This window comes from Fuerstiella sp., assembly GCA_022447225.1.
Taxonomy (GTDB): Bacteria; Planctomycetota; Planctomycetia; order Planctomycetales; family Planctomycetaceae; genus S139-18.
This window is the reverse complement of record JAKVAZ010000014.1, coordinates 1-57,671: the sequence shown is the minus strand read 5'-3', so window position 1 is coordinate 57,671 and position 57,671 is coordinate 1. Positions and strand designations below refer to the sequence as shown.

Sequence of the window (57,671 nt, the reverse complement as noted above, 5' to 3'; positions counted from 1 at the left end):
GCCCCATGCCTTCACAGTCGTCACAGCGCCCCCCGGACCGATTGAAACTGAAACGACCGGGCCGATAGCCTCGAACTCTGGCTTCCGGCATCCGACAAAACAGCTCGCGGATATGATCAAACACACCCGTGTACGTAGCCGGATTGGATGCGGGTGTCGTACCGATCGGGTTTTGATCAACGATTGAGATCTTGGACAGATGTTCGATGCCCAGCAGGTCCCGGTAGGGTCCCGGAGCGTCGCTGGTCAGGTTGAGTTTTCTGGCAACAGCTCTGGACAGTGTGTTCATCACCAGTGAACTTTTGCCACTCCCGCTGACTCCGGTGATACAGGTGAGTGTTCCCAGCGGGAGACAAAGGTCAACGTTGTGCAGGTTGTGCTGGGAGGCCCCCTGAAGGATCAGGGCCGGGTGAGGATCAGAACCTGATACCTCCTGGGCGTGTTCCCGTGCATTTCTTTTTGTCCGGCGACCGGTCATATCGGAATCGTCGGATAATTTTTCAGGACTCGGACTGTTTACGCAACTCAGCAGGTGCCTGGCAGCTGTTGAAGAGATGCGACGATTTTCAGGGACCGGAATGCCTTGTTTGCCGCTGAGATAGCCACCGGTCAGTGACCTTCTGAACTGACGACTAAGTTGTTTGGGCGTACCGTCTGCGACAACGCGACCGCCCAGTCGGCCGGCACCAGGACCGAAATCGAATAAACGGTCTGCCGACTTGAGTACCTCACGGTCGTGCTCTACCAACAGCACAGTGTTACCGAGATCCCGCAGACGTCTGAGCGCATCCAGCAGCCGGCCGTTGTCCCGGGGATGCAGTCCAATGGTTGGTTCATCCAGCACATACAACACCCCCGTAAGTGATCGACCGACCTGGCCTGCCAGACGAATACGCTGCGATTCTCCACCGGACAGGGTCGGCATGGACCGGTCCAGCGTCAGATAATCCAGACCGATATCAACGAGGAACGTCAGTCGATGCACGGCTTCAGACAACAGGTCACCGGCAATCTGTTTTTGAGCCCGGTTCAGTCGCAGCTTCCTGAGAAACTCCAGTGACTTAGTCAGCGGCATACGCGTCAACTGCGGCAACGTGATCTTCCTGAGTCTTACAGCGGCTGCCGTTTCATTCAGTCGAGTTCCATTGCAAACGCTGCAGTCCTTTTCTCCTGCCATTTCCATGAGAGACCGGCGATAAGAATGAGAAAGGCGGCCGGCCAGTTCTATCGTGGGATAGATGCCGCGATAACGCACCGAAAAGGACGTGTTCCCCGATTTCACACTGATCCAGCGATTCTCCTGACCATTAAGAATGATTCGCTGCTGTTCCGGTGTGAGCAGATACCAGGGCTGATCAGTCGGGATGCTGAATTCTTCGGCAATCCCGTTCAGCAGCGCCAGGAAGGTCGGATTCTGCTGCGGATCCGGCCACGCACCGATCGCTCCGTGCAGCAGGCTGCTTTCGGGACTGGTGATCAGCAGAGACTGATTGGCTCCGTATTCAGTGCCCATCCCTTCGCAGGACCAGCACCAGCCCAGCGGACTGTTGAACGAAAACTGCTGAGGTGATGGACGATCGTAAGAGTAACCACAGTCGAAGCAGGAAAGATGAAGACTGTAAAGATGCGTGTCCCAGTCGACTTCGTCCACATCAGGCTCAGCCACGGCAACGGAGATCACTCCTTTACCCAGGTCCAGCGCCGCTTCAACGGAATCGGTAATCCGCCCTCGTGATTTTTTCTCGACGGAAATACGATCCACCACCACTTCAACTTCGTGGGATCGACGATGACTGAGCTCTGGTGTGTCGTCCAGTGAGTACGTTGTCCCGTCAATTCGGACCCGCGCAAAACCGATGGAACGCAGGCGTTCGAAGGCCGATTCATAAGGAATCTGACGATCGACTTCATACGGAGCCAGTATCAGCATCCGTGTCCTGGCAGGAAATTTCAGGATCGCGTCAACGATTTCGTCAGTCGTTTGTTGTTCCGCCTGTCTGCCACAGGACGGACAATGCACATTCCCGAGACGCGCAAACAACACTCTCAGGTAGTCATAAACTTCAGTGACCGTCCCCACGGTCGAACGCGGAGTTGAACCAACCGTTTTTTGTTCAATAGCAATGGCCGGACTGAGCCCCTGGATACTGTCAACCCGGGGTCTTGGCATCTGACCCAGAAACTGACGTGCATACGCCGACAGACTCTCCACGTATCTCCGCTGGCCTTCGGCATAGAGCGTGTCCATCGCCAGCGATGTTTTGCCACTTCCACTTGGACCGCAAAACACACTCATTTCACCACGCGGGACCTCCAGGCTGATCTGCTGCAGATTATGCTGGGCGGCTCCTCGAATTTCGATACGCCGGGACAATACAAACGGATCAGTCGGCCGGGCACCGGACGACTTTTTACCGTCTGAGGTTCGTGGCTTCATGCCTGGCAGGACCGATCGCAAAGCGTTTCCCGTATGAGACGTTCGGCACCGTGCAATTGTTTCCGGCGGGCCTTCGCAAACAACCGTTCCGCCGCCGGCTCCACCTTCCGGCCCCATGTCAATCACCCAGTCGGCTGTCTTGACCACATCCAGGTTATGTTCGATCACAATCACAGTGTTGCCGGCTTCGACGAAGCCGTGCAGCACTTCCAGCAGCTTATGGACATCAGCGAAATGCAGTCCGGTTGTGGGTTCATCCAGAACGTAAAGCGTCCTGCCCGTCGAACGTTTGCCAAGCTCGCGAGCCAGTTTGATCCGCTGAGCCTCTCCGCCGCTGAGCGTGGGTGAGGGCTGCCCCAGCTGCATGTAGTCAAGACCAACGTCTGCCAGTGTCTGCAGCAGACGTTTTATTTTCGGGACATTTTCAAAGACCCCGGCCGCATCCCGGATCTCCATCTTCAGCACATCAGCAATACTGTGGCCTTTGTAGCTTACATCAAGTGTTTCGTGACTGAATCGGCGTCCTTCACAAACGTCACAGGGAACCCAGATATCCGCAAGGAAGTCCATTTCCAGTTTGGTAGCTCCATGCCCTTCACACGCCTCACAGCGACCTCCGGCCACGTTAAAACTGAATCGTCCGGGTTTGTAGCCCCGCATTTTCGACTGCGGCAGCTGAGTAAATAGTTTGCGAATCTCGTCAAAGACCTTGACGTAAGTGGCGGGATTCGACCGGGGTGTGCGACCGATGGGTGATTGATCGATATCGATGGCCTTATCGATGTGTTCAAGACCGGTCACGGTGTCATGGCAACCGGGATCGCCACTGCCGTTATTCACGTCCCGATTCAGAACCTGCCACAGTACATCACTAATCAGAGAACTCTTTCCGCTGCCACTGACACCAGTGACGCAAACGAACCGCTGCAGAGGAATTTTAACATCGACGCCCCTGAGATTGTTGTGTCGGGCGTTCTTCACCACGATGGCTGCATCCGTGCCGTTCCGACGCGGGTCGGGCACAGCAATTGACAATTTTCCGCTCAGATACTGTCCGGTGACGCTGTTTTTGCTGTTGAGCAGATCGGCGAACGCCCCGCTGGTAACAACCTCACCTCCCCGGATGCCAGGTCCCGGTCCAAAGTCAACAATATGGTCGGCCGCACGCATGGTGTCTTCATCGTGCTCCACCACAATCACCGTATTACCCTGATCGCGCAGGTGTTGCAGACTTTTCAGCAGCATGCTGTTGTCACGGGGATGCAACCCAATCGACGGTTCGTCAAGGATGTACACGACACCAACCAGTCCGCAGCCGATCTGACCCGCCAGACGAATCCGTTGTGATTCCCCCCCCGAAAGTGTGGGAGCCGATCGGTGAAGCGTCAGATAATGCAGACCGCACTGCAGCAGAAATCCAAGTCGACCGCGAATTTCCTTAAGTGCTTCTTCAGCGATGAATTGCTGAGTCCTGTCCAGATCAAGTGAACCAAAAAACTCAGCCGCCTCAGCAATCGTCAGCGCACAAACCTGCGGAAGACTTAGCTCTTTTACGGCGGCTCCATTTTTTCCAAATCGTCGGCTCTTCGTTTTTATACGAACATTGCGGGCCTGACGATTGAGGCGTTCGCCTTCGCAGGCGGGACACAGAACAATTTCCAGATGTTTTTCGATCTGCCGACGGCGCATCGGATTCCGTGAGGAGCGGTAGTCGCTGAGCAGTCGATTCGTCCAGCCCTCCCATATACCTCCGTGCCTGTACGAGCCGCCTCGATGTCCGAACCTGAACGTGATCTGTCGATCGCCGGTTCCATCCAGCCACAGGCGCTGCGCTTCACGGGGAATGTCACACCATCTGGCTTTAAGCAGCGATTCTGCCTCCATACCAACGATCTTCTCGATCGCCTCAGCAGCTCCTTTGAGAATGTGCCGAGGCCAGCGGCCCATTTTGCGCAGCGAGGGCAACAGCAGCAAAGCTCCGTTGCGAATCGACTTGTTTTCGTCAACAACTATGGTGTCGGCAGCAAATCCATGACGCATTCCCAGACCGTTGCAGTCGGAACACATCCCGACAGGACTGTTGAAGCTGAACAGTTGCGGTGACGGAGGCTCATAACTCATGCCGCTTTCAGGGCAGGAGTATTGAGCGCTGTAGAGTTTGTCGAGGCTGCTGTCTTTATTTCTGTGCGGCGAAGTCTTCAGAGTCCGCTGCGTTGAGGGAGCGACGGATAAGGCTACGTCTGCGGGCGCCACATCCTGCGGCCTGGCCCCTTCACCTCCGGCGGGGGAAGTAGCGGGAACCGTTGAGGTTGAACAGATAAGCCGTCCATCAGCCAGTCTGAGAGCCTGTTCCACAGCCTCAGCCAGACGAGCCCGACGCCCCGGCCCGGCAACCAGACGATCGACGACAACTTCGATGGTATGTTTGTGATGTCGTTTGAGTCGCAGATTATCACTGAGCGAAACAACATCACCGTTAACACGTGCACGCAGGAAACCTCGCTTGAGCAGATCCTCAAACAGGTCCTTGAATTCGCCCTTTTGATTCTGCACGATCGGTGCAAGGATGGAATAGCGAGTTCCTTCAGGCTGACCGTTGATGCTGTCAATGATTTGATCGGTTGACTGCGCCTGGATGGGTTTTCCGGAAACGTAGCAGTAACCCTGACCGACTCTGGCAAACAGCACTCTCAAATAGTCGAAAATCTCCGTAATGGTGCCAACGGTGCTGCGGGGATTGCGACTGGTTGACTTTTGCTGAATTGAAATTGACGGGGCCAGACCACTAATTGAATCAACGTTTGGCTTAGGAAGCTGGCCCAGAAACTGCCTCGCGTATGTGGAGAGACTTTCGACATAACGGCGCTGACCTTCGGCATAAAGCGTGTCGAAGGCCAGGGAACTCTTACCCGATCCGCTGACACCACTCATCACTATCAGCTGATTGCGGGGCAGAGACAGACTAACATTTCGCAGATTATGTTCACGAGCCCCGCGAATGACGATTTCAGTATCTGACATGGCAGGCGGGGAAACTATCTGTGAATGATTTTGAAAAAGGAACGAGCGGTCGATGAAATTTTTCCCGGGGCTCAGAGACGGGGCCCTGTTCCTGCGTTACCAGTGAAATCAGGATCTCACACTCCATGCCAGCCGGGATGGTCAGACCAACCGTCAGCCAAAGACGGACGGATTATAGAGTCGTAGAGTGACCAGAGTAGTGTGTCGGATTTCTCTGCCTGCAGCCGGACCGGATTCCAATGGTTCGTCGGAATATCACAGGAAGCGTTTGAGCGTCACCATCACGTCAATGGCAATCCCAGTGAACGGATCCAAACAACCTCAGTGCCAGGAATTCCTTCCAGCTGGAGGAATTATGGCCCTCCGCTCAGACAGGCCTGGTATCTGGCCGCTTATTTGGTGTATTCCATTGTTTCTCACCTCTTCCTTTCTGTGTTACGCATCATCAACGTATCGCCAAACCAGGATATTTTCCTGAATGCCTGTCCAAATGTCGTCTTCGGCTGATCCCTGTACTGTCACCGGCGAAGCAGGATTAGGGCGTCGATATTTTCCCGGCTGGACGATGCTTGGCTTTGCGGCCGCCGGACAGTTCATGTCCGCTCCTGGTCAGTCGCATTCTGTGGCAGCGCTCAAAGATCCCATGCGTGCCACCCTGAAAATTACGGAAACGGATTTTTCTCTGGCCTATGGATTCGCCACCCTGGTTGGTGCTGCTCTGCTGCCGATTTTCGGCAGGTTGATCGATCGATTTGGCGCACGCGTGATGTTGCCGCTGGTCGCTGCCGGACTGGGAGTTGCCTGCTTTCAGATGTCGCGAATACAGTCACTGAGTGGCCTGTTCCTGGGGTTTAGTTTTGTGCGAACACTGGGACAGGGGGCTCTGGTCCTGGTGTCGGTGTGGCTGGTTGGTGAATGGTTTGAACGCAAACGCGGGATGGCCACTGCGATTGCAGGACTGGGTGGCGGCCTTTCGGTCATGACCATTCCGATAGTCAACGACTTCCTGATACAGTCATATGGATGGGAATCCACGTGGGTTGTTCTGGCAGTTATCGTGACCATATCACTCGTACTGCCGGGAATTCTGTTCATTCGAGACCGACCGGAAGACCTGGGTCTGCATCCTGACGGCATCAGGCCGGACTACAGTGAGGAACCGGCGACGCGCGATGTCGGCAATTCAAACACCGGTAAACCACAAATCACTCCGCTGGAACAATCCTGGACAGCAGTTGAAGCTGTTCGAAATCCGACTTTCTGGAAGCTGCTGAGCGTACCAGTAACATCCGGTATCGTGGGCACCGGCCTGATTTTTCATCAGGTGGCATTGTTTGGAGAACATGGTCTGTCATCACGTGAAGCGCTGGGATTAATCAGCGTGCAGGCCCTGTTCGCCACAGTGATGACGTTCCCGGCCGGATATGTGACCGACCGGGTCGCCAGCCGGTATTTGCTGGCCACATCAATGCTTACACTGGCTGCTGCCACGCTGCTGGCCATCAACCTGCCAGTGATGTGGATGGCACTCGTCTATGCTCTGTTAATGGGATTTCACAGCAGTATTATTCGCAGCGCGGGAAATGTCGTCTGGGTCAACTACTATGGTCGGGCTCACCAGGGAGAGGTTCGTGGTGTTGCGTGGGCGGTCATGATTCTGGGATCAGCGATTGGTCCTCTGCCACTGGCCTATTCGATCGACACCTTAAGCACCTACACACCTGCACTTTACGGACTGCTGGTCCTGCCGCTCGTGGCTGCACTCGTTGTATGGACAGCGACCCCGCCACGTCGCCGCCAGTAATCACACACAGCTACAGGGCAGTCTCGGTCCGGAGTTTCGGGACGTATCCACACGAAAAGATGTGTGGCGACATCAACCTCAATATCTGCACCCGGTTGACAGAACCGGGCAGGCACCGGGCTTCATTTGTGAGGCCGAAGCAGGCAAGTGCAGGTCAGAAGTACTGAGGCGGTCTGATTACAGCGACTATTGAAACATTCGGCAGAAATTGCCGGAGACTGGTCACCGAAAACTCTTCGTAATCCGGACATTCGTCTGAGGGATTCGACAGCGAATCGCCGAACTAATGCAAGGAGATGTTCCGCATCCATTTTTCCTGCATTCGGAGCATTGAAAGGACACGGGAATCGGAGGGGGGCTTCGATTCTGCAGGCTGATTTTTCGCATCGAACCATCGTCGGGGGCGGCTGATGAGTCCGGTGCTGATATCATTGTTTTGGGGGCGCCATGCGGAAGCCGGTCACTCGGTCTGCGCACAGACTCTCGGGTCTGTTGAGCGTCATTGTGTGCGCGCTGTGGGGCGTTCCCGCCTCCGGGCAGATACCAATGACCGAAATGGCGGCCCGTGCCGGAATCAAGATTGCTGCACCAGGGCGATCGAGTGCTCGACTCAGGGACAGCAAACTCAAACAACTTCCCTGGAAACAAATATCTCCGGCCAGTCAAATACGTATCCGAGAGGTTCTGGACAAGTGTGCTCAGTATCGTCAACTGCCCGAACTACACTACGAAGTCCGCCCGGACATCTATCGTTACCTTGTAGAGCATCCGGACGTGTCTGTGAGTACCTGGCGGGTCATGGGAATTTCCAAAGTACAAATGTGGCAGACAGCGGCCCTGCAGTTTGAAGCCACGGCACCGGACGGATCATTCGGAGTGGCTGATGTCCTTTATCGGGATCAATCGCAGTGCCTGCTGCTGTTCGACGGAACGTACAACAGCCCGCTGCTGCCCCGGCCCATCACAGCTGCGGGACTGGTGTGGCTGAGATATGACTACCGACCTGCCGCAGACGGAAAGACACAGGTTCGACAAAAGCTGGATGTTTTCGTGTCATTCCCTTCGATCACGGCACGAGCAATGGCACTTTTGATATCACCGGTTACCAACATGATGATGGACCGTAACGCTTTTGAAATTTCGCTTTATTCCCGCATGATGTCTCAGGCCGCCGAGAACGATCCCGAATGGATCGAACAGATCGCCTCACAACTGGACAGTGTCCTGCCACAGCGGCGGAAGGAACTTGCAGCATTTGTACGTTGGGATGAGACCGACCGCGACCGCACCGCGGCGGTCTCCGGACGCACGCCGCGAAATGCCTCAGCCCTGCGTATCTTTCGCGCCTCTCTGATTGACGTCCGTCGTACCGTGACTATTCCGGATGACCCCGGAAGCAGAACCAGTCAGGATGCCCCACAGAAAAATGAGTCTCCCAGAGTCCGCAACTGACCGGCACCGCTTGCTGCACGGACTGTGAATCACTGGTTGTCTCAATAATCAGTGCATCACCACTTCAACAGACAAACTAACGCGGTTTCCGCTTCATTTCGGTCTACGTCTGCAATCTGAAGATATCTCGTTTGAATCCGGATGGTCAGGACAATGGACACAAAAATGACCAGCCATTTTCAGCAGACACAGCAGGGTAACGGGAACAAACACTGACAATACAGCTGCCGACCGGCGATCTTCGGAGTAGATTCTGCTCGCCGCAACGTGTCTGCTTCGCTACGGTAGTCAGCTGCGTCAACTTCTGCAGACCTGATGACACACACGATGAATGATCATGACGGAAACCTGACTGCTGAACTGCAGATGCAGGGCGCAGAGTCACCCTGCCCCTATCTGCCCGACAGATTGTCCCGGTTTGAGTACCGATGGACCACAGATCTTTCCGGAGAACAACTTGAAGCACTGCTGGAGCGAGGATGGCGTCGTTTCGGACGTTCGTTGTTTCGCCCGATCTGCCAAAAGTGTCAGGAATGTCGCAGTCTCAGAATTATTCTTTCCGAAGTGCAATTGACCAAAAGTCAGCGCCGTTGTCGAAACCGAAACTCTGACGTACGACTCATTGTACAGCCTCCGTCTGTTACAGACGAACACGTTCGTCTGTACAACAACTATCATCGCGACATGCACAAACGACGCGGCTGGCCCTATCAGGAGACCAGTGCTGACGATTACTATCAGTCATTCGTCGAGGGCCATTTTGATTTCTCCCGTGAATTTTTGTACGTGCGTGACGATCAGCTGATCGGCGTCGGTCTGGTGGACATGACAGCCCGCGTACAGTCCAGTGTCTATTTCATCCACGATCCGCTTTGGCGTAGCAAGGGACCTGGAACCTTTTCCGTTTTGAGCGAAATTGACATCGGCCGGGCGGCCGACCGCGATTATCTGTACATGGGCTATTACATTCGTGATTGTGAATCGATGAGTTACAAAAATCGGTTTCGCCCTCATCAGTTTCTGCGACACTTTGTCAGTGAATCCGAATCCCCGAACTGGGATCTGCGCAAAACCGAATTAAGAGATTCCCGCTGAGCAGCTGCTTTATCGAACATACTGCATCGCGTTGCTGATGTCTGTCCGCACTGGTGCTCGGTAAACAGCGAACCGGCGGCGGGAAATCGGGGTCCCTGAATGCCGGCCAGTCGATCTGTCTTCATTGTTACCTGATCAATGCTGCATAACCTTCCGATTTCCAAACTGAACCACAAGGCACTGACGATTGAGGGCTATTCCCGCGCCGCGGTGCAAAGTTACTGGCGAATCCCTGAACTCAAACTGGGGTTCGAACTGGGAGCCAGTCCGTGGGCATTCATGGGAACCGGCACATTCTTCGTAACCCACGCGCATCTGGATCATCTGGCGGCTCTGCCGGTATATGTCGCCCGACGACGTATGATGAAGATGGAGCCACCAACGATCTACCTGCCGGTACAGGTCATTGAACCCGTGCAGCGTATGCTGACTTCATGGCAGAAGCTGGACCGGGGTCGTATGAACTGTGAACTGGTGGGAGTCAGCCCGGGAGATGTCATCCAAATGTCGCGTGAGCACCGGGTCCGGGTAATCTCAACAAAACACACCGTTCCGTCGGTCGGATACATCGTCTACGACGTCCGCAGGAAACTGAAACAGAAATATCAGGGACTCAGCGGTATTGAAATCCGCGACATCCGACTGGAAGGAACCGAAGTAACATCCGAGTCACTCACACCACTGGTCTGCTTTACCGGCGATACGTCACCTGCAGGTCTCGACAGTCACGCGGATGTCTACAAATCAGGTGTACTGATTACAGAAATGACATTCTTTCGCCCGGATCACCGTAAAGAAAAGATCCATAAATACGGTCACATGCATCTGGACGACATCATGGACCGCGCTGACAGGTTCAGGAATGAGCTGATTATTCTAAGCCATTTGAGTACACGTACCGCCGTTGAGGCGGCAGCCCGGGCGTTAAAAAAACGTCTGCCGGCCGAACTATACGAACGCGTGCATCTGTGGACCTAAATTCAGCGAGTTCCATCCAGCTCATGCGTTTTACCCGTCGGTGAACGTACAGACGGACTGTCCGGCAACTCAAATCGGACCAGAGTTCCGTGAACCCGGACAGTGACTGAGTAATCCTGTGAGGGTGAAATACGCAGCTGGTCATAGGCATAACGTGCCGGCAACTGCTGATCAATCAGACGGCGACCGTCACGTTTGCGAAGACAGCGTAATCTCACCTGAACAGCCCGCCCCCCCCTTTTGTTGGGAGCGGAATGATCAAGTAACACCAGGAACGGCAGACTCAGCTGATCAGTAACCACACGACCGTGACAGGATTTCGCCTGAGTATTTTCCCACAGGAATTCTCCGGAATCACGATCGAGCACTCGCATGGCAAGGAATGGCGTTAACTCACGTTCAGGAACCTGCCCGCCGGGTGGAGAATTTTTCGGCTGCAGGATGAGGTACAGGTAGACTGAATCTTCAAAAACACGAATCCGGTCAGGATGCCACTCATGCGACCGGTCGGCCCCGTCGTCACCTGTCGGCCGATTTTCGGCTGACACCGTATTGTTTGACCACAGATACTCACGCATGCTTCCCGACGGAAGATCGATCACTGTCAATCGGCCGTCGTTGTGAAATACATCCAGTTGAGATGAACGGTCGTGCCGGACACGGACGACGTCGACGACATTCACCGTACGAGATGTTTCACCGGTGAGGGCATCGCGCCAGACCAACTGAACAGAGCTGTGGTTTTCAGGACTGCTTTCCCGAATGATAAATTCGTTTCCGTCGGTTCCTGTAATATTTCCCAAATCCTTCACACTCAGCTGACAGTTCAGTCGCTGACCGGATCGCCGGTCCAGTGCGGCGACCGGGTCAATACTGCTGTCAGTGTCACCCATAATGACACATGCATCGCCGGCAAATACCGTACTGGAAGGAGTACAGGGACGAGACCACCTGACTTGTCCTGTTAACGAACTCCGCAGTTCAACCGACTGACCAGTCTGCAGACAAACCCACCCGGATCCACTCGAAATCAAACGCGGGCCCTTTTGCCCGACCGAATCTCGACCGCCTGTGATCCGATGCAAATCCGCGCGAGCCTGCCAGAGCACGCGCTGTTCAAGCAGCGAGACAGCTGTCACAGCGTTGGGTGAGAGGATGTACAACAAAGTTCCCGAACGTTCGACTAACGGAACAGACGTCGATCCGGGCCGTTCCGGAAACTCGCCGGGAATTGACCAGATCAATCGACCGGGGGGCGCGATCTCCCGAACAATCAGACGAGACGGAGCGCGGTGAATCAGCAGATCGAAGCGGCCTAGAAAGGGATCGTTCGGATCGGTGAACTTCAGCCGATACGGACGCCGACGAACCGGATTCGGACGAGCAAACGGAATGACCTGATAGTCATCCCGGTTCCAGCTGTCCGCCCAGTCTCTAAACCCGTTTTTGTGGAACGCAGCAGAAGTGTTCTGTTCAGCACCACTGATTCCCAAAGCTTCTCCGGATTCCGCAATTTCCTGCAGCAGCCGGGAATACTGCCTGCGGGCGGTGTCGCCCGAAGATATTAATGAATGGTTACCGTTCGGCGGCCATTCTGAGGATAGGAGAATCGGTGATTCTCCGTTGGCCCTCAGGATCGCGTTCCGGTGCAGACGCAGAAGACTGGTCTGTTCTGACGGTCCGGCATCCGACAGAAGAGTACTGATTGTTTCAGCAACAGACAGGTGATTTATCTGCAGCAGTGTGTCCGGAGACAGGACTCTGCATCGCCGAACCAGTAATACCCCTGCAGCAGAAGGAGCGTAGTTCAGAGCATGTTCGATCGTCCGCGCAGTCCATGTCTGCAGCGACACCTTCGAATATTGAAAATCAGTGACCGAACTTCGTTCAGTCATTATGGCTGTCGGTAACAGACCGACCGGAATTTTGATCGAATCAGCCGTGAATGCCGACTCAGAGCGTTCTTCCCTTTGAAACAAATCGATTGCTGCATTAGCAGCAGCAACCGGATCATTTTGTCCCTGTCGGGAAATTCCCAGTACGGCAGCCCGGACCTGGTGCTGGCGGGTACGGGCCAGTGACTCAAGAGATGTTTCGGGGGACAGCTTTGCGGCAACGGCCAGTGCAAAGGCAACTTCAAACTGCAGCGAGGACGCCCGTTCGTCTGCTGCGATCGTTTCCACAGACAATTGCCTCAATGCATCCTGTGCCGCCTGAACCCGTCCGGACGCCAGCAGGAGTTCAACCAAATCTGTGATTTGCTCAGGTGTCGCCGAAACGGAATCTCTCGTAAGACAAACAGTCTCGTCAGGTCCAACGAACACCAGATCTCCCTGATGACCGGAATGTGTCTCGGGCGTACCCGTCGTTGCAGACAGGAGCAGGCCATGTCTTGAGGGACGAAGAACGTCGGCAGCTGATTCCTGGATGTCACCCGTCTGCACATCGATGGAAACGATGGCTCCTGTAGTCATTGCCAGCAGCAGCCGGCCGTTCACAATGGTACCGGGACCACAGGGTCGACCATCATCAGAGGTGAGTTCACGCACCCAGACCGACTCGGCTGTTGATGCGGACACACGTTCGATTCGATCACTGCGGCTTATAATAATGACGGCATCGCCGTCCGTGGCCAGCAGCCCGGGTCTGCTCTGTCGCAGTGCAACGTTACGTAGTGAACCCGAAACAACATCCAGGAATCGGATCTCAGCTGAATTCCACGGCATCACCGCAACCGTTCGGCCCAGCACCCGGATAATCGAATCCGGAGACTGTTCTGCGGAAACCTGACTTCCTCCGGCCCGTCTGTTCATACGCACAGCACGAACTTCCGAAGAAGAACCGGCCCCCGTTCGGGTCGCCCAGACAACGGTTCGAGTCAGTTGATCGACTGCAGTCAGCCAGCCGGTTGAAGTACAGCAAAGCAGAAGACCGTCAGCTGCCACGGGAGTGGCGGACACGAGCTGTCGTGCGGGATCAAGTTCAATCGACACGTCAGAAAACGCCAGCAGTGTTGAATCCAGTCGTTCGCCGGTGGCCGCTCGCAGTGTGCACAGTCGAATTTCGTTTCCGATTTGTACGATACAGTGAAGCATTTCCCCGTCAACAAGCGGAACACCGGCAAACCAGACGTCGGCCATTCGGTCACTGACGTCCGATTCCACCGGCGGACCTCCCACAGACCAGATTCGGCGTCCGGCATCTCTCGACACTGCCACCAGTCGTGCGTCCGGTTTTGCTGCCACCGAACGCAGACGATTCATCACGGTTCCCGCCGGAAACGATGATGTATTGACAAAATAGACAGCATGTGACCCCGCACAGACACGACTCAGCACACCGTCATGGATCAGCAACTGGCGTAATCGTTCCGGAAGAACGTGATTTGGGCCACGGTGTGACAGTGAGCGTTCGTTGTTTCGACTAAGGTAATCCAGATGGTTGGGACGAAGACGCAACGACCAGTTAATATGTCCACTTTGAAGATCGATTGCTGTGAGGCCCCGCAACGTTCTCCGATAGATCACAGAATTACGAATCTGCGCATTCCAGCCGGCATCAGTCGTCGCATTTGCCTGCAGTTGTGCCGCATCGATATCACGCAGCCGTGCTGTACCGAGTTGTGTTCGTTGACGCCACCGGACCTGCCACGGACCAGGCGAGGATGCTTCTGTGAGCTGCGAGCTGTGATTCGACAACGGTGCGGCAACTGCCGATGAATCTCGTAACAACCGCGACTTCAATTGCTGCACGAGTGGTTTCACCTGGGCAGAAAGCGAACAGGACTGCAATGCATGCAGCCAGTGGGACGCAGCGGTCAGATGTCCCCGGTCGAAATGCAGCTGTGCAACGATCAGATGTGCAAGGTGAGCGCTGTCCGTCCCGGGAAACCGCTGACTCACCTGAATCAGCTCATTCCATCGGCCGGTCGGTACAACATTCTCCAGCGCCAGACGTGCTGCCTGTGCGTTGGTTGTGCGAAGAATGGTCTGAATGGCTGCCGGCAGCCTTTCGAATTCTTCCGCCAGGATTCGATACAAAGGAACAAAGTGGCGATTGTCAGATCGCGCAGCCAACACCCGGGGATCCGCAGTCGTGAGACGCCGAAAACGAGCCAGTGCCTCTGCATCGCGCCCGCTGCCGATGGCTTCGCGCAGAGCCTGCAGATCAAGATTGACTCGTCCGTCGGTCCAAAGCTGCTGTGCATCTCCGTCTGTAGATTGCTCAACAGAGTCATTCTGCTGAGGGCTCCCGGACCATGCCAACGGACACAGAAACAACCAGACAAGTACAATAAACCTTGGTGCCGGCCTCCCGCTGCCGCTGTTTTCCCGTGCCGTAACGCAAGACGCCAAACACAGAACTCGACAGCCAAGGCATCTGACAGGTCTGAAAGCCCGTCGGAGAATTCGCCGTGAAATCAGTCGCAACCGGAAACTTCTGCTGCCGGATTCAGTCAAACGAAATCGCCGCCGCGGGAAGATCTGACCGTAGTTCAAATTCAAAATATCGCGTCCTGTGGCATACACATCAGGAAAATCACGCTGATTGCATCGCAGGCGGATCACATGACTGCTAAGGACTCAAACGATCTCTCGTCGTCCCGAATCGGGAAACACTGTCTGCAGATCCCGCAACAGCCGGGAACTGACACCAGTTTTAACCTTTGAGACAGCGATTGCCAATTGCCGCAGAATTGTGAATGCGGGCCCCGTGAGAGGATTCAGCACCATGATGACCGTAAACTGAAACAGGGAGTCATCATGGCCACTGTCACGCCGATTTACTGCTAATGAATCGGCTCATTAGTGTTGAACCGGCGAAGTCCGGTCTGTATGCTCGCCGGTTTTGGGTAAGCTCAAACTGCAGGATCGGCTGGATGGAAGATTATCGACTTGTCGCTGAGCGGCGGACGGCAACGGGGAAAAAGGCGACCAGACTGTTACGCAGTCAAGGCCGGGTCCCGGCGAATCTGTACGGATACAGCAAAGACGGTCTGTCGCTGTCCGTATCGGCTGACGATCTGAACAAGGTGGTTGCTCTCGGCTCAAAAGTGGTAGATGTTGACATCGACGGAAGTGTTGACAAAGCCGTGATTCAGGAGCTGCAGTGGGATACATTCAGTACATACATTCAGCACATCGATATGCTTCGTGTCGATCCGGAAGGGATGGCCACAACGGAGGTGCCATTGGCGTTTGTGGGTGAACCCCCGGCGTTGAAGACGGGCGGACGACTTCAAATTCAACTCAAACGTGTCACGGTCACGTGCTCCGACTTCCGCGTCCCGCGACAAATTGAAGTCCGAATTGGATCCATGCAAATGGGTGATTCTCTGACGGTTGCCGACCTGCCGATTCCCGAAGGAATGAAGGTAGAAGATTCGGCAGACACGGTTATTGCCGAACTGCATGACACCAGAGTCGCTGAATAGCGAATCAGGTTTCGGGAGCACTCGTCAGTTTGTCTTCTCCAGATTCGGTAATACCGGGTCCATGAAGCTGATCATTGGTCTGGGTAATCCAGGCAGTCAATACGTCGGTACCCGCCATAATGTCGGTTTCGAGATCGTCGGCGAACTGCGACGTCGTTTCCAGGCCGGACCGGTCAGGAACCGGTACAAATCCGAATCAGTGGAGATACAAATCGGCACTGAAAAAGTGCTGCTGATCGCTCCTTTGACGTTTATGAACTGCAGCGGTGAATCCGTTATCCGGTTCGTGAATTTCTACCAGCCCGATCTTGCTGACCTGGTCGTTGTCTGTGACGATCTCAATTTACCAAATGGGCGAATTCGCTGGCGTGCAAAAGGATCCGCCGGCGGTCAAAATGGCCTCAAAGATATTATTTCGAGGCTGGGAAGTAACGAGTTTCCCAGATTGAGGATTGGAATTGGGCGACCACCTGGCCGTATGGACGCTACGTCCTGGGTTTTGGGCCGATTTTGCCAGGAAGAACGGTGCGATCACGAGCTGGCAACTGCGCGTGCGGCCGATTCCCTTGAGAAATGGGTGTATGAAGGCCTGGATCCGGTGATGAACGAATTCAACCGGGATCCGGACATTCAGTAACTGACCCGCCGGACATTTCGGTTCGCCTGCGAGACAGAGTCCTCTCTGGTGTTCCCCGGAACAGACTCAAACGGCCGGCGGAGTATCTGCGTGTTCCGGGTTGTGTCGATATCGGTCTGACAGAATCAGACGTCAATACCCCGGATTCAGGTGTTCTGATGGGTGACTCTATCAACGGGAATTCGGTACTGGGCATTGAATTTCCAATCTAAAGTCGTCACAGTGTATGGCTTCGATTATCCACACCTCGCTCGTTCGTGTTCACAGTTAAAGTCCAGGGGATTTGTTTCGTGTCAGTTGCTGAAGCCTCAGAAGTCCGGGAACATCTGTACGAAGGAATGTTTCTCGTCGACAGCAATGCCTATGCTAACAATCCCGATGCTGTCTGTGATGAGCTGATGAAACTGCTCGACCGGGCAGGTGCAAACGTAATTGCACATCGCCCGTGGCAGGACGGCAAACTGGCTTACGAGATCGAAGGTCGCCGCAAGGGACTGCACTACATCGTCTGCTTCAAAATGGTGACGTCCGGCATGGACATTCTGACGCGACAGTGCCAACTCAGTGACACTGTTCTGCGTTTTATGGTGATCAGCCACCCGGAAGAACTCTTCAACGCAGTTGTTGATGCGATTTCCGAAACAACGACAGAAGAAACACCGGCAAAAGAACCCGCCACAGCAAGTCCAGTGGCCAAAGACAATCAGTAACCAGGCTGTTGGGCGAAATAGGGAGGCATTGTAATGGCGTCGTTCAATCGAGTCGTGCTCATCGGTAATCTGACACGTGACCCCGAAGTCCGCTACACCACAGGCGGTACAGCTGTCACCGACGTGTCTCTGGCGATCAATCGATATCGAACGGACAAAACAACCAATCAAAGAATCGAAGAAACCACTTTCGTGGAAGTCACGTTGTGGGGACGGACGGCCGAAATTGCCGGCGAGTATCTTGGAAAGGGACGACCGGTTCTGATCGAAGGTCGTCTGCAGCAGGATCAATGGGAAGACAAAGAGACCGGACAAAAGCGAACAAAGCTGAAAGTCGTCGGTGAAAACATGCAGCTGCTGGGCAGTCGTAACGAAGGAGGCGGCACGTCACAGCCAAAATCATCAACACAGACAGCGCCTGCCTATTCGAGTCCGGCTCAGTCGTCTCCTGAACAGTCGTTCTACGACACACCGGCCGGCGACGGCGGTGATGTCCCGTTCTGAGGGCCTCACCCCACAATTCTGAATCGGGTAACTGGGTACGCCAGACTCCGATCTCTGACGTATCAGCTACGCGGCAATCAAATCTCTGAGGCAGTTCGCTGCCCGTGACCAGGACAATCAAGGCAACAAAGCCATGCCACTAAAGTCAAAATCAACGAATCCCGGAGCAGTCAGCGGGTCAACCCGTCAATCAACGGAGGTTCTGCTGGTCCACGATGTGACAAGCCTTGGAAAACGTGGTGACATCGTGAGAGTTAAGCCCGGTTATGCAAGAAATTATCTGCTTCCTCATGGAATGGCAACGGTTGCGACTGAACAAAACAAGCGAATGGTGGCGCGGCACCGTCAGAAACTGGAACACCTCGAAGCCGGCCGGGTTCGGGACCTGCAAAAACTGGCTGACGCCGTGAGCAGCTATAGTGCCACAATAGAAGCCAATGCAACATCCGACAACACTCTGTACGGCTCCGTGGTTGACCGCGACATCAGCGATGCACTTATTGCCGGTGGATTTAACGTGAAACCTCAACAGGTCAAGCTGGACGGTCCGATCAGAGAATTGGGTATGTACACTGTAAAACTCGTCTTTCACGAGAAGGTCAACACCGAAGTCAAAGTCTGGGTGGTGCCCTCCGCCGCTGGTGTCTGACACTGATGGCCGACAAATCTGTTCGACTTCCTCCTCAGAACCTTGATGCCGAAAAAGGTGTCCTGGGGAGTATTCTGCTGGTCAACGAAGCCATCGACGAAGTCGGTGAGTCACTTCGGGCTGAGCATTTCTATCACGATGCTCATCACAAAATTTTTGCCGCGATCCATGATCTGTACGAAAATAATATTCGTGGCATTGACCCCCTGACACTGGCAGAAGAGCTCGAACGGCGTGGGGAACTGGAAGAGTCCGGTGGTGCTGCCTATGTCGTGGAAATCGTCGATTCCGTCCCTCATGCCGCTCACGTTCGTTACTACGCCAATATCGTCCGTGAAAAATGGATGCAGCGGACACTCATTGCGGCCTGCACCGAAATCCTGACCGATTGCTACGAGCCTCAGGGGACCGTCGACGACCTGCTTCAGACTGCTGAACGGCGTGTGTTTGCCATCGTGGAGGAACAGGAGGACACCTCCAGTATTGCTATCGGAGATATTCTGCTGGAAGCGTTCACCCGTATTGACGAACGGATGAACAAAGAAGGCAGTGTGGCGGGTGTTACCACCGGTTTCGGTGATCTTGACCATCAGACAACCGGTCTGCAGCCGACGGAGCTTATCATTCTGGCAGCCCGTCCGAGTATGGGCAAAACAGCCTTGGTCTGCAATATAGCCGAAGCGATTGCCAGAGACGCAAAAAAGGGAGTGATGCTGTTCAGCCTGGAACAATCCAACCTGGAACTTGCCGAACGCTTTTTGTGTATCACAGCCCGGGTCAGCGGACATGACCTGCGCACCGGAAATCTGTCCGACGAACAGCGGGATCAACTGGCGGCTGCCTCCGGCGATCTGCACAACCTGCCACTGTTTATCGATGACAAACCAGCACGAACGATGTCACAGATTGCCGCAATCTCCCGACGTCAGCACCGCAAAGAACCACTGGGGGCTGTGATTGTCGACTATCTGCAGCTTATCGAACCTGAAGAGAAACAACTTCCTCGTGAACAACAGATCGCAGGTATCTCGCGTCGCCTGAAATTCCTGGCCAAAGAACTCAATGTGGCGGTTATTGCATTGTCGCAGCTCAATCGGGGTGTGGAACTGCGAGAGGACAAACGACCTCGTCTGGCCGACCTGCGTGAAAGTGGTTCCATCGAACAGGATGCCGACAAAGTTATGTTTCTGCATCGGCCGGATGCCTATGATCCCAACGACCGACCGGGTGAAGCCGAAATCATTATCGCAAAACACAGGAGTGGTCCCACCGGGATCGTGAAACTCACCTGGCGTGCGGAGTTCATGAGGTTCGAAAACTACTCCCCGGTTCCCGACACAGACTTTGCTACAATCTGATTGACCGGATTCTGCAGCACCGATTTCGACCAGGGCAAGTCACCACCGATAAGTGACGTCACTGTCAAATTCTGCAGGTTACGGTGCCGGACATTTGTGAAGGCGAGGGACGAATAACAACAGTCCACAGAACCTCCGGGCTTGACAACTGAAGAAAGAACAGACGACTGACGTCCCTGCTTTGCCAGGTCAAATCAATTAGATCCGGGAAACAAAGACACTACGGTGGCCCTGCAGATCGCCCGTTACTACTGCGTCTGTGACAGTGACCAGTCCGCAGGAAACAGGATGACCAATATTTGGTCTAAAACGGAGGTTCTTCATCGGATACGAATGTCTCTCCGTACGGTGCATCAGCGTCATCCGCAGGAGCGTCATTCGAACCCGAATTGATCACGTTAAAGCCCATGGCCTCCGCGCTAAGGAAATATTTAACTTCGCTGTTTGCGTCACGCTGCCACTTGCGGCCATTCAGCCGATAGGTCACTTCAACCTCATCGCCGATCTTAAGCTGATCCACAGTATCACAGCTATCCTGTATGAATTCGACCGGAATGTGACTGGTAAAACGACCGTTATCCTGCTCCAGCACAAGCAGTCGCTTGCGGAATCCATTCTGCCCGTAGGTTTTTGTTTCTTCGATCACATGAACGATACCGGTGACCGTTGCATGACTCATAACTTCCCCCTGGCTGGACCCGAATGCCCTGATGCTGACGCGGCTGACGTGCTGTCGACTGCCAATGCACGACATCGTAAACAGGGTCTGTCTTTACAACAACCGGATCGAGGTTTCTGTAAGGCATTTCGCCACCGTCCCGATATCTTTAAAAACCGGTGGTACTGCCTGCTGGCCTGGCGAACAGGGTTTTGTTTACCCCGTTCGCTCCGGAATCAGTCTCCCTGCCGGATTCACCACCGCATACTTCAGTACACTCAACAATCGGACCTGGTCTCCAGGAAGCCCGTCGTTTCCCAAAAGCTGGGTTTTGATGCAGGAACTCATTGTTTTTCGCACCGTACCAGACTTGCAGAGATTCCTTAATAATGAAACATTTCAATTTTCCGGTTCTATCCGCAGTGATTGCAGGTTTGTTCGCCGCAGTCACTTCTGCTGACGACAACGGTCTGCCACCGACTCATGCGAATGTGGCCTACTCCGAACATCCGGTATGTCAACTGGACATCTGGATTGCCGACGGGACAGGCCCGCGTCCGCTGCTGGTATATATCCACGGGGGCGGCTGGACGGGTGGCGACAAGAAACGCATGCCTCACCAGGTACGTCCGTTTCTGGAGAAAGGGATTTCCTGTGCAGCAGTGAACTATCGCCACACACCGGAACATCCCCTGCCGGCTCCGGTCCACGATGCAGCTCGAGCCATTCAGTACCTTCGACAGCGAGCCACAGAATGGAATATCCGCAGCGACCGGATTGTACTGACCGGCGGAAGTGCCGGAGCCTGTACTTCCATGTGGCTGCTGTTTCACGACGACATGGCCCGTCCCGATTCAGCAGATCCGGTGCTGAGGGAATCAACACGTGTCAGCGGTGCCGCGGTTCTGTCCGGACAAACCTCGATTGATCCGAAGATGATTGAATCCTGGTTAGGAGCCAACGTGCTCAAACATCGAATGATCTGGTGCTGCGTCGGTGAAAAAAACATGCAGGATGCCCTGAAAAACTATGCTCAGCACCAGGAAACCTATGCTGAATTCTCACCAATCAATCATCTGACGTCTGACGATCCACCACTTCTGATGACATACCCCGAAGACATGACTCTTCCCTCGAAAAACGCAGGACATGGAATCCATCACGGGGTGTACGGAGTGAAAGTTCGGGAAAAGGCGGAGGCTGTCGGCACCGAGTGCCATCTGCTTATACCCGGAACATCAGACTCGGAAACATATTCGTCAGCAGAAGCCTTCATGTTCGATAAGTTGCTGACGCCCTAGGTATGCTACGATCAGGAGAACTCTGATTGGCTGCCGCCTGAACTTCGCCGGCGTTCTTCAACGGTGGTGGAGCGATTCGGAAATAACGGGCCAGCGGCAGTCGAACGGCTGCCGCGGCCAATCGTCTGACCAGAGCCACAAAACGCCCGCCGGTCCCGTTGAGCACCGTGAATGCGAAAACAACCAGCAGACCGGCACTGCCCAGCAGAACACCACGCAACGTTCGATCAACGGCAAGACGCTGTGCCACCGAGGTCCCCGGAGTCACCTCAAGTTCCGGCATCCGTTCCTGCAGCCGGTCTTCGCTGCCGAAAAGAAGTTCGCCACTGACCGGAATCAACTCACCGTCTCCCGCGCCTTCTGCAATCGACGCGTCCGCCATTCTGCGCACAAACTCCGGATCTGACTCCAGTGCGTCCCGCACCCGCTCCAGATAGTCGACTTCCGTTTCCAGCGTGTTGAGCTGATGAGCGTTCTGAATGAAGTCATGACGAATGTTAATCCACGTATAAAGCCGCGGAGCAACTGCAACAGAACCATAGATCAAAGCTGCACTCAGCAATATCATCCAAAACGCCAGCGAGACCGTCCACGCCCCGGAGGCTGTTGTTCCGGACGGTAGATGATCGGCTGGTTGTAATATGGTTTCGGACATGGATGCTGAGCGGCAGGCCACACAGCTGACGGAACAAGTCCGATGTGACTGTGGCAGACCGTTATGAAATGGTGCCGCCGTATGAGGCGGTTTCCCCAAGGATCTCCTCGATCCGCAGAAGCTGGTTATATTTGCAGATGCGGTCCGTCCGACTGGCCGACCCAGTTTTTATCTGTCCGGTTTGCAGAGCCACGGCCAGGTCAGCAATGGTGGTGTCCTCCGTTTCACCCGAACGATGACTCATCACAGATGTATAACCGTGCTTCCCGGCCAGTTGCACTGCCTGAATGGTCTCAGAAAGTGTACCGATCTGGTTAACCTTGACCAGAATGCTGTTCGCAACGCCTTTGTCGATTCCTTCGCTCAAACGTTTGGAATTGGTCACAAAAAGATCGTCACCAACGAGCTGGCAGCGGTCACCAATCATATCGGTCATTTTCTTCCAGCCGTCCCAGTCGTCTTCACTGCAACCGTCTTCGATCGAACAGATTGGGTACCGATCTGCCCATTCTGCAAGCAATCCAACCATACCCTCAGAATCAATCGACCTGCCCTCCAGCGTATAGATGCCCTTATCTACGTCATAGAATTCCGTCGCTGCACAGTCCAGGGCGATCTTAATCTGGTCACCAGCGGCATATCCCGCTTTTTCGATAGCAACAAGAATCACATCCAAGGCCTCCTGATTCGTGCTGAGATCGGGAGCAAATCCACCTTCATCACCCACTGCAGTACTGAGCCCTTTGTCACCCAGTACTTTTTTGAGAGCGTGGAAGACTTCGGTGCCCGCTCGCAGCGCATCACTGAAGCTGTCAAACCCCAAGGGCATGACCATGAATTCCTGAATATCGATACCATTGTTCGCATGTTCGCCACCATTGATGATGTTCATCATGGGAGCCGGAAGACAATGGGCACCCACACCACCCAAATATCGAAATAACGGCAGTCCGGATGCTCTGGCTGCGGCATGAGCAGCGGCCAGCGAGCAGGCCAGGATTGCGTTTGCTCCCAGACGGGACTTGTTTTCCGTACCGTCCAGTTCAATCATGACTCGATCGACATTGGCCTGATCACACACGTCCAGATCGATGATGGCGTCCGCGATTTCACCGTTGATATTCTGAACGGCCTGCTGAACCCCCTTCCCCAGATACCGGTCAGTCACGCTGGTATCACGAAGTTCGTGTGCTTCGTGGGCCCCGGTACTGGCGCCGCTGGGGACAGCCGCTCGACCAATAATTCCGTCATCCAGCAGCAAATCTACTTCGACAGTCGGATTTCCACGGCTGTCCAGAATCTCACGGGCGTGAACATCGGCAATTGCAGCACTCATATTGAAGTCTCTCGTTTCGTACATCGTCGTTTGCTGGTTCCAGTCGGCTGAATTTGTTTGAGAACTGATCCTCTGAAAATCGACCCGTCAGCGGGACAGAGCGACAGTAGTCAATAAATTCATTTCTAACAAACCTGTTGCTGCGTTACGATCCTGCCTCCCTGAGTCTCAATGTCACGAAAGGTCCGACATGACAACCACTCGCCGCGATTTTATTTCGCAATCAACCGCAGCGGTCATCGGTACAGCCGGGCTGTCACGCACTGATGGAGCTGTGACAACCGCTGAATCCGTACCAATCATCGATACACACCAGCACCTCTGGGATCTCCGTCGGTTTAATCTGCCATGGATGGACCCGAACAACGCAGAACTGGAGCCGATTCGACATACCTTCCTGATGCCGGATTACGTTGAACACACTCAAGGACTGAATATCGTTAAAACGGTCTATATGGAAATCAATGTCCACCCGTCTCAACAGCAGGCCGAAGCTGAGTACGTTATCGACCTTTGCGAACGAAAAGACAATTCCATGGTGGGGGCCGTGATTGGCGGCTATCCGCACGATGAGGGCTTCGCCGATTACATTACCCCGCTGTCCAGGAAAGATGCCGTCAAGGGTGTCCGCACCGTGCTCAACGATCCGGACCGCCCGACAGGGCTTTGTCTGCAGCCAAAATTTGTGGATAACATACGTCGACTGGCAGATCTGGGTATCAACTTCGACCTGTGTCTGCGGCCGGATGAGGTCATTCACGGGGCAACACTGGCAAAGAAGTGTCCCAATACGCGATTTGTGGTGGATCATTGCGGAAATCTCAGTGTCCAGTCGACGGATCAGGCACTAAGAGCAAAATGGCAGGATGGCATCCGTGCATCAGCCGACCAGGACAACATGTTCATTAAGATTTCCGGCATTGTAGCGTCAGTCAATAAACACAACTGGTCACCGGACGATCTGGCTCCCAATATCAACTTTTGTCTCGATGCCTTCGGCGAAGATCGATGCGTGTACGGGGGCGACTGGCCCGTGTGTCTGCTGGGTGCCAGCTATCGGCAGTGGGTGGAAGCACTCAAACAGGTCGTCAGCAGCCGGTCAGCGACATTTCGAAAGAAGATGTTTCACGATAACGCGGTGAAGGTCTATCGACTGGGATAATCTGATGCGCCCTGCTGAACTGCTTAAAGAACTCATCGCTATTCCAAGCGTCAATCCGATGGGACGCGATATGTCCGGACCGGAGTTCCTCGAAGCCGGAATGACCGACTATCTGGAACAGTGGTTCACCGATCTTGGTGCTGACTATCAACGCATCGAAATCATGCCAAAACGCAGTAACATCGTTGCCCGGTACCAAGGAAACCCGGATCGTCCGACAGTGATGCTGGACGCCCATCAGGACACCGTTCCTGTTGACGGCATGACAATTCCGGCATTCGAACCGGAAGAACGGGACGGCCGGATTTACGGGCGGGGATCCTGCGATGTTAAGGGGGGTATGGCATCGATGCTTACAGCGTTTGCCCGGGTGGTACGTGAACGCCCCTCCGGAGCCGGTGACATCATTATGTCCTGCACATGTGACGAAGAACAGGGAATGACGGGTGTACGGGATCTGACTGCTCGATGGACTCAAACCGATCATCATCCCGCCGACTGGCTGGCACGCAGGCCGGATTCGATCATCATCGCCGAACCGACATCGCTGGATATCGTGGTGGCTCATCGAGGCGTCACACGCTGGAAACTGCGGACGACCGGAAAAGCGGCGCATAGCTCGAAGCCGTCGGACGGCATTAATGCCATCTATCGCATGGCTGAAGTTGTTTCCCGGCTTGAGGAATACGCTGTTCAGCTCGAACGGGAATCGACTCCGCACGTCCTGTGTGGTTCGCCGACACTCAGCGTCGGCCGAATCGACGGAGGGATCAGTGTCAATGTCGTACCGGATGAGTGTACGATTGAAATCGATCGTCGGGTGATCCCTGGCGAGGATCAATCAACGGTCATCGCACAGGTGGATGCCTGGCTCCGTAAATCCCTCACGTTCGAATACGAAATGCTTCCGGCGTGGTGCATGGCCGGATCCCTGTCGGATGACAGAAACGGAACTCTGGCCGACAGCCTGCTGACTCATGTGGAAGCCGTATCCGGACCGTGTCAGAAACTTGGAGTCGCGTACGGAACCAATGCAGCCGTCACCGGGCCGACAGGAATCCCCACGGTTGTGTTTGGTCCGGGATCGATCGAACAGGCACATACAAAAGACGAATGGATCGATGCCGCTCAGCTGGACCAGGCCGCTGAGATTCTGTTTCGGTTTTTATCCGCTCATGAAAGCTGAACTGCTGTGGCCTACTCCGATCGGTCGCCAGGCTTTATGCAGTGTGTATGATCTGACGGTCAGTAACACCGTCCAATCCTCTATGCGTTTTGCCGGAAACGCCTTCTGCCATGAAATATGCTGCTTGCGTTCTGTCAATGGTCGTACTGTCATCAATCCCTGCCTGGGCAGATGAGAACCTACTCAACTGGGTTCAGGTCACTGATCATGCGGGCTGGCAGCCTCGGGACTCACAGGGCGAAGTTGTCTACAAAGATCGTCTGTGGATCTTCGGCGGATGGTTCAATACGACAGCAGCACCGCCCCGTGACGTGTGGAGTTCTGCGAACGGAAAGACATGGACACTGATCGAAAACAAGGCACCGTGGAAACACAGCGATCTGTCGATGAGCATTGTGTTCAAAGATCGCATGTGGTTCATGGGCGGCTGGCATGACGGTCGTCTGCCCAGCCATTCTGCCAGCAATCAGGTCTGGTCCTCCACGGACGGCGTCTCATGGGAGCAGATCACCGACGACGCAGGCTGGACTCCGCGGATCGCAGCTGCACTTGTTGAATTCAGGGGAAAGATGTGGCTGCTGGGCGGAACCGAAGATTACTATTTCGGCGACGAAAACAGTACCCAAAATGATGTGTGGATGTCATCGGACGGGAACCAGTGGACGCTGGTGACGGACAACGCCGGCTGGTCGCCACGGGCATATCATCAGGCAGCCGTGCTGAATGACCGCATTTATGTCTTCGGTGGAGGAGACTATCGACCGGAGTATCACGCACTCAACGACGTCTGGAGCTCTGCAGACGGAATTCACTGGCAACAGGAAACCGCGGCTGCCGCATGGCATCCCCGGATCTGGTTTTCGTCCGTCGTTTATCGAGACCGGATGTGGGTGATCGGAGGCTGGTCCGACAAACCGTTCGCCAACTGGAACGACACGTGGTATTCCAGTGACGGACGGAACTGGAAACAGCTCAAATCAGAGGTCGTGTGGAAACAGCGCCACGAACACTCCGCATTCGTATTTCAGGACAAAATCTGGATTGCCGGCGGACACGCCATACCGCTGAACAGTGAAGTCTGGTCACTGGAAGTTCCGGAAAACTGGTTCGAAGATGACTAATCCTTCGAATAACTGATTGTGGCCGAACGCAGCACGGGCGTGTTGGCCATATTCGGGCTGATCAGGCTGGCCTTAAACTGGATCCAGCGATCGTTCTTCGCCGCCGCAATTTGAGTTCCGCTGGTACGATAGAAACTGTCAGCGCCCGCCGGTCCCCGCCAGCCGGCTGATGTGAGCTGTTGTTCAGACTCTGCCGTACGAATCTGGAACTCCAGGCGCGTGTGAAACGGAGTGTCTGCCTTCCAAGAAATCCGTTCGTAGTCTGCACCGGAACCGGCATCAAATGGCGGGGAGAGATAATCATAGCGTTCCGAACGATCATAAATATTGCCGATGTCAACAAGTGAAAAGAAGTGCGGACCTGTCGCCGGCAAAGAGGTTCGTTTGTCCGGGGAATAACCGTCCGGACTTCCCTGGTACACCCACACGTCACTGCGGTGGTTTCCGACTCGCGTATGATTCGCAATAACAAGTTCCGGATAGCCGTCCAGATTGCAGTCAGCAGCAAACGTACCGCATCCCGAGTAGCCAGGGATCCTGGTTTGACGTCCCACGTCGAATCCGTCCGCACTGTTCCAGTAAATCGTGCCGGGGAAATGCCGGTGGGTTCCGCCAAGATAGCTGGGAAAAAACAGATCGATGTACCCGTTTCGATTGAGATCCGCCGCCACGACATCGTTCGCACCAATAGTTGGAAGCGCTGAACGACGGGATTCAGAAAAACCCGCATCACTTCCCCAGTAGATCCACGCGTCTGCGTTCGGATTAGCCAGATGCACGAGTGCTTGTCCGGGACCAAGCGGTTTGTTCTCATCGACCTGATTTACAACGACAAGGTCCAGGTAGCCGTCGCCATTCAGGTCAGCGATCTCAGGCATCGAAGCGTCTTTACCCTGCATGAGTAGTGATGTTGTGCGGGCATTGTCGAAGCCGCCGGGCCCGTTCCAGAACAGAGTGACCTTATGACGGGCGGCCGACACAACATCGAGCCAGCCGTCACCGTTCAGGTCTGCCAGACACTCCGACTTGCCCCGGGGCGTCAGTCGGAAACGATTGATCCTGGAAAAACCGGACTCCTGGCCGTATATCACGTTCGAATCCAGCAGCAGGTCAAGATAGCCGTCCCGGTTAAAGTCAGCCGCACGACCGGTCCCTGCCTGACCGTCAGGAACAATCGTGGTGTTGTCCTCTGAAAGGCCAGTCGGTCCGCCCCAGAAAATGTGAGTGGGAGTGCTGTACTGGGCGAGCAACAGATCGGCAAAACCGTCGAAGTTGAAGTCACAATTGATATATCCGTCGGTATCACGAACGGTCGGCAGACCCACCCGCCGCTGTGGACTGAATCGGCCCTGGTCATCGCCCAGGTAAATCCAGGACGTGGTCGGTCCGAGTTCGGCAAAGGCAGCGGTCGTCCCGCCCGGATACGATACACCTTCAATCTTGTTGATAAAGACGATGTCCTTTTGCCCGTTGTTGTCAAAATCAGCAATCGTGATTCCGGACGCACCGGATGTTGGCAATTCCAGTCTTCGGTCCGGCGAAAAGCCTTGCGGTCCCCCCCAATACACGTATGAGTCCGTATCAAAGAAACCGTCACTGGCATAGTTGGCCAGAATCAGATCTGCTTCGCCGTCCGCATTCATATCTTCGATGACCACATCATTGGCAGACGGTGCTAAAATCTGGGAACGCCTGTGGGCCAGGAATCCCCGGGGACTGTTCCAGTAGATGTACGAGACACCCTCTGCACTGTTTGCAAACACAATGTCACTCAGTCCGTCACCATTCAGGTCTCCGACCGCCGCTGCCCGGGCACCGATCGTTGGCAGCTCGGTCCTCAATTCAGCCGAATATCCGGCAGCAGATCCCCAATAGATGTACGAGTTAGCACGATATGTCCCGACACTGTTTCCGGTTGGCGGATCTGGCTTCTCATTCAAATGATACATGTTGGCAAGAATAATCTCTTCATGACCATCCTGGTTCAGATCCGCAACTGTCACGGCTGAGCTGTAGACCCCCGGAAGTTCAATGCGGCGATCGTCAGAATAATTTCCGGCGGCATCGCCGAGATAGACCACGACGCCACTTTGAGCTTCATTGTTGCCTTCATTCACGAACAGAATGTCCGGATGACCATCATGATTAACGTCTGCAATGGTCACGTCCCCACAGTTAATCGTTGGCAGCTCGGTCCTCTTCCCGGCGGAATAACCGTGATCAGAACCCCAATATATAAATGACTTTTGAAATTGGTCGATGACAACGTGATAGTCAACACCTCGGTTAGCAAAAACGATGTCATGATGTCCGTCACCGTTCAGGTCAGCAATCGCAACGGCCTGGGCGGCTTTGGTCGGAAGCGCACTGCGATTTGAAGCATCGAATCCGTCGTCACTACCCCAGTAGATATATGAGTCAAGATTCGTTTTTTCTCCATCGAATCGATTGGCAACGACCAGATCAATATAACCATCGCCGTTGAGGTCCTCGGCTGCCGCTGCCAGCGCTCCCTCCGTCGGGAGGCGGGTTCGACGATCCGAAGCAAATCCACTTTTGTCGGACCAGTAGATGGACAGATCCACCCGTTCGTCGTGATCCTGGCCACAGGCAATCGGCAGATCAAAATTGCCGTCGTTATTAAAGTCCCAAAGATTGATCAGGCGGACGGTCCCGTCGGCGGCAACGTACGTGTTTGCACCACCATCAACCAGCGTGCCGTCACCAAAGTCCACAAACGAATTCAGCACCCACGCCTTCTCTTCAGCCCTGACAGAACACGTCGCAGCCATCGACATCAGCAGGGACAGGGACACAAAAACACCGGTTCGTTTGATTCGCATGTCTACAAATTTCCAAGCTCGATCAGACCGAAATAAACAGAGATCCCGTGCACATCCTGCAACATCGATCCGGATCATGATTCGTCCGTCACGTGTTTCCGACTCAAGAATATGACGACTGTAATCGAAAGCGAACAACAATGTCGGGTGTTTTCTGCGGATTCGAATACAGAGGAAGACCGAAATTCTCGGACGACGGGCAGTTCCAGGCGATCAGTGCCTGAAAGATGACCGCAGGAAATCTCCCCCCGGAGTTATCCACCGTCTTCCGAAAGCGTTTCTTCCCCCGGCATGACCGTCAGCCAGATATCCGACGTTGTTGCTGTTGAATTCTCAATGGCCGCCGTTGCCGACCGGGGATGGTTGCTGCCTGCAGCCTGACACAACACCTGAATCGGACCGCAAAATGGCGGTGCGTTCTCATCACGAATCAGCTTGAGTGTAACGGCTTTGGAACTGTCACCGTCCTTTTCTGAAAACGCCGGTTCTGCCGTCACTCCCTCAGGCAGCCGTTCGACTGAAACGGTCAGACGTTCCGCATAACCATTCGTTCGGGTGATCGTCACCGGAACCTCAACCGCTTCGCTATTGTTGATCAGGTACTGATTCGCACTGAGCGTTGCAGAGAACGCCGGCTGCGGAATCGCACAGGTCAGCGTATAGAAATACCGAAATCCACCGTCTCCAAATCGATCCTCCACGGAAAATTTCAGCAGACCGTCCGTCGGTACAGTGATGTTGGTTTCTGAATCGTAGGTCGCGGCACCACCATCATCAGCTTCCGCCAAAACACGGCCGTCCGCCGCAGTGATCATTAACACGGGATCCAGCAATGAATGAAACGCTCGTGCCTGAACACTCACAACGAGCTTCTGATCTTTGACTCCCGGCAGTGTGTACACATCTTTTTCATCCGGAACGGCAATCCGGCCGGTGATGGAAGAATTCACAGCCATCGCCCGCGACTCTGCTGACTCCACGTAACTCGAATGTTTGACGCCATACACATTGTGCGGCAGGGCGAATTCACGTCCAAAATACGTTTGTTGTCCGCCGAACGCAGTGAGACCGGCAGTCTGCAGCTGTTCAGTCAGATTCCATCCGCACACGGTGACGGCCGACCCCGATCGATGATCGACCACGGCCGGCAGAATGTGGTCGATAAACGGACCATGGGTCAAAGTGAGTCGATAGACGTAATTCTCTGCACCGGCCAGTTTGACAGTACTGTTCGGTGTCGATGGAAATGCAAATGTCCGAATATAAAAAAAACCTTCCTTTTGGACGGTGAAGGCGATTTGAGGATCCATTCCGTGATCGTCATCGTTCTGAGCAATCACGGTTCCGGCTTCGTTCAGCAGCTGCAGACTCGCATCCATGGGAGAACCCAGTTCTCCGTTGGCCTGCATCGATGCAACGAGTGTTCGGCCGGCAGGCACCCGAATTCGGCAGATGTCCACATCACCTGCCTGACTGAGCACTCCGTTGATGGTTACCGCGTCATCGCTGATTTTATCGGCCTGATCCAGGAGATCGTTGGATTCTTCCTCAACCGTTTCGGCGATATGGCCGACGATGAACGGCCTGAGAACCGACGCACCGGAAGCATTAAAAAACCGCAGCCAGTGCACTCCGGGCTGCGCATCTTCCGGGATCACAATCGTGGCAAATTTTTTGTCTTCTGCGATGGTGATCTGTAGCTGTCCCGAATCGGACCAGCTTCGCAGACTCTCATCACCGGGCTTGCCCCCAAGCTGAATATTGACACTCGTTCCAAGCTGACCGCCGGCAGGATACAGCCGATCAATATTCGGAGCGTCTGCAGCGGACGCTCCAGTTGCCGCAATCCCCAGAATTGCGGTTCCGATCAGCAGTCGGCGTGACCACTGACGCGACCGAATACGGTGCGTCATCAAATCAGCTCACTGATCGGCGCAGGATCGCTGACGAGATGCACTGGCCGACCATCCGGTGTGTACAGAATCTGCCCTGGATCGATCCCCATTTTGTGATAGATCGTCGACATCAGATTCTCTGGTGACAGGACGCGATCAAGCGCCGCATACCCCTTGCGGTCGGTTGAACCAACAACGGTTCCACCGGGTGTTCCCCCACCGGCCATGAGAACCGACATCGCATTCGCCCAGTGATCGCGCCCCGGAGAACTGGTACCGGATAACGTCGAGATTCTTGGAGTGCGACCGAACTCACCCATCGCTATGACCAGCGTTGTGTCGAGAAGTCCCCGTTCTTTCAGGTCCTGAATCAGAGTGGCAACAGAATTATCCCAGTTCGGCAAACGTTTGCCCAAAGAGCCAAACAGGTTTCGGTGACTGTCCCAGCCACCATCATATACGGTAATGAAGGGAACACCGGCCTCCACCAGCCGACGAGCCAGCAGGCAGCGCTGGCCGAATTCATTACGACCGTAACGTTCGCGCATCGAACCGGATTCCTTTGAAATATCAAAGGCCTGTTGAGCACGCGGAGATGTGACCAGGCTGTATCCCTGTTCCTGATACTCATCAAACGCTGCCACAGGATCTCCGGCCACTTCAGAGTTGAGTCGGACCAGTTTATCAATTTTGGACCTCAGATCCGTTCGTCGATCAAACCGATTGACCGCCAGGTCACGTGGCAGGGCGACGTCCCGTACTTTGAATTTTTCGGTGTTCGGATTATCCGGAACAACGAACGGAGCGTGTTTTGCGCCAAGAAAACTGGGGCCGCCGGATCGTGACATGCGCGGCGTGGTGAAATACGGAGGCAATCCGTTGTCTTTGCCTCGCTCTTTGGCAATGACCGAACCCATACTCGGATGAAAACTGACGAACGCTCCACAACCAACCGGGATTCGTGTTGGTGCCCCGGTCATCATATAGTGGTTACCGGCACCGTGATTTCCATGACTGTGTCGAATCGATCGGATCATGGCGCAGTCGTCCAGACCTGCAGCCAGTCTGACCATGTGTTCTGAATACAAAACGCCCGGAACCGATGTCTTAACGTATCCGAACTCCCCGCGAAACTCGGCCGGAGCATCCGGCTTGGGATCAAATGTTTCAAAGTGAGTTGGCCCACCATCCATCCAGATTAAAATCACGTGGTCCGCGGTCGGTTTAGGTCCCCCGGACACACCGGCCGACTCACCCCGAACGCGCAGCGTATTGATCAGGCTGCCGCCCAGCAGTCCACCAATGCCAAACTGAAGACAGTCTCGACGAGTGGTACCTTCGCAGTTTTTCCGGAGTGCCATGTTGAAATCCTTCCGTCAGCGACGGTGCAGCACCGTTCAGTGTGTCTGCCGTGTATCCTGCAACAAGGTCAGAACAATCAGGTGACGACCTTGAGTACACTGAACGCCTCTTAGTGTATTGCCCTGTACCGCAAAACGCCACATCTGTCCCGTCAGCAGGATGGAAAACAAGCTGCGAAGGGGCAGCTGTATCAACGATTTTCAGGATCGTCACAGCGCCGTCACAGAGGCAGTTCCTGTTTGTCACCTTCTCTTGTCCGTATAATCCCTCTGAAACATGACACCGGCGCCGTCCGAAGCCTGATAGCCGTTAGTTTTGAAATACAAATTCGGGCGTATTGATCATGGCCCACATCAGATCTTCAACGGACCGGCGTCGATCGACGTTTTCCTCACTGAGGACATCGATCACCAGCTGCGTCTCTTCGTATGTTGGCCCGCGTGCATAGATCATTCGGTACAGCGTTTCGGCCAGTTCTGATGCACTCACTCCCGAAGCCGCCAGACGAGCCGCATGACCTTCATCATTCCGGATGTCCTGAAACATCTGTTCAGAGTTCATCAGATGCAAAGTCTGGACAACTGCCGATTCTTTTGTCCTTTCACACGGTGGATCCTGATTGGGATCCGGACGTCCGAATGTATCCAGAAACAGTGATGTCGTACGGTGGGTCCAGATCTGCTTTGCCTTCGTTCCAGGCGGCATTGCGTCAAATGACCGGGCGACCCCCGAAATATCAACAAACGCATCCAGCAGAACTTCGGCGCGCAGCCGATGCCGATAGTGACGCGAATAATTGCGTGTATCAGCCACATTACGTTCGTTTGGCAGAGAATCCAGCTGATACACATGTGAGCAAACAATGGCCCTGATGAGCTCCGTCATTGAAAATCCGCTATCACGAAAGCTTTCACCGAGAGCATCCAGCAGCGGCTGATTCGTAGCCGGGTTTGTCGCCCGGAAATCATCCACCGGTTCGACAAGGCCTCGCCCCATCAGGTCAGCCCAGACACGATTGGCCATCACCTGAGGAAACAGATGATTTTCCGGTGACGTCATCCATTCCACCAGAACCTCACGGGGATCAACGGTATTCGCTGTGACTGCTGCTTCGCCAAACAGGGGCTTCGGTGCCATGATCTTTCCGGTGACGGGATGCGACACACTCCCGGTTTTACCTGCAAAGATAAATTCTTCTGATCCGGAGATTGGCGCGGAGATCCCTGACCCTTTACGTCCCAGCCTTCCAAAGTAGGCCGCAAAGCCAAAAAAATCATCCTGCCCCCATTTTTCAAACGGGTGATGATGACACTTGCAGCATTCAAGCCGAACTCCCACAAACAGCTGACTGACGAGTGTGGTGATTTCATCCGGCGTCCGACGATCGCGAAAAAGCGTGACCGCCCCATTCCGCCACGTTCCACCCCGAGCCGTGATCAGTTCCCGAACGAACTCATCCCACGGCATCCTCTGATGAAAGCGTTCTCGTATCCACCGGTCATAGCTCATGACCGTCTTGATCCCAACGTGGTAGGGATTGGGTCTCAGCAGATCCATCCATTTGTTGGCCCAGTGATCGGCAAAATCCGGCTCACGCAGCAAACGACCCACCAGTTTGCGACGCTTGTCCGCGGAAGGATCTTCCAGAAAGGCCTGGACTTCCTGTGGTTTGGGAATCCGACCGCAGATGTCTGTGGTTGCCCGCCTCAGAAAGACATGGTCCTCACAAATCCGCGAAGGCGTGATGTTCAGCAGCTGCAGACGCCGCCACACCAGTTCATCAATAAAGTTATTGACCGGGAGCCGCGCGTATTCGTCCGCCGGAACTTCTTCCGGTCTAGGAATAATAACACTGCAAGTTGCAATTCTGCCCTGATAGCGTGCCATGACAGCGGTGCTTCCGGTGATGGAACCGGCCGTCACCTGACCGTGTTCTGTGACGGACGCAATCGGAGCTTCGTTGGACTGAAAAACAGTAAGTGACGTGACATCACGGGTGCTGCCGTCGTCATAGTGTGCCATCGTCTGCAGTGACTGCTGTTGACCGTATCGCAAAACGACAGAATCCGGTGTGAGACTGAATGACGTCAGTCCAGGTGCTGCATCCACACGGCGAGGCACTCCCTGGCGAATCCACTGCAGTATCAGCTCGTATTCCGGGCTGTTGACTTTCAGCCGAACTCCGCCACCGTGCGGCACCTGGCCGGTTGGTTTCATCAGCAGAAGGCTTCGATCGGGTGCACCTGGAAAAACACGTCGACCACGAACGTCCCTGGTAATCGCTTCGTGGTCAAAGTCAGAATCAAAACCAAGCAAAGAAAGCTGAAAGCCCCCCTGACCGCGTGCCTTCCCGTGACAGGCGCCCTGATTGCACCCGCGCCGAGTCAAAATCGGCTGCAGGTCGTTATCGAAATCAACTCCGGCCTGTTCCGTAGCCTGAGCGTACGCGACAGCGGTCAGCAGTACAAAAACGGGCAGAGTTTGAAGAAATCGAACAGGCATTGGCAGCGCGCATACAAAAGGATGGAAAACGCTTGCCGGAAAACTGCACAAGGCTAACACACGGGCGATGGAAATACATCTGAAATGTACAAGTTGATTCGTGTGATGTCTGCGGTTAGATTCGCCTCAACATCAGAATTCTGTGTCATTTTTTTCATACGAACATCTCAATCCACGGGCTCAAACGCGGGAGTGTCATCTGTGAGTGAAGTAAGTCAGGAAAAACGATCGGCAGACCAGCCTGCCCAGGCGACTCAGGAAATTGTGGTTGATGACTCCAACGTCCATGCCGGATACGCCAATTTTTGTCGTGTTGCCAGTACCCCCGAAGAGCTAATACTGGATTTGGGTCTCAACCCTAATCCGTATGCAGCAGGTAAGGTGAATGTTAAGGTCAACCAGCGGATTATTATGAATCATTTTAGCGCAAAACGTCTTCTGAGCGCTGTGGCCACAGCGCTGAACCGCCACGAACAAACGTTCGGCCCCCTTGAGACCGACGTTCGCAAACGTGTTCGCGGTGCCGAAGCCGAGGAAACACAGAACCCGTCCTGACCGGGTGAAACCCGGTCAGCAGATGAACGCCACGGTCTCTGCCGGACCGTGAGACCTGCGATATAACAACGTTGTGGGACGTTTGAGTCCCTTCATAAGCCGGGAAATCTGCAAATCTCGCGGTCCAACGTTCAAATCCCGTTAACAGACGATCACCGACAGACAATGACCGGACAGCCCGGAGAATCTGACGTTGAACAGGTCGGTTGCATACAAAGGGCCGGAACCGGGATTTCGCCGAATCGCCGTCATACATACAATTTACTAAATTTAGATTCAGATCCTTCCCTCCGGCATGGATGACGCTCGTGAAGATCCGTAATCGAACTGTCCACAAAATCATCGCCTGGAGCGCAGTGCTGCTGCTGCGAATTCTGTTCCTGACGGTACGAACTGATATTCGCGTGGCCCAAAAAGGTGCCATGACCAACGCCCCTCCGGTGGGGTCAGTGCGTTACTGTTTCTGCCTGTGGCATGACATCATTCTTGCCGCTCTGTTCTGCCACAAAGCCCATTCGCTCTCAACCCTGATCAGTCGCCACGAGGACGGAACCTACCTGAGCGATCTGATCGGAATTCTGGGCATTCGTCCGATTCGCGGATCGACAAGTCGAGGAGGCGCTCAGGCGACAAAACAGCTGCTGGAAATCCCCGATCAGCACATCTGCATTACACCCGACGGACCACGTGGTCCACGTCATAAGATGAAGGATGGAATTACATTCATCGCAGCGCGAACGGGACGTCCGATTGTCGCGGTGACGGTGAAGGCCACACGATGCTGGAAAATTCCGGGCCGCTGGTCCGACATCATGATTCCCAAACCATTCTCTAAGCTGGTAGCCATTACCGGTGTACCAATCATGGTAAGCTCTGACCTGAGCCGGGAACAGATTGCCGACACGACTGCGCGGGTTCAGGATGAAATGGATCGGCTGGACGCGTTGAGTGACCGGCTGGTCATGGGTGATGAGTCCGTGGCTGATTTGATCGTTCCTCGGCATCAGCATATGGAAAAGAGAGTTGCCTGAAATGACTGAAAAAAAAGTGGCCATCGTAACGGGCGCCGGAAGCGGCATTGGTCGGAGTGCAGCGCTGGCTTTGTGCCGGGAGGGCTATGCCGTTGTTCTGGCAGGAAGAAAAGAGGACCGGCTGCGGGAGACCGGGGAACTGTCGGGAACGGCTCCGGTGCTGGTAGTCCCCACAGATGTAACCCTCGAAAATTCAGTACAGCAACTGTTTGGACGCACCACAGATATGTTCGGCCGTGTGGACGTGGTGTTCAATAATGCAGGAATGGGTGCGCCAGCCATTCCCCTGGAAGACCTCACCGCAGAACAGTGGCAACAGGTTGTCGAGGTGAATCTGACAGGTTCCTTTTTATGTACGCGCGAGGCGTTCCGGGTGATGAAGACTCAGGATCCGCAGGGAGGACGTATCATCAATAACGGGTCAATTTCCGCGACAGCACCAAGGCCGTTCTCGTCTCCCTATACGGCCACCAAGCACGCCATCACGGGTCTCACAAAGTCCACGTCGCTCGACGGTCGCGCGTACAATATTGCCTGCGGGCAGATTGATATCGGAAACGCCGCAACAGAAATGACCGCACGCATGGATTCCGGTGTGATTCAGCCGAACGGAACGATGATGGTCGAACCCCGGATGGACGTGGAACACGTTGCCCAGGCTGTAGTCTATATGGCAGGCCTGCCGCTGAACGCCAACGTACAGTTCATGACAGTGATGGCCACAAAAATGCCACTGGTCGGTCGTGGCTGATAACATTGCACTGTTCGCAGGGAAACCGGCGTACAGAAGCAGACCGGCCGGAAGGATCAATTTCCGGTTTCATAAATCACCCAGGAACAGGAAACGAATCTCTCCGCCGGCCCGATCACTCCTCACCCGCCACGGCCCTGCAAACGACGAATGATTCCGGTCTCCGGATCAGTTACGTTTCAATAGTCAGGTTGTCCCGTATGGACACCTGCTGAGCACTGCGCACTGCCGCAATCGATGCCAGCAGGCCGGTCACTGCCACCGCAGCAAGAGTGATGCCGAGTGACTGCCACGGTAAATCACCTCCTGTGCTGCGCAGATGTGGCAGCATCGCCAGCAAAGCGGACGAAGTCCCCAGCAGAATCCCCCAAAGCAGCAGCAATGAATTTTCAATCAGAACCAGTCGGCAGATGCGAAATCCGGTAAACCCGGTCGCTCGCAACATGGCAATCTCACCGCGGCGTTCCACCACATTTCGGACCATCACCACAGCCAGTCCGAAAATCCCCACCAACAGACCCAAACCACCCAGCAACTGAAATGTGGCCAGGTAGGTATTCTGCACCGCAAGGAATCCGGTCAGTCGGTCTCCGACAGACTCGGTATCCATTCCGGATGAATTCAATCGACTCTCAAGCAGCCCGGCCAGCGCATCTGCCTGTGCGGCGGAGTGAGTCTCTGCCAGAAAGTATCGGTATCCCGTCACCCCGGGATCCAGTTTCTGCAGATTTTCACGAGTCAGCAGCAGCACTCCCTGAAACAGGCTGCCGTCCAGCATTCCCACAACCTGTAACTTTGCAGTCGGATTTTGATCGTCGGGAAATGCAATCACATCACCGATGTTCTTCTTCAGGCTGTATCGCAGGGTGTTCATGTCACCAATCACCGGATACAGCGGCAGTCCACCGGAAGAATCCGGCGAGTCCTGAAGCAGACTCCATGGATTTTTTCCCGGTGTGTCAGCAAATCGAAATCCCCCCCGATCGATAAATCGCCCGGATGCGCCGAGCAGCGTTGGCAGGTGTGTTTGATACAGGTTGACACAGCTGGCATCTTCACCGGGACGAACAGCAAAAGAATAAATCGAACAGACTTCATCGAGCCCTGCTTGCACATACGAGTCTTCAAGGTTCAATGCAGCGCGACCCTCCGGTGAATTGATATCCTTCAAAAGAGGCTGGGATGATTCGGCAATAAGTCGGAAACCACCGTTTCCGGATTTGATGTCCGGAGTTTCCGACTGAGGATTCCGCCGGCCGGCCGCCACCGCCACTATCAAAAATGTCGCGCTGGCAATGAGTGCGGTCGTCATCAAACTTCGCCCAGGACTGCGTGCTGCGTTGGCTACTGCAAAACCAGACAGACTTCTAATCGTGCGTTCGTCACCCGGCATCGCCACGGCCTGCAACCTGTGACGCAACAGCATCAGTCCCCCGGTCAGACACGAACTTCCCCCCAGAAAGAACGCCACCATGTTCCAGGTCAGTCCACCGAAAGCCTCACCGCCGGGAAGCAGGCCCCCCGCAGACACGGCCGGCAACAGGATTCCACTGAGTAACGACACCACCATGATCAGTTTCATTCCACCCGATCGTCTGAGGCCTGGCCTTTCTGAAGTCATTCCACTCAATAGCTGCCGAACAGATGAACGGCGCAGCCCTGCCACGGCCATTCGAATGACGCCGGCGGCCAGGCCCAGTGAGATTATTGCCGCAATCAAAAGTCGTAACCATCGGATCTCAAGCAGCAGATCGTGTGTACCAATCGCTCCGATCCACCAGGTGGTGAGTCCGTAAACCATTAGTTTTGCAAAGCCAACGGCCAGCATGGATCCCAGCACGGCACCAGCCAGAGCAACCAGCAGACCTTCACCCAGAAAAAACCGGCGGACAGCACCAGGCGTCCATCCGGCGGAATGCAGCAAACCCGCCTGGCTGATGCGCTGCTGAATGCCCAGACGAAACATCAGTGAGGTGAGGATAACGGCGGACAGGATCAGGAAAAAACTGAACCCGCCAAACAGTTGTGTGAAGTCATTGGCCCCGTTCGCCGCCTGAAGGCCCGACTCCAGTACGGCCAGTGGAGCCAGGCCGACTGCTGCCAGGTCACATTGAGAAGGAACCAACTCAGAAAGCTTATCAGCAATCACCCGCAGTCGACCTTCCGGCAGCGGATGAATGCTGGCGGCAATTCGAATCGATGTTACCCACCCAAACCGACTGCTCCACAGATTCTGTGCGGTTTGCAGTGAAACAAAGGCCTTGGGTGTCGCCCGGTGTTCATCCCACCATGCATCATCGCGTCCTGTGATCCGGTTCGTTTCCATTTCAAACGGCTGATCCCAGTCACTGAATGATTCCACATCCGTGACGCCGCGGATAGTGGGAGTCAGTCCCCGGTCGATACTCACCGAATCATCTGCAGGAATGACCCCGGCAACCCTGAATATTTTTTTGACTTCAGGAAGTTCTCCATGACTGCCGACTTCGTGCCAGCGGGCCGTAATTCTGTCTCCTGTTTCAACCTTCAGGTCATCGCTGAGCCATTCGGACAAAATTATTTCATCTTCGGCCGGTTGCCGGTTGCCAATCGGCCCCAGAGGCGGAGCAGCATCATGCGGCAGCCCCGCGACAATCGTATACATTGAATATCGTTCATCAGGATGGTCACGATCTTCGGCAGCGAACTCATTGATCAGATAAACCAGTGTTGGAGCTGTATTCAAGCCCAACTGCCGCGCCGTGGTCACGATACTGTCGGCAACGGCCGGTTCCAGAATCATTCGGTCGGTTTCGGCGGAAAGATAACCGCGGCCCGTGTCGACACGCACACGTAATCCGAAGTCGGCCATCGTCACACTTTCACTCACAGCCTCGTTCAGTGTGCCTTCTGTTCGCTTGGCGGCTTCATCATGAATCAGCAACGTGTTGACCAAAGCAGGTTTTGCCGTTGGATTGCGCCGACTACGTTCCGTCCTCTGAATTTCCAGCCGTTCCTGCAGAGTTTGCAGAGACACAAATGCATTCTTTGCCAGCTGTTGTGCAGGGTTCAGTGTAAACCGCGAAGCTCCGGCTGTTTCAGGCAGGATGTCTCGTACAACAAACTGAAGCTCGGCAGAGATTTCTTCACGTTCACCGAGCAGACTGTCGCGGGGAATCGCCGACGGCAACTCAACCCAGACCGAAACACTATCACCGGACCGGGCATGCAGCTCACGGGCGGTCCGAAACCCCAGGACGATCTCATTGTCCGCAGGAACGGATATCCCGGCTGCCTCCAGCAGATTCCAGGCCCGTTCACCGACTCCGGTGACAGTCACAGAACCTGCTCGACGGGTCTCGGTTCCCTGATGCAGTTCCAGTCCGGCAGACACCATCACTGCCGGAGCAACCTGCGCACCGGAATGCTTTGCGATGTCAGAAGCCAGTTGTTCCCGAACAAATCGACCGTGAATAACGTGAGTCACTTTTCCAAGACGCTGTCGGGTCATCTCTCGCAAACTGTGACGGACTGAATCCCCGACGATCATTGCTCCGCCAATAGCTGCTGTGGAAATGGCCACAGCCAGTGCCACGACGATGTTGACTCGACGGTAGTACAACGTACTGCGAAGGACAGGAGAGACCATGGTGATGCCCGTGATTCAGCAGGTCCGGAAACGCCGGAGTCTTTCCCCCGGTGATCCTGACAGCCCGGATCTTTCGGGAGGGTCCATGGACACTGCCTGTTTATGGCAGACCAACCACCCCCGGTTTGTTCTATCGTAGATCGAAACCCGAACGGTCAAAGTCTTACCACAGTGTGAATTCGAAAAGCACTCCCGATTTATATCAACACAGCGACCGATCAGGATTATCCTGCCGGAAACTTATGAGTTCATACCGGGGCCAAAATCACACCAACTGCATACTTTTCAGAAGCTTTCGCCATTTACCGGAATCTGAGACGCCACAAACGCCGAAGGTTTATCTCCTTCAGGAGTCATCAGTCGAGCATAAACGTTCAGATCAAGGTCCTCAGAGACCGTACGTGCTGCACCATCACAAAAAACCATATTCACACTGCCGGAATGATTCGAATTGGGAAACGGACGCTGACCTTCCGGACCGTCTCGTGCTCCGTTGATCACGCCGTACGAATGAGCCGGATCAAGTGGCGCGGACAGAAAATAGCTGGACGAATCGAATCCGGAGGTATCCGGATCAATCGGAAAGACGGTGGCGCAATTACGAGGATCAGGATCTCCCCAGAATTGCTTTTCGCCGGCATTCACGTTCTCTGTGACCAAAATTGTGTTGCTGAGACCATCGTAGATGTTGTGCGGACCGTGACTTGCGCTGGGGAGGGCCTTGGTCGGATTTCCGTCACCACTGCGATCCAGCACTGCACGCCACATGACTCCAGTGCGACGAAACACATTTTGGTCCTCAGCATCATTCACTATTCCATTGACATTCAAATCAAGGTCCGGATCGTTGAAGTTATGATAATTAGTCGCCCCCCAGCCACTGGAAGAACTCAGTGAACCATCGATATTTGCATAACCCACGTTCACCACGTAACTCAGTGCACCAGGCATGTCCTGAGCCGTGTGGTCAGCAGGACATATCAGAATCGGTAAGACGTATTGCCGAATCAAATCGCGGTTGGAGAGTCCATTTGCACCGTTAAATGTGGAATCGTGCTCCCGAGTGTGATCCCAGCGATCGTAAAGATCCTGGCGGTCGAGCTCTGCCAGGATCTCCACGACCCAGTTTCTAAGCTGACGGCCGAAGAAGCCGCCCGGTTGCCAGGTCCCGGAACTGTCTTTGTAATCACCCCATGTCCCGTATGGCGGGAACTGCTGATTCGTGTCTTTTGCTGCGTAGGCATGCAGCGCGGTACCAACCTGACGCATGCGATTCAGACACTGGACCCGACGAGCCGAGGCACGTGCAGTCTGGATTGCCGGCAGCAACAGCATCATCAGGGTGGCAATGATGGACAGGACAACCAACAATTCAATCAAAGTGAACGCTGGTCGCTGACGTTGAGGCCCGGTGCGCAACATCGGCTTCATCGTGCAGTACTCCTGAACTCCTGATCCGAACACGGAAATCAGGCGATCGTCATCCTGACACAAACGAACCAATCACAGAACTTCACGGGAACGCAAAACCAGGACGCCAACAGTCCCTGTCCAAAGACGGCGGACGCGGTTGACGTCTTACTACACACGCCTCACCCGTTCCCAGGGTTCCTGACACTCCCCTCTGGTGTCCGGAGCAATTACACCAACGTACTCAGCTGAAAACCGTTTGGGTAACCGACCGACAAGAAATCGGCCTGAAATTTCTATCATTAGCCCTTAGCAGCCTGGCGAGTGACTAACACAGGCAAGCTCGCGAAGATTGGCAGACAGCACTGGTTGCGGACAACTCCAGACCAGAAAAAACATGCTTTCCCGCACAGCCCGCTCGGCAGCATGTCCGGCGACATAGCCAGCGCCTTTGGTTGCCGCCAGCCATGCCTGGGCGGTGCGCAGCACGAGCGAATTCGCCTGACGCCGTACTGCTTCCGGTGCGGATGAGCCATCGGAATGATCACTGACCGCCGCACGATAAATCTGCTCGACCAGCTCGGCAGCAGAGGAGCTCAACGGTTCCACAAATTCGCTCAGATCCGGACGACGGTTCACTTCTGTACGAAGATGTCGCAGCATGCCCTCGGTGGCACCCAGAGCCAGGATCGATGTCCCCAAAGCCCCGGCACCACCACCTGTGGCCTGCCGCATGACACCCTGTACCGGACCATGCAGGAGTTCCTGGGGGCTCACCCGGACATTGGTCAGTTGAACCGACCCGGTCTGCGATGAACTGAGTGCCATCAGTTTCACAGGTTCGTTGACGTGGATACCTTCACGCTCCGTGGAAATGGCGGCCAGCAACTGCCGCCCATCAGTCAGTTGTCCGCCTGTGACCAGCACATCGGCACGGGCTGCCCCGGTTGCCCAGGGCACAACCCCGGACAGACGAAATCCATCTTCATCAGGTTCAGCCCGCACTGCAGGAGTAGTCAGATGCTGTCCGGAGGTGGTCAGATGCGAGATCCCCACCGTCGCGAACAGACGACCTTCGGCAAGCTTGGGCAGCAAAGATTCACGAGCAACCGAGTTGCGTGAAGTCGCAATTCTCCGGCAGGCCGCGTTACGCTGCGTCAAAATGAATGTGGTGACCAGACAGGCAGACGAAAGCACGCGATATCCGTCAAGCATTGCCACATCGTCCAGTCCCAGTCCGCCATACTCCCGGGGCAGGTTCCATTTCATGACGCCGGCAGCATTCAGTGCCTGCAGCCGATCGGCAGGCCAGTGATCAATCGCTTCCGAACACGGAGCAGCAGCAAGTTGTGACAACAGCGACTGCACCGCTTCGGATTCTGTGAGGGTGCTCATAACCGTATACCCGTATCCTTCAGTACAGTGGTACTTCATTTTGGCACCTGAACCGGTGTTTCGCCACAGATACGCGGACATCAGTCACACATTACGGTCAGGACCGGCACCAGACAGTTGAACCGTCAGCGGAGTATCATCCGGAGACAGAAGTGACAACCACATCCATAATGACCGGACTGCAGCCGCCACCTTAGGAGAATTCCAGAGAACAAAGACGAATCTGACGATGAGAGACTTGGATCACGGTTCAGTTTTTTCTTAGTATCTGCGGTTGTTACCATTGAGCCATCAGCAGCCGGCTGTGCTCAGCGGGATATGTTTTCGGATCCGGTTGTACGGTTCATCCGGTGATGTTGGGTCAGTAGAGTGCGTCTTCAGCCCGGGCCAGGAACTGTTGAAGAAAATCCACGGCTGACAGGTAGATTTTTCCAAGTTGTTTTGAGGAGGTAACCATTAAACGTTTTCGTCCAACCCCGGTTCCACAACGTGATGTGCCCAGGATGAATGATCGAATTCGCATTTCGCCCATTCGGGTCGTCAATTCTGATGGGGAAATGCTGGGAGAAATGGAGACAGAACAGGCTCTGCAAATCTCACAGGAACAAGGTCTCGACCTGGTTGAAGTGAGTCCCGATGCGCGACCACCGGTATGCCGTATCATGAACTACGGTAAAGTGCTGTACGAACGGCAAAAGAAAACTGGTGGCGGTAAACAGCACAAAACACAACTCAAGCAGCTGCGTCTGCGGGCCAAGACAGGTCAGCACGACATTGACGTAAAGGTCAACAAAGCTCGGGAATTCCTGGGACGTCGTGACAAAGTGAAAATCAACGTCATGTTCCGTGGTCGCGAAAATGCCCATCATGATCGTGGCCGTGAAATGCTTGAAGAAATCATTAAGTCACTTGAAGATGTTGCCAGCGTGGAACAGTCGCCCCGGATGGAAAGCGGTCGCATGATGTCCGTCATGCTGTCACCTCTGGGTGCCGCAAAGTAACCGCATCGTTTTTGCCAACGTTGAACACACACCATCCCGGTTACCCGAGGTGGGTCGTGTGACTGTTTTTGGGAGACTCCCGGCCGTGTTAGTCCAGACCCCCAAACTGAATGCCGACACGGCCCGTGACTTGATCACTCCCTCATTGCTGGTGTGGCCGGAACGCATCGATGCCAACATTGCACGTATCGTGCAGATCGCCGGAGATGCGAAACGACTCAGGCCGCACTGCAAGACACACAAGATGATCCAAGTTGCTCAGCGGCTTGTGGCAGCGGGAGTGACTCAGCACAAGGCTTCTACTGTTGTTGAAGTCGACATGCTCTGTCGCTCCGGGGCCGAAGACGTTGTTCTCGCAGGTAATCCGGTTGGTCCGTCCCTGACACAGCTGCAGCGGGTTGTCACGGCGCATCCGCAGGTAAAAATCAGTATTACGGCTGATGCAGAAGGGCCGATCCGTCAGCTATCCGACGAGTCATCGGCTGCCGGTATCTCACTGGGAGTTATGATTGACCTTGATGTGGGACTGCACCGAACCGGAATCGCTCCGGATTCCCCAAACGCAGAATCTCTGTATGCACTCGTACAAAGTCTGAACGGAGTTCATCCGGCAGGACTACACATCTACGACGGCCATCACCACCAGACTGATCCCGATGAACGAACAGCGGCCGTGCAAAAGGCATGGCAACCAGTGGAGAGTCTGGTCAAGCGGCTGGAGTCGGCAGGTCTGCCGGTCCCTGAATTGCTGTGTGGTGGTACCCCGTCCTTTCCGGTTTATGCTCAATTCGAAAATCCGCAAATCCGCCTGAGTCCGGGTACCTGCACCCTGCATGACGTGGGCTACGGCCGCAAATGTCCTGATCTGTCATTTGAGGTTGCCGCGGCGGTGGCAACCCGGGTGGTCAGCAGTGCTGTGCCCGGCCAGTTGACTCTGGATGTCGGCCATAAAGCCATTGCCGCAGATCCACCGGCCGACTTTCGGGCCATACTGTCTGACCTGCCGGATGCACAGGCCATCATCCATAACGAGGAACATCTCACCGTCACGACGGAACATGCGGATCAATATGCGTCCGGTGACCTGCTGTTTGCGTTTCCGGTCCACATCTGCCCAACGGTCGCTCTCCACGAATCAGCGATTGTCATTCAGAACGGAGCTGAAACTGATCGCTGGATGATTGCCCGGCACCGAATTCTTCGCAACGTGTGAATGCTCCGGACGCGACAGGCTGAAATGTCCTGCCTGTGTTTCCTGATCCGACCAGACATGCGACTGGTGTACATCCACTGAAAATCCGGAAATTTAAAACTGCCTATTCGGCCTCCGCCAGTTTTTCGTACTCGGCCAGCAGTGGTCGATACGCATAGGCATTCAGCACAGCAATCACCCCGCGGTCACTTTGATCGCGAGCCACATCCGCCAAGGTGTTGATGCAGTTGTAGGTTTGCTCAAGCGCGGTTTCCAGGTATTCCATGGCACGGTCCGTGTCACCGGCCTCACGCGCAATAGCAGCCTCTCTCACTGCTTTAACGGCTGCAAAATACTCCAGGACATATTCGCCCCGCTTTGCATAGTAAAACAGAATCGGCCTGGCATCACCGTCAATCGCTCCCTGAGCACGGTACAGCTCAATCATGTACTGTGTATACTCTTCGGTCGCCTCCGACCACCATTCCGGGATCGGCTCCGCACGGTAGTGCTTCATCATCATCCCCGGGACCGGAAACGCGAATCCGATCGCATGCCTGTCGATCAGATCGGTCGCTGTTTCCAGATGCTCCCATGCCTTCCAGAGACGGTCGGCAGCGGCCTTGTTCCCGGTGGCTGTTGTCCACAGTTCACGAACCGCCTGTTCACCGCTGAGTTGTTTGTCCCAGGCCGCCCGGGCCAGAAAATAAATTGCAGGGTCGAGCTCTCCCGGTATCCAGTAGCGGGTTGAATACCCCGCCCAGCTGTGCTGTTGAATGACATCCACAAGTGTACTCAGGCTCTTAACGGATGACTGCGGCAGAATACCAACGTTGTCATCGGCCAGTGTCATGATCAGTTCGCTGGAAACCTTCGTTGCCGGCACCTGCGAAATTAAATGACGGTTTTCAGCAGATCGTCGAGACGTATAGTCCAAAAAATTCAGCGTTCCGGCATTCTCCGGGATCACCTGATCCAGTGCGGAATACAACGCCGGGTCAACACTCTCGATCACCAGTTCGACGGATTTGCCGTCTGACCGCTTCAGCAGACTGTCGTCTTCGAACAGAGTCTGTAAGAAAGCCAGTCCCACGAGATTTCCGCGAATGGCCTGTACACCCCGATCACCTGAAACAATTACGTTGCGATCGCGTGCCAGCTGCAGCACTTTTTCCAGAGTCAGTTCGGCAGACAGCCCCCGCTGCTGCAGCATCTTCAGGGCCTGCTCTGCATGAGCTCCCCACGTTGGAAACTCCGGCATCGACACATAGAGTCTGTCCAGCTGAGGATAAGTTTCAATGTACGCACGGATTTTTGCAGTCACCAGATCCCTGAAGGTTCTGTCGGTCGGTCCCAGCTCACTTCCGGCAGTGATTGTCAAGTTCTTCAATTGATGAGCAATGACGGATCCCGGCAGCGCCTGCTGAAACTCCAGCGGGAACTCCCCCGGAACAATGCTTACGCCGACGGTCATTCCCAGCTGGTGAGCCGTGTCAATCAGCGCCTGCATATGCTGTCGACCGGCCTCGTGAAGTTCGTCTACGGTCGTCAGTCCGGAGAAGTCAGGATTCTCAAAAATATTTTTCCCGGCAAATGCTTTGCTTCCGACGGTATCACCATCCAGCGGATACTTCTCATCGAACCAGTGCGTCGCTGTTGATTTTTCAACGCCACCAAAGCTGTAGCGCACGAAAGGTTGCCACGGATACACGGCCAGCATGACCCGGTTGAATTTCATCTTAGCAAGCTGACGCAGGAACGGTTTATGTTCGTCGATCCCCCAGGATTCCGGTCCGACGGCAAAATTATTGATTGTTCGCCAGGTGCGGGAACGCAACTGCGGCTCCATCACCACCTCAATCCCGAGAAGATCAAACGGTTTCTTCTTTGGCGGGAACAGGTCACCTCGCGGCAGGTAACGAATCCCCAGCCGATACCCCAGTTCGTAAGCCGCCCACATCGTCGCCACCGGACTGCCACCGCCGACAACATAACTGCGATGATCAGGAACGGACCGAATTACGATTCCCTGGTCGGACATGTCCGGCCAGTCCGAACACAATCGGGCCACGTGCGGATTGGTCTGCGGACTTCCGACAAAGACCGTCGTCCCGGCAACATTCGTCGGACTCTCCACAACGGAAACGTGAATCCCGTCAAACAGCCGCTGGAACTGGCCGCCAAGCTCACTGGCGGCGTACTGCTGCAGATCCGGTGCATGGAGTCCGTACACAATCTGCACTACATCTGCAGCGTGCAGGGGGACACCGGCCCACAGCAGAACGACAGCAACCGCGGCAGGAATTCCCGGACGACGCATCAGTTTTCCTCAGAGAAACAATAGATTTTGTTCAGTGTTCGTACATAAATGCAGTCATCGGCAATGGCCGGTGTAGCGACCAGACTGTCACCGACGTCGTTTCTTGCCAGAACTTCGGGTTCAGACCCGCTGTGCAGCACGACAATTTTTCCGTTCTCACCTGGTATATAAATACGACCTCCGGCGGCGATCGGTGAAGCGTAATAATTGCCAAAATTGCGGATCCGTTTTTTCATCCAGACCGTACTGCCGTCCTCCAGATTGAAGGCCGCCGAAATCCCGCCTTTCTTAACCATCAGTAAACGCCCCGCATACGCCAGCGGGGAAGCAATGTTCGACGGGGTTTGATAATGCAGGTTGTAAATCAGGTGTGTGTCGGTGACGTCACCCTCTCCGCCACCACGAATCGCCTGAATGATATTTCCGCCACCAACACGATTTGTCTTTGCCTGAAACGCATCGTCGATCTCGTCGTCGACGAGAAAACCGTCCCCGTCATGGTCGCCGCTGTCAAATTTTTTATGAAAGGCGGGTTCCACTTCATCCTTTCCCAGCTTTCCGTCCTGATTGGTATCACGCCACTGCAGCAGCGCATATTTGAGAACCCGGTCGGTGTCACCATAACTTTGTACCGTGAGATAAATCCGATCATTCTGCACTACTGGCGTGGTCATGATTGTGCGCAGCAGTGAATTGCACGTCCATAATTCCTGTCCGCCGGCAGGATCGTAACCTTTCAGCTTCCCGCTTCCGGCAACCACAATGTCGGTCCTGCCATTAGCCGTACAAAGTACCGGAACAGCATAGCCTCCCAGCATCTCAGGACGATCAGCCTTCCATCGCACCCTGCCCGATTCGACATCCACGGCAATGAGATATGAATTGAGGTCGTCGTCCAGATTGAAGATCACCATCCCGTCATAAACGATTGGCGAATTAGCGGCACCCCAGCCCATCAGGTAGAACGGCACTGGCAGTGGATATCTCCACAATTCGTCCCCGGATGCAGCATCCAGTGCAATCAAACCGATTGTGCTGAAATGCACAAACACACGTTCTCCATCCGATGCCGGAGTCGAGGACGCATGTTCATTGGGAGATGTAATTTCCGGAAGCTCACCGACCTCAAACCTCGTATTCCACAGCTGTTCACCTGTGACTGCGTTTAAACCCAGCACAGAAAATTTGCCGCTGTCTGTCATTGCTGTCACGAAACAGCGACCGTCTGCGATGATCGGACCCGCAACTCCCTTTCCCGGTGAGGCAGACCACCGAACATTTTTCTCTGTCGAAAATTCAACCGGAGGATTCGTACTCTCGGCAGCAATTCCGGTGGCATTCGGTCCTCGAAACTGCGACCAGTCCTCAGCATGAAGTCCCGCTGTAGCGACAAACAGAACTCCTATGAACATCACAACACAGGTCTGTGCAGCCCGTTGCAGTATCGAGGTCATCATCCGGCCTTTACTGTTTACAGATGAAACGATGCCGTCCTCCGGGGCAGCAGACAGACCGATCAAATCCGGACGAGACAACAAGCACGATTTACGGGCCTGCACATACCGGACAACTCACTCTGTCTCGAACGCCGTCCGCTCGTCGATCACAAACTGCCGCTCAACTTAGACTACATAATGAGATACCGTAAACCAACGCTGACGGTGGAAACTCGGACGTTACGTCATGCTGCCGGACCGTAGCGGTTCGCGGGAGGTCCTGTTCAGCAGAAATCGCCGGGCAAGACAACAGGCTCAACAGCGTCAAAAAATGACGGCAACGGAAACCTCGAGGTCAAACGCCCCCAGGCCGCAAATGAATTCAGGAGGGAAACATCACGGTTCCTGTTTCATCGATTTCGAAAGTAATCGGAACGACGGAGGACACCAAAGCAGGACTCTGGTCTTCATTCAGCAGCAACTTCAGAGGATTAACCGAAAACAACTGTCGGTACCCCAGATAGCTTGTACAGACTCGAGGATTGATTTCGTTCAAATAGACGGTGCCATCATTCCGCGACACTAAAAAGTCCATCCCGATGTAACCTTGAAAATGCCCAATGCGTTCGATGACGTTTCGGACAATCGTTAAGACTCTCGCTGCAGTCTCCTGCGAAATCTCAGCAGGAATCGATCCTCCACTGTACCGGGGTTTGTCATCATTCCACACAATCCGCTGTTGGGCTACCGGCAGAATCTTCTCCTCCCCGGGGCCGCCAAGCACAGCAACCGAAAGCGAGTGACCGGAAATTGTTGCCTGTCGAATGTAATCCTGCGGCTCAGCTGTCAACGGAAGTCGACCGCGGCAGATTCCGTCACATCCGGCACCCAGGCGAGGTTTATAGACCCATTGCGGGTCACCAACATCAGTCTCAGCCGATTCGCTGCCCACTGGTGAACATTCCACCATTGGAATCTCTGAACAACCGAATACCTCCCATGTTTTCCACTTGTCACTGCAGATCTCTACCGTCGAAATCGACGGCAGCAGCGTCGTGCAGGACAAGGGATGCAGTGTTTGTGCGGCCCGGAGCAGCAGTCCGTCGCATTCCGGCGCAACCGGAAGTACGAAGTCACAATCCCGGGCAGCTCCGACCAGTTCGTCAGCCCAGTCGGCCTGATCAGCACAGCGGTGCAAACGTACGGTATCCGGGGTGGTATCGAATGTCCTTAGCCCCGGTTCACACAACAGCACAGAAACCGCAGTGTCGTCCAGTGCAACGGCGTCCATAAGCAAGGCCTCCAGCATCGCCCGTCCTTCACAGCGCATGGCAGTCGACGCTCGTACAAACTCCTCCGCGCAGGCATGAAGAACCTCAAAAATCAGCAGCCGACGCAATCTGGTTCTCCCCCTTCATCCGATTCACTGAAAGTCAATTTTTCACATGAAAGCGACAGATTCACCGCCCATACACCTCACCCGACGTTGGCCAGCTCCATGGTTCTGATTGTCCCCGCTCAGCCCCTGTGCTCAATGACTGCTGTTTGGGACCAGTGAGTCGGCCACACAGGAACGTTAAAACGCGCAGGCACAGACAAAGCGATCGGGCTACTCTGAACGTAACTGTGCAAGTTCACGCCGGTACCCGCCGGACAGGATCGGAAAACGGCACCAGGTGCGGGGATCAAGGTTCTTGTCATCCACATGAAAGGAAGGAGCGTAACGTTCCCGCTTCCATTGATTTCGACACCACAGCTGAAAAAACTTCTGTATGCAGTCAATCAGTTCAGAACGATTTTCCTGCCGAGGTCTTTCCAGGAGTTTCGTCAGGATTTCAGACGGGCTGAACTTATCACGAATGGCAAGGCACTCGATCTCGTCCAGCAGCGGATACGGCATCAAATCCGATTCATCCGTCTGATGACTGGCAGATGGCCTCAGTTCGGCTGTCGGTTTCTGCTCATTCACCAGGGACAGTGCAGGAACGGGCGAACAGCCGCCGGCACCATGCACTTCCATGGTACGGAGCCATTGGCGCAGGAACGCCTTGTCGATTCCGGCAATCGGACTGAGACCTCCGGAAGTATCTCCGTCCATCGTGGCATATCCCACCGCAGCTTCAGATCGATTACTGGTCGACAGTAACAGGGCATTGTTGAGATTGGCAAACATCCAGACCGACGGCGAACGCGTTCGTGCCTGAATGTTCTGCAGTGTCACGTCATCATTCTCCCATGACAGCTCCCGTCCGATCGCTTCCTGCACCACAGATTTATAGCTTTCAACAATCGGGTCGACATCCAGCTCATGCCAGACTCCACCGATTGCACGCGTAACGGCGCTGGCGGCGTGCAGCGTAACATCCGAGCTGTTCCTGGTTGCCTGATAGATCCCGGTAAACAAATCAGCCATCCATTGCTCGGGCCGCGTCTTCGTACAAGTTCCACCAATGTAGCCCAGCGCCGCTGCGAACCCGTCGGCACCCAGACTCTGCAGACCACGTTCAACCATACATCGCACCAGGCACGCAGTTGCCGATGAATCAGCGCCACCACTCATACTGACAACAAATCCCCCTGATCGACTCTTACGAAGGTAGTCAAACAGCGCCAGTGCAATCGCCTGCGTAAACTCATCGATTCTGACGGTGGTGACGTCCGCCAGACAGGACTCCACCGGAGTTTCCGGAACACAGATCTTCCCCGGAATACGGGCGATCCGGTCGTCCGCCGATTCACGGACATCTGCACGCATCGAATGCACACTGGAACGACGGGTGCGTGTCAGATCGACATCAACATCAGCAACCACGACATCCACGTCAGTAAACTCAAATCGTCGTCCCGCCGCGACAAGATCACCGGCCGTTGCAATCAGGGCACCTCCGTCATAGACAGCTCGACCGGCTTCATTGCCCACCAGGTTGGCGTACACGTAGCTGACACCGAATGATCTTGAACCTTCCATCACAAATCGTTGTCGAACTTCGTGCTTACCAAAAGCAAAGTGACTGGCGCTGGGATTGAGGATGATATCGACACCGCGTTCGACCATCCGATTTCCGGGTCGTCCGGCAACCCATGCGTCTTCACAAATTTCGAATCCAAAGCGGACACCACTGAATTCAAAGATCAAATCACCAATTTGCCACGATTCATCACCTGCCGTGTATTCACTGACGACCTCTTCCGGCCAGGCGCGGAACCAGCGAGGTTCGTAATGAAGCCCGTCACCAGCCAGGTGCTGTTTGGGCACGAAACCGGCAATACGACCATCTGCAATCACACAGGCTGAATTGTAAACTCCGTTGATCACATAGATCGGCAATCCCACGGCCACGATCATCCCGCGTGTTTGCGGCACAATACGCTGCAGCATTTCCCACGCCGCTGACCACACACCCGGCGACAAGAACATGTCCTCACAGCCATAGCCTGTGATACACAACTCCGGCAGACACAACACGCCAACCTGCTGCGCCCGGGCATCAGCAATCGCACGTTCAATGCGTTCGGTATTGCCATCCCAGTCCAGAGGTGTCTGATTGAGGATTCCGGCTCCCAGGCGCAGCTTTCTCATTGAGATCGTTCTATCAACGGCTGGAGGTACGCACGACACGGATGTGCCGCGACGAGTGATATCAAACGCCGCAGCAGGTTGTCCGGAGACCTGATCCCTCCGTTGGGATCAGGACCATTCCGCCGGTGTCCAAAACAATTCCAACTGTTTGACGGCATTCCGGCAACGGATTCAAAGAACGCTGACAATATAGCCTGCACAGGCAATCAGAATTCCCGTCAGCAACCGAACGGGTTCAAACAATACACTGTTCTCATCGCTCAACAGTCGTCGCATGGCCGTACCGTCCGCAAGGACTCTCAGGAAGAATTTGATACTACGCCACCACAGACCCTGTCGCAATCGCAAGTCGAAACCAAGTCACAGATTGCGGATGCACCTCGGCTCAACCGCAGTCAGTCTGAAATAAGGTCATGCGTATTTCGAGGCATTTGACCTGCTACGCCGCAAACCGGAGTTCCAACAGCAGGCATAAAACCACCGTATCCGTCATAACACTCTGAAGGGCTGCACGGCTCCGGTTCGAACACTGCCCGCAGGAACTCGTGTCTCAGGCGGCCTTCCGCTGACTGCCGGAAAATGGTGCTGACGGCAGTTTAACCAAATCCCGAATGGTGCCGGCAACAGGCACCGCCGACGGAATTTCTGTTGTCGACAGCAGTCGTGTCGGGACTGTGGTGGTCGGCCCCAGCATGGTGGACACCACCTGACCATCAACAATCGATCCCGGCAACAATTCAAAATGGAACTTCTTAAGCATCACCGTCAACACGGTACGCAGTTCCACCATAGCAAGAGGAGCTCCGATACAGCGTCTTGCCCCGGCCCCGAACGGCAGATATTCATATGATGTCGGTGTGATTGAATCCCATCGCTCGGGCTGAAATCGATCAGGATCCGGGTACAGGTCCGGTCTGTGGTGAGTGATATACTGACTGAAAATTACGGGTGTCATGGGCGGCAGATTCAGCGGCCCCAGTTGTGTGGCCCTGACACACACTCGCTGCGAATACGACGATGCGGGCAGGACGCGCATACTCTCCCGAATCACCTGATCCAGACAGGTCATCGATTCGATAGTGGAATGATCGGGTGTCAAAGATTTGTCATCTCTGTCCATCTCCGCACGAATTTGCTCCATAACCTGAGGATGCTGGGCCAGCAGCAACAGGGTCCAGCTGAGCGTATGTGCCGTGGTCAGATGAGCGGCCGCAAACAACAACGTCACATGCCCCACCAGTTGCTCGTCCGTCATTCCGGAATCCGCCGCCTGAGCCTGTAACAACAGACTCAGAATATTCACACGCTGATCGTTTCCGTGACGATGTCGCCGGAACATTTCGCGAACACTGACTTCGAGTTCCTCAGCCATCCCCAGCAGCGAATCGTAGCCGTCGGAGAATCGACTGGATGAAACCATTGCTCCCATTCCGACTTCATGATTCCAGCGCACCCATCGATCAATTTTTTCTCCGAGCTCGACGGAGTAGGCAACATCATCGATTCCAAACAACAGAGCACTGGTCAGCCGCAGCATCAACCGGACCATCTCACCATTCAGATCCTGGACGTCACCATTCCGCCAGGATTCCATCATATCACAGGTCAGTTTGGTGATTGTTTCATGAAACTGCGGCAACATCCGTTTCGTGAATACGTCCATCATCGCGCGTCGTGATTCACGATGATCTGTACCGTTTTGGCTGAGCAACCCTGACGTCACACGACGTTGTGCGGAACGACGACCACCTCGAACGGCAAAGAACCGCGAATGAAATGCATCCGTGTCCGTCAGTACCTGACGATTCAGGTCCGGGGAAAATACAAAAACAAGCCGTTTCCCGTCTTCCTCCAGAACGGCCAAGTCACCAAATTCAGCCTGCAACCGTTTCATACAGGCGATCGGATCCCTGGGAAAGTCGAGCAGCGAATCATATGAAATGGGCAGCGAATCGCCGCCAGCAGCCGAAAATACAGGATCCTGTCTGTGTTCGCCCATAATATCATCCATGACACATCAGCAAGGCATCTCCGGCTCCCCCCCCGCAATCCATTGCAGGATCATTCTTAGTTAGCCCGGAAATCACTGTCACAACACCCCCTGACAGTGCAAGCCGCCCGTGTTGTAGGAAATCTCAAAGATTACAGCCAGATCGATTCAGTAACCGAACGCATGCGGATTCATCCATGCTCACAACCCGGTCACCAGCCAGCCTGGTCGTGGGCGGTGAAGGCGCCATCAGGGATGAATATCGAATTGCGACTGGGATCCAACCTGATATAGTGATCGCTTACGGGACGTGGCTCAGCCTGGTAGAGCGCTGCACTGGGGGTGCAGAGGTCGCAAGTTCAAATCTTGTCGTCCCGACTTTGTTTTCATTGGGTCTGCGATTTTTGGTGCAGGCATGACGGTATCCTGTACCTCCGTGGTACCCTTTCCGATCTCAATACTGCTGATGATTTTGCTCTTTCGGATCATCTTCTGGTCTCTATCGGCGTGCTGATAAAGTTCGTTTATCCGCCGAGTCTTGTGGCCGATGATACCCATCACTTGATCAGTATCACCACTCGCATTGACCAGCATTGAATTCAATGTATGGCGATAGATGTGGAAGCCTGCAACATACTGGAATTTTGTGCCAGTGAGTGCGTTCCGCAGAAGCTTGCCAAGGCGATTCGCTTTATCACGCACGCCTGTATCAGTGAAATCTCCCGACCCCAACAGGTGCTGATCGTTCTCAGCAAATATGCATTCCTGCTCAGCAGGAATTTGCTGGAGATACGTTTCAAGGAACGTCGCCAACGTATCGTGTAACGGCATCCAATGGATGCGGTATTTCTTCTCAGTTTCGCCCTTTCGGAGCATCAGGCGTACTTTGCGACCATCCAGTTGGATGTCTGTACGTCGCACCCTAAGAAGTTCTGATCTTCTGGCACCAGTAAATGCTGAAAACATCACGGCACCAAATACACGAACGTCTTTCAGGTCTTTTGAATCTTCCAGTAGCTCACGCACTAAGCTGATGAATTCCGCCAATTCTTCCGCTGAAAAGAAGATTTCCTTCCAGCCCATAGCATCATCTACTGGCAATCCCTCAGCCTTTAGACGTGTCAGTCTACCTGAGAACGTATCCCAGCCATCTTCACCATCATTATAAAGAAGATCCCACCTGCTGGTTGCTGGTGGATTGGGAATGGTGATTTTGGCGAATAGCTGTTCGGGATCAGATTTGATTTCTCTATTGAGCCACAACTCGCGGAACATTCTCTTC

At 54.5% G+C, this 57,671-nt stretch carries 38 protein-coding genes and 1 tRNA gene (1 of these 39 running past the window's edge); 20 read left to right on the top strand and 19 right to left on the bottom strand.

Features of this window, described 5'->3' with window-relative positions:
* Window positions 1-5,458, bottom strand: partial view of an excinuclease ABC subunit UvrA gene (gene uvrA, locus MK110_16090; GenBank protein ID MCH2212825.1) — the 5' portion only. The gene continues 1,616 nt to the left of window position 1, outside the view; only the first 5,458 of its 7,074 coding nucleotides appear in the window; its start codon is at window positions 5,456-5,458; the stop codon falls past the left edge of the window.
* A gap of 478 nt (window positions 5,459-5,936) precedes the next feature.
* Here uvrA and MK110_16085 point away from each other — a divergent pair, with 478 nt between their 5' ends.
* From MK110_16085 to MK110_16070, 4 genes are all read left to right on the top strand, one after another.
* Window positions 5,937-7,262, top strand: a complete 1,326-nt coding sequence (locus MK110_16085) for an MFS transporter (protein ID MCH2212824.1) — start codon at window positions 5,937-5,939, stop codon at window positions 7,260-7,262.
* A 546-nt stretch (window positions 7,263-7,808) separates the two neighbouring features.
* Window positions 7,809-8,714, top strand: coding sequence for a hypothetical protein (locus tag MK110_16080; GenBank protein ID MCH2212823.1), 906 nt, complete (start codon window positions 7,809-7,811; stop codon window positions 8,712-8,714).
* Window positions 8,715-9,041: 327 nt separating this feature from the next.
* Window positions 9,042-9,809: an arginyltransferase gene (locus tag MK110_16075; GenBank protein MCH2212822.1), complete on the top strand. Its 768-nt coding sequence runs from the start codon at window positions 9,042-9,044 to the stop codon at window positions 9,807-9,809.
* Window positions 9,810-9,947: 138 nt separating this feature from the next.
* The gene (locus MK110_16070; GenBank protein MCH2212821.1) at window positions 9,948-10,787 is read left to right on the top strand and encodes an MBL fold metallo-hydrolase; all 840 of its coding nucleotides are present in this window, start codon (window positions 9,948-9,950) and stop codon (window positions 10,785-10,787) included.
* Window positions 10,788-10,789: 2 nt separating this feature from the next.
* Here the strand turns inward: MK110_16070 and MK110_16065 are convergent, their stop codons facing one another.
* Window positions 10,790-15,142, bottom strand: coding sequence for a PQQ-like beta-propeller repeat protein (locus MK110_16065; protein MCH2212820.1), 4,353 nt, complete (start codon window positions 15,140-15,142; stop codon window positions 10,790-10,792).
* A gap of 437 nt (window positions 15,143-15,579) precedes the next feature.
* Between MK110_16065 and MK110_16060 the strand changes: the two genes are divergently transcribed.
* The 6 genes from MK110_16060 (at window position 15,580) to dnaB (ending at window position 20,079) form a co-directional block, all read left to right on the top strand.
* The gene (locus MK110_16060; GenBank protein ID MCH2212819.1) at window positions 15,580-16,221 is read left to right on the top strand and encodes a 50S ribosomal protein L25; all 642 of its coding nucleotides are present in this window, start codon (window positions 15,580-15,582) and stop codon (window positions 16,219-16,221) included.
* Between the two features lie 61 nt (window positions 16,222-16,282).
* On the top strand, window positions 16,283-16,858 hold the full coding sequence (gene pth, locus MK110_16055) for an aminoacyl-tRNA hydrolase (protein MCH2212818.1): 576 nt from the start codon (window positions 16,283-16,285) through the stop codon (window positions 16,856-16,858).
* 290 nt (window positions 16,859-17,148) lie between these two features.
* Entirely contained in the window at window positions 17,149-17,568 is a 420-nt protein-coding gene (gene rpsF / locus MK110_16050; protein ID MCH2212817.1) for a 30S ribosomal protein S6, read from the top strand.
* Between the two features lie 33 nt (window positions 17,569-17,601).
* The gene (ssb, locus tag MK110_16045; GenBank protein ID MCH2212816.1) at window positions 17,602-18,072 is read left to right on the top strand and encodes a single-stranded DNA-binding protein; all 471 of its coding nucleotides are present in this window, start codon (window positions 17,602-17,604) and stop codon (window positions 18,070-18,072) included.
* 133 nt (window positions 18,073-18,205) lie between these two features.
* Window positions 18,206-18,721, top strand: coding sequence for a 50S ribosomal protein L9 (gene rplI, locus MK110_16040; protein ID MCH2212815.1), 516 nt, complete (start codon window positions 18,206-18,208; stop codon window positions 18,719-18,721).
* A 5-nt stretch (window positions 18,722-18,726) separates the two neighbouring features.
* Window positions 18,727-20,079 carry a replicative DNA helicase gene (gene dnaB / locus MK110_16035; GenBank protein ID MCH2212814.1) on the top strand — a complete coding sequence of 451 codons (1,353 nt, stop codon included), beginning with the start codon at window positions 18,727-18,729 and terminating at the stop codon, window positions 20,077-20,079.
* Between the two features lie 304 nt (window positions 20,080-20,383).
* On the opposite strand, the gene MK110_16030 is transcribed toward dnaB, so the two are convergent.
* The gene (locus tag MK110_16030; GenBank protein ID MCH2212813.1) at window positions 20,384-20,758 is read right to left on the bottom strand and encodes a DUF3127 domain-containing protein; all 375 of its coding nucleotides are present in this window, start codon (window positions 20,756-20,758) and stop codon (window positions 20,384-20,386) included.
* 368 nt (window positions 20,759-21,126) lie between these two features.
* On the opposite strand from MK110_16030, the gene MK110_16025 reads away from it, so the two are divergent.
* Window positions 21,127-22,038 (top strand): alpha/beta hydrolase fold domain-containing protein, encoded by a 912-nt coding sequence (locus MK110_16025; GenBank protein MCH2212812.1) that lies wholly within the window; start codon window positions 21,127-21,129, stop codon window positions 22,036-22,038.
* On the opposite strand, the gene MK110_16020 is transcribed toward MK110_16025, so the two are convergent.
* On the bottom strand, window positions 22,010-22,693 hold the full coding sequence (locus MK110_16020; GenBank protein ID MCH2212811.1) for a hypothetical protein: 684 nt from the start codon (window positions 22,691-22,693) through the stop codon (window positions 22,010-22,012). The genes MK110_16025 and MK110_16020 overlap by 29 nt on opposite strands.
* Before the next feature lie 61 nt (window positions 22,694-22,754).
* Window positions 22,755-24,029: a phosphopyruvate hydratase gene (gene eno / locus MK110_16015; GenBank protein ID MCH2212810.1), complete on the bottom strand. Its 1,275-nt coding sequence runs from the start codon at window positions 24,027-24,029 to the stop codon at window positions 22,755-22,757.
* Window positions 24,030-24,219: 190 nt separating this feature from the next.
* On the opposite strand from eno, the gene MK110_16010 reads away from it, so the two are divergent.
* From MK110_16010 to MK110_16000, 3 genes are all read left to right on the top strand, one after another.
* Window positions 24,220-25,191: an amidohydrolase family protein gene (locus tag MK110_16010; protein MCH2212809.1), complete on the top strand. Its 972-nt coding sequence runs from the start codon at window positions 24,220-24,222 to the stop codon at window positions 25,189-25,191.
* Window positions 25,192-25,195: 4 nt separating this feature from the next.
* Window positions 25,196-26,377, top strand: a complete 1,182-nt coding sequence (locus MK110_16005; GenBank protein MCH2212808.1) for a M20 family metallopeptidase — start codon at window positions 25,196-25,198, stop codon at window positions 26,375-26,377.
* Window positions 26,378-26,487: 110 nt separating this feature from the next.
* Window positions 26,488-27,498 carry a galactose oxidase gene (locus tag MK110_16000; GenBank protein MCH2212807.1) on the top strand — a complete coding sequence of 337 codons (1,011 nt, stop codon included), beginning with the start codon at window positions 26,488-26,490 and terminating at the stop codon, window positions 27,496-27,498.
* Here MK110_16000 and MK110_15995 read toward each other — a convergent pair.
* The 4 genes from MK110_15995 to MK110_15980 form a co-directional block, all read right to left on the bottom strand.
* The gene (locus tag MK110_15995) at window positions 27,495-30,341 is read right to left on the bottom strand and encodes a VCBS repeat-containing protein (GenBank protein MCH2212806.1); all 2,847 of its coding nucleotides are present in this window, start codon (window positions 30,339-30,341) and stop codon (window positions 27,495-27,497) included. The genes MK110_16000 and MK110_15995 overlap by 4 nt on opposite strands.
* Before the next feature lie 254 nt (window positions 30,342-30,595).
* The gene (locus MK110_15990; protein ID MCH2212805.1) at window positions 30,596-32,254 is read right to left on the bottom strand and encodes a hypothetical protein; all 1,659 of its coding nucleotides are present in this window, start codon (window positions 32,252-32,254) and stop codon (window positions 30,596-30,598) included.
* Window positions 32,254-33,597: a DUF1501 domain-containing protein gene (locus tag MK110_15985; GenBank protein ID MCH2212804.1), complete on the bottom strand. Its 1,344-nt coding sequence runs from the start codon at window positions 33,595-33,597 to the stop codon at window positions 32,254-32,256. Before MK110_15985 ends, MK110_15990 begins: the two co-directional genes overlap by 1 nt.
* Before the next feature lie 310 nt (window positions 33,598-33,907).
* The gene (locus MK110_15980; GenBank protein MCH2212803.1) at window positions 33,908-36,100 is read right to left on the bottom strand and encodes a DUF1549 and DUF1553 domain-containing protein; all 2,193 of its coding nucleotides are present in this window, start codon (window positions 36,098-36,100) and stop codon (window positions 33,908-33,910) included.
* 201 nt (window positions 36,101-36,301) lie between these two features.
* Between MK110_15980 and MK110_15975 the strand changes: the two genes are divergently transcribed.
* The 3 genes from MK110_15975 to MK110_15965 all read left to right on the top strand — a co-directional run bounded on the left by MK110_15975 (window position 36,302) and on the right by MK110_15965 (window position 38,437).
* Window positions 36,302-36,655, top strand: coding sequence for a DUF3467 domain-containing protein (locus MK110_15975; protein ID MCH2212802.1), 354 nt, complete (start codon window positions 36,302-36,304; stop codon window positions 36,653-36,655).
* A gap of 308 nt (window positions 36,656-36,963) precedes the next feature.
* Window positions 36,964-37,686, top strand: coding sequence for a lysophospholipid acyltransferase family protein (locus MK110_15970; protein ID MCH2212801.1), 723 nt, complete (start codon window positions 36,964-36,966; stop codon window positions 37,684-37,686).
* A gap of 1 nt (window position 37,687) precedes the next feature.
* Window positions 37,688-38,437 (top strand): SDR family oxidoreductase, encoded by a 750-nt coding sequence (locus MK110_15965; GenBank protein ID MCH2212800.1) that lies wholly within the window; start codon window positions 37,688-37,690, stop codon window positions 38,435-38,437.
* A 172-nt stretch (window positions 38,438-38,609) separates the two neighbouring features.
* On the opposite strand, the gene MK110_15960 is transcribed toward MK110_15965, so the two are convergent.
* The 4 genes from MK110_15960 to MK110_15945 all read right to left on the bottom strand — a co-directional run bounded on the left by MK110_15960 (window position 38,610) and on the right by MK110_15945 (window position 45,393).
* The gene (locus tag MK110_15960) at window positions 38,610-42,065 is read right to left on the bottom strand and encodes an ABC transporter permease (GenBank protein ID MCH2212799.1); all 3,456 of its coding nucleotides are present in this window, start codon (window positions 42,063-42,065) and stop codon (window positions 38,610-38,612) included.
* Between the two features lie 285 nt (window positions 42,066-42,350).
* On the bottom strand, window positions 42,351-43,496 hold the full coding sequence (locus tag MK110_15955; GenBank protein MCH2212798.1) for a DUF1559 domain-containing protein: 1,146 nt from the start codon (window positions 43,494-43,496) through the stop codon (window positions 42,351-42,353).
* A 288-nt stretch (window positions 43,497-43,784) separates the two neighbouring features.
* Window positions 43,785-44,870: an acyl-CoA/acyl-ACP dehydrogenase gene (locus tag MK110_15950; protein MCH2212797.1), complete on the bottom strand. Its 1,086-nt coding sequence runs from the start codon at window positions 44,868-44,870 to the stop codon at window positions 43,785-43,787.
* A 361-nt stretch (window positions 44,871-45,231) separates the two neighbouring features.
* A complete protein-coding gene (locus tag MK110_15945; GenBank protein ID MCH2212796.1) occupies window positions 45,232-45,393 on the bottom strand; it encodes a hypothetical protein in 162 nt (53 codons plus the stop codon).
* On the opposite strand from MK110_15945, the gene infC reads away from it, so the two are divergent.
* Both infC and MK110_15935 read left to right on the top strand, forming a co-directional pair.
* Window positions 45,374-45,871: a translation initiation factor IF-3 gene (infC, locus tag MK110_15940; GenBank protein ID MCH2212795.1), complete on the top strand. Its 498-nt coding sequence runs from the start codon at window positions 45,374-45,376 to the stop codon at window positions 45,869-45,871. The two genes, MK110_15945 and infC, sit on opposite strands and share 20 nt — an antisense overlap.
* Window positions 45,872-45,956: 85 nt before the next feature.
* Entirely contained in the window at window positions 45,957-47,084 is a 1,128-nt protein-coding gene (locus tag MK110_15935; protein MCH2212794.1) for an alanine racemase, read from the top strand.
* A gap of 103 nt (window positions 47,085-47,187) precedes the next feature.
* Here MK110_15935 and MK110_15930 read toward each other — a convergent pair whose 3' ends face one another.
* The 6 genes from MK110_15930 to MK110_15905 form a co-directional block, all read right to left on the bottom strand.
* Window positions 47,188-49,383: a hypothetical protein gene (locus tag MK110_15930; GenBank protein MCH2212793.1), complete on the bottom strand. Its 2,196-nt coding sequence runs from the start codon at window positions 49,381-49,383 to the stop codon at window positions 47,188-47,190.
* Window positions 49,383-50,837 carry a PQQ-binding-like beta-propeller repeat protein gene (locus tag MK110_15925; protein ID MCH2212792.1) on the bottom strand — a complete coding sequence of 485 codons (1,455 nt, stop codon included), beginning with the start codon at window positions 50,835-50,837 and terminating at the stop codon, window positions 49,383-49,385. The genes MK110_15930 and MK110_15925 overlap by 1 nt, the downstream gene beginning before the upstream one ends.
* A gap of 364 nt (window positions 50,838-51,201) precedes the next feature.
* Window positions 51,202-52,218, bottom strand: coding sequence for an ATP-grasp domain-containing protein (locus MK110_15920; protein ID MCH2212791.1), 1,017 nt, complete (start codon window positions 52,216-52,218; stop codon window positions 51,202-51,204).
* 210 nt (window positions 52,219-52,428) lie between these two features.
* Window positions 52,429-54,399: an NAD(+) synthase gene (gene nadE, locus MK110_15915; protein ID MCH2212790.1), complete on the bottom strand. Its 1,971-nt coding sequence runs from the start codon at window positions 54,397-54,399 to the stop codon at window positions 52,429-52,431.
* A gap of 171 nt (window positions 54,400-54,570) precedes the next feature.
* Window positions 54,571-54,747, bottom strand: a complete 177-nt coding sequence (locus MK110_15910; GenBank protein ID MCH2212789.1) for a hypothetical protein — start codon at window positions 54,745-54,747, stop codon at window positions 54,571-54,573.
* A 202-nt stretch (window positions 54,748-54,949) separates the two neighbouring features.
* Window positions 54,950-56,398, bottom strand: coding sequence for a cytochrome P450 (locus MK110_15905; GenBank protein MCH2212788.1), 1,449 nt, complete (start codon window positions 56,396-56,398; stop codon window positions 54,950-54,952).
* A gap of 295 nt (window positions 56,399-56,693) precedes the next feature.
* Between MK110_15905 and MK110_15900 the strand changes: the two genes are divergently transcribed.
* Window positions 56,694-56,767: transfer RNA gene (locus MK110_15900), tRNA-Pro, on the top strand.
* Window positions 56,768-57,671: the final 904 nt, after the last annotated feature.

Coding starts and splice junctions, on each gene's coding strand:
- MK110_16075 (MCH2212822.1), top strand. CDS start 9,042: ATGAATGATCATGACGGAAACCTGACTGCTGAACTGCAGATGCAGGGC.
- MK110_16080 (MCH2212823.1), top strand. CDS start 7,809: ATGACCGAAATGGCGGCCCGTGCCGGAATCAAGATTGCTGCACCAGGG.
- MK110_15990 (MCH2212805.1), bottom strand. CDS start 32,254: ATGACGCACCGTATTCGGTCGCGTCAGTGGTCACGCCGACTGCTGATC.
- MK110_15950 (MCH2212797.1), bottom strand. CDS start 44,870: ATGAGCACCCTCACAGAATCCGAAGCGGTGCAGTCGCTGTTGTCACAA.
- MK110_16030 (MCH2212813.1), bottom strand. CDS start 20,758: ATGAGTCATGCAACGGTCACCGGTATCGTTCATGTGATCGAAGAAACA.
- MK110_16025 (MCH2212812.1), top strand. CDS start 21,127: ATGAAACATTTCAATTTTCCGGTTCTATCCGCAGTGATTGCAGGTTTG.
- infC (MCH2212795.1), top strand. CDS start 45,374: ATGAATGATCGAATTCGCATTTCGCCCATTCGGGTCGTCAATTCTGAT.
- pth (MCH2212818.1), top strand. CDS start 16,283: ATGAAGCTGATCATTGGTCTGGGTAATCCAGGCAGTCAATACGTCGGT.
- MK110_16005 (MCH2212808.1), top strand. CDS start 25,196: ATGCGCCCTGCTGAACTGCTTAAAGAACTCATCGCTATTCCAAGCGTC.
- ssb (MCH2212816.1), top strand. CDS start 17,602: ATGGCGTCGTTCAATCGAGTCGTGCTCATCGGTAATCTGACACGTGAC.
- MK110_15960 (MCH2212799.1), bottom strand. CDS start 42,065: ATGGTCTCTCCTGTCCTTCGCAGTACGTTGTACTACCGTCGAGTCAAC.
- eno (MCH2212810.1), bottom strand. CDS start 24,029: ATGAGTGCTGCAATTGCCGATGTTCACGCCCGTGAGATTCTGGACAGC.
- dnaB (MCH2212814.1), top strand. CDS start 18,727: ATGGCCGACAAATCTGTTCGACTTCCTCCTCAGAACCTTGATGCCGAA.
- MK110_16010 (MCH2212809.1), top strand. CDS start 24,220: ATGACAACCACTCGCCGCGATTTTATTTCGCAATCAACCGCAGCGGTC.
- MK110_16000 (MCH2212807.1), top strand. CDS start 26,488: ATGAAATATGCTGCTTGCGTTCTGTCAATGGTCGTACTGTCATCAATC.
- MK110_15905 (MCH2212788.1), bottom strand. CDS start 56,398: ATGGGCGAACACAGACAGGATCCTGTATTTTCGGCTGCTGGCGGCGAT.
- MK110_15925 (MCH2212792.1), bottom strand. CDS start 50,837: ATGACCTCGATACTGCAACGGGCTGCACAGACCTGTGTTGTGATGTTC.
- MK110_16085 (MCH2212824.1), top strand. CDS start 5,937: ATGCCTGTCCAAATGTCGTCTTCGGCTGATCCCTGTACTGTCACCGGC.
- MK110_15965 (MCH2212800.1), top strand. CDS start 37,688: ATGACTGAAAAAAAAGTGGCCATCGTAACGGGCGCCGGAAGCGGCATT.
- MK110_15945 (MCH2212796.1), bottom strand. CDS start 45,393: ATGCGAATTCGATCATTCATCCTGGGCACATCACGTTGTGGAACCGGG.
- MK110_16020 (MCH2212811.1), bottom strand. CDS start 22,693: ATGTCCGAAACCATATTACAACCAGCCGATCATCTACCGTCCGGAACA.
- MK110_15995 (MCH2212806.1), bottom strand. CDS start 30,341: ATGCGAATCAAACGAACCGGTGTTTTTGTGTCCCTGTCCCTGCTGATG.
- MK110_15930 (MCH2212793.1), bottom strand. CDS start 49,383: ATGCGTCGTCCGGGAATTCCTGCCGCGGTTGCTGTCGTTCTGCTGTGG.
- rplI (MCH2212815.1), top strand. CDS start 18,206: ATGCCACTAAAGTCAAAATCAACGAATCCCGGAGCAGTCAGCGGGTCA.
- MK110_16060 (MCH2212819.1), top strand. CDS start 15,580: ATGAATCGGCTCATTAGTGTTGAACCGGCGAAGTCCGGTCTGTATGCT.
- nadE (MCH2212790.1), bottom strand. CDS start 54,399: ATGAGAAAGCTGCGCCTGGGAGCCGGAATCCTCAATCAGACACCTCTG.
- MK110_15985 (MCH2212804.1), bottom strand. CDS start 33,597: ATGGCACTCCGGAAAAACTGCGAAGGTACCACTCGTCGAGACTGTCTT.
- MK110_16070 (MCH2212821.1), top strand. CDS start 9,948: ATGCTGCATAACCTTCCGATTTCCAAACTGAACCACAAGGCACTGACG.
- MK110_15955 (MCH2212798.1), bottom strand. CDS start 43,496: ATGAAGCCGATGTTGCGCACCGGGCCTCAACGTCAGCGACCAGCGTTC.
- MK110_15980 (MCH2212803.1), bottom strand. CDS start 36,100: ATGCCTGTTCGATTTCTTCAAACTCTGCCCGTTTTTGTACTGCTGACC.